Below are 57,671 nucleotides of genomic sequence, written 5' to 3'. Positions count from 1 at the left end.
AATTTGTTTTGCCATGTTATGTAGCCTCCTAAGTTTATTTTTTTCTCATCGTAATTACGCGATAATCGCTAAAATATCTCTTTCGCTAACGATTAAATATTCTTTACCATCAGCTTTTACTTCAGTTCCAGCATATTTGGAGAAAATAATCTTGTCGCCAGCTTTCACATCAAGTGCTATACGAGTGCCGTTATCTGAAACTTTACCTGTACCAACAGCTATAACGGTACCCTCTTGAGGTTTTTCTTTCGCAGTATCCGGTAACACGATACCACTTGCAGTTTTTAAATCACCTGCTACAACTTCGATGACAACTCTGTCGCCTAATGGCTTAATCATTTTATTTGCCTCCTTTATAATATAAAGAAAATTTTAATTTTGTTAGCACTCAGTTTACGTGAGTGCTAATTACATATTTCATGATATATAATTCGAGGATAAAAATCAATACCAATAATCAAATTTTTAGCCTTTTTATGAAATTTTTTTAATAAATATCTTAATAAAATCAACTTTTATTGCAAAAATGCTCAATATTACGCAATAATTTAAATCTGGATAAAATTGCATACTAAAATTATATGTTCAAATTTTTATTTTATGCATATAAAAATTGCGTCCCAGATTTTTTCTAGAACGCAAATTTATATGCATTATTTATTTTTTATTACAGAATCTATGATTGCTTGTGCAACTTCTTTGATCGTCTTTCGCTTTGCCATACTATACTGCTGAATTCTTCGATACGCTTCACTTTCATTTAATCCATAGGCGTCCATTAAAATGCCCTTTGCACGATCAAGAATTTTACGCATTTCCAAAGAATTCTTTACGTTATCAAGCTCATGTTCAAGCTCCATAATTTCTTGGAATCTAGACAACGCAATTTCTATTGCCGGGAATAGATTGCTTTCTTTGACTGGTTTTACTAAATAGGCAAGTACGCCAGAATCTTTAGCTTTGTCAACAATTTCTTTTTGGCTAAAGGCTGTTAATAAGAGCACTGGCGCAATTTTATCGTTAGAAATAACCTTTGCCGCAGCAATTCCATCCATTTCCGGCATCTTAATATCCATAATAACCAAATCAGGTTTAAACTTTCGAGTCAAATCAATCGCCTTGACACCATCCGTTGCCTCACCAACAACTTCATGTCCGGCTTCTTCTAAAAGTTCTTTTAAATCCATTCGAATAATTGACTCGTTATCAGCAATTACAATTCTTAAAGCTCTCATCTGTTATTTCCACCCTCCAATTTACGAGGAATCTTTATTTTCGCATGCGTACCATGATCCTTGTATAATAGAAAAGTTCCGCTCAGATCATCCTCAATTAAAGTTCTAACAATTTGAAGGCCTAAACTTTTTGAAGCCTGCGGATTGAAATCATCGGGAATTCCCGTTCCATCATCATAGAGATCGATTAAATAGCTATCCTCATTTGTTGTAATGTCTAAACCAATTGTTCCTTCCTTTAAACCAATAAAACCATGTTCAATCGAATTTTGAATCAATTCGTTTACAACTAAAGCTAAGCTGCTCGCATGTTCAGAAGGTAAAATGATGGTTTCTCCTCGAAATTTTGTATTGAGCTTAAACTCCGGCTCTAACATATTCTGTATCACTAAATCTAAAATATTTTTCGCAACTTCTACCACATCAATAATTTCTGCATCTTGTTGTGATAAAAATTCATGAACAACCGAAATACTGAGAATTCGATTCACACTTTCTTTCAGTGCCGCTTTAACCTCTTCAGAATTCGTACGCCTTGATTGTAACCTCAATAAACTTGCTATTGTTTGCAAATTATTTTTAACACGATGGTGAATCTCTTGGATAACCGCCGATTTAATTAACAACTCTTTTTCTTTTTTTCTCAATTCTGTAACATCGGAAACGACAATCACAGTTCTTACCAATTGTTCGTTTTTTATTAAAGGAATATTTCTTTGTACTAAAACTAAATTTCCAGCTTCTACTTCTTTTTCATAAGGTCTTTGACTAACTGTAGTTTCCTTGGTAATATGCATCGTAATTTGTCGGTCAAAAATATGATGTCCCACCATTTTGCCAACACCGAGCACTTTATAAATACTGCTGGCAGCAGTATTCGCAAAAACAATTTTACTACGTCTGTCTGTTATAATAATTCCATCACTTGCGGATAAGGGACGATATAGCTCTCTATCAATCGGTAGTTTAGAATTTAGCAGCATCGTATAAGCAGTCTCTAGTAGATAATTATAACCCTCGATACGCAATTCCTCAGAATTCGTTTCAAAGCTGACACTTGCAATTACAGTTCCTTCATAATCATAAATTGCAAACGTGTACATATCTAACATAAAACCCCAGGCCCATTCGCGCTTTCCTTTAATTGCTTGGCCAGTAAGCATCGTCCTCCAAATCATAGGCTCTTCTGCCGCACGAACTGTACTTCCAAGAATATTAGGCCTATATTGACTAAAACTAGTATGTGGATCAATTTGTGCGATTACAACAAGTGCATCTTTTTCCGCAGCCTTCGCGTATACGGTTAAATGTGCATGCGATAAATCAGAAACCAAAGGAAAAGTTGCACTCAGTTTATTTAAAAAATCAATTTGTAAAGCAGATAAATTGGTCAACTGTCGACATTTATCCAAAAGAAATCCCATATTACAAAAAATCCTCCCAATAACTTAGCATAGACTATACAGTTCAACCTAAGTGAATGAATTCCTTTGGAAAATTCATAAATCTAAGAAAATATAAAAAATACAAAATACAAACGCATACCTGCTAACAAAATTCAACGGTATTTTCAGCTCTTGCCTTCAAACTCAAAGGTTTGTCAACTTTAAACTGGGAACTGCATTTAAATATAAATCTGCATAGTGTCCAACCTGACTTTGATAGTATGCACGACAAGCAATCATAGCAGCATTGTCCGTACATAAAATTATACTCGGATGATAGAAATTTATACCTTCTTTCTCACAGTTCATCGTAAATTGCGCATTTAAACAACGATTTGCGGCAACCCCACCTGCAAGTACCAGTGTTTTTACTTTTGTTTGCTGCACTGCACGCAGCGCTTTTTCCGTCAAAACATCAACAACAGCTTTTTGAAAACTTGCCGCGACATCTGCATAATTAATTTCTTCGTCTTTTTGCTTTGCACTATTCAAATAGTTAAGAACTGCAGATTTAAGTCCACTAAAACTAAACTCAAAATTACCTTTTTCATTTAGCGCTTTCGGAAATAAGATCGCATCTGGATTTCCCTGTGCAGCTAATTTATCAATCTGCGGTCCACCCGGATAAGGAAGCCCCATAACACGTGCAACTTTATCAAACGCTTCACCCGCTGCATCATCTCGTGTCTGCCCAAGAAGCTCAAATTCATTGTATCCTTTTACATATACAAGTGAAGTATGCCCCCCTGACACAACCAAAGCAATAAACGGAGGTTCAAGTTCCGGATTGGCTAAAAAGTTAGCGAAAATATGTCCTTCTAAATGATTTACCCCAATAAGCGGCACATCTAATGTATAAGACAATGCTTTTGCTGCTGCAACACCTACCAGCAACGCGCCTACTAAACCAGGTCCATAGGTTACACCAATATGATCAATATCTGTTAATTTAACATTCGCTCGTTTTAAACATTCATCTACCACAGGAATTACATGCTCAATATGTTTCCGTGAAGCAATTTCAGGCACAACGCCGCCAAACTTTTGATGCACTGGAATTTGCGTCGAAATAATATTTGCCAAAATTGTACGACCATCGGCAACAATCGCCGCAGACGTCTCATCACAACTCGTCTCAATTGCTAAAGTTAGACATGTTTTTTCCTTCATTTTTTCCTTATTCAATCTATTACCCCCATCATTACACTGACACTTAAATCCCGTTTCTCTACCTAAAATCCCTATAGCCCTCATTCTCATTTTCAATCTTTCTAAAATGAAAAAACATAAGATGAGTAACCAAAACGGAGATCTTAACATATAGTATATTACCAATCACCCGAGGCGCGCGAAAGCGCCCTTTTTTTATTTATTTATATCACGAAGCCACATAATAATTGCATCTTCCTGTGTATCTTCATAGTAATTTTTTCGAACACCACTTGATTCAAAGCCTAATTTCTCATATAAATTCTTTGCAGCAAGATTGGATGCTCTCACTTCTAAGGTCATTGCGCAAGCGCCTTTTGATTTAGCCACAACCAAAGCCTCCTGCATCATAGCCTCACCAATTCCCAGCCTTCGATGACTTGGTAAAACAGCAACATTGGTAATATGTGCTTCATCAATAATAATCCACATCCCTACATAGCCGATTACAGCATCGCCAGAAGTTGCAAGTAAATAATAAGCCAACTGATTTTCTAATTCTTCGCAAAACGACTGCCTGGCCCACGGAGAACTAAACGACGCATTTTCTACAGAAACAACATGATCAATATCCGCTTCCACCATTTTGCGAAACACAATCTCAGTCATTTTTTATTCCATTTCTTCGTTCCCAAAGTTCTTCAGCTTCTGATCGTCTAATATAAAATGGCTCTAGATCCATAACATTATGTAGGATGCCTTGTTCCATCATATGTTTACCCAGCATCGCTACACTTGCTGCACGAGGCATAATCATATGTGGCATTGCCAATCGAATATTCCCGCCAATATTTTTTATTTTCTCCGCTTGTTTTACCGCTACTTCGCCTTGTAGCACCACAGTTTTATCCAAAGTTTGGCAAAACTCTACAACTTGATCAAATGGTTTTACTGCTGGTTCATAAATTTCTTTTAATTCCCCCTGCTCCCAAGTATACAAGGCCGCATAAACATTTCCTTTTTGCGCATCTAACATAGGTGCAAGGTAAACCCCCTCAACAGCATAATTATAAGCAAGCGCAGCAAGTGTTGAAACTCCGATAATAGGAATGTTCAGTACATATGCAATACTTTTTACAGTCGCGAGTCCAATACGAAGACCTGTAAACGAACCCGGTCCAATACTCACTGCAATTGCTTCAATTTTATTTTTATCCACTTTCGTCATTTCTAAAATTTGTTTTATATGCGGCATTAAAACTTCCGAATGTGTCAATTTAGTTTGTAAAGTAAGCTCTGCTAATAACTTTTCTCCCGATGTAACCGCGACGCTTGATACTAATGTCGCCGTATCCAATGCTAAAATTAGCAATTTTTCTCCAACTCCTTGTAGATCTCTTTATACTTTTCGCCTTGTAAACGGATCTTAAAAATTCGTTCATTTTCAATTGATCCGCGGCAAATTTCGATCCATAGATATTCTTCTGGCAATTCCTCGATAAATTTATTAGGCCATTCTATTACAATAACGTCATCTTCTTGCTGCGTGTATTCGTAAAAACCAATGTCTAACAACTCTTCTGCTAAATCTAAACGATATAAATCAAAATGATAGATTGTTTTTTCGCCTTGATATATATTCATAATCGTAAACGTTGGACTTGTCACTTCGTCTATCACTTTTAACCCATTGGCGATACCTTGCACAAACAAAGTTTTTCCAGCGCCTAAATCTCCTTCTAAACAAAGAACTACGCCATCGGATACATAGTGAGATAACTGTTTCCCCAATGCATAAGTCTCCTCTGGTGACGTCGTTTTTAACTGCATGTTTAACACTCCTATTACTTCTATCTAAAATGATTATACCCTTTAGGTTCTAGTCGGGCAATCTCTTGATTTCGCTGAACCAATTCTACCCCTGTATGCATCTTCGTCACTTCCCCAATGATCGTAATCGAATTGATCATCTGACACTTGCTTAAAAGCGCATATTTCTCTGGTGCAATCGTAAAAATCAATTGATAATCTTCTCCACCATATAAAGCAAACTCTAAAGCTGACTTTCCTAATATGCGACTCGCTTGTATCAGCTCTTGGGTCAGTGGAATTTTCTCTTCATATAAACGCAGGCCAATTTGGCTTGCAGATGCAATTTCACTTGCTTCACTGGCAAGTCCATCACTAATATCATTCATACTATGCGCATATTCCGCAATATGATTCGCCATATCAATTTGCGGCAAGGGCATTAAATGCGATTGAATCAATGGTTCACTAAAATCATATGCAGTAAAGCCGCCTGCTTGCAATAAGGCAAGCCCCGCCGCTGAATTTCCCAATGATCCTGTAACAGCAACCAAATCACCAAGCTGTGCTCCGCTTCTTTTTTGTAGTTTCTCAGCACAAACCTCTCCCATTACGGTTACATTAATCACAATGCCTCCAGAGCTAGCAATCGTATCACCGCCAATAATATTCACATGAAAACGATGTGCAAGTGCCTTCATCCCTCGATAAATTTCAAGAATAACATCCATAGATATTTTTTTAGGCAAAGCAATTGATATAACCAATTGCTTTGGTACTCCACCCATGGCAGCAATATCACTTAAATTTACCGCAATTGATTTGTATCCTAACTGAAACGGTGACATAAACGCTAAATCGAAATGTACACCTTCCATCAGCATATCCGTACTGATTAATTGCAATCTACCAGGAGTTGGTTTGATTACTGCTGCATCATCACCGATTCCAACTACAACATTCTCTTGATTCACGATGCACCCTTCTTTTATTAAATCAATAAAGCCAAATTCACCAACATCTTTTAATTCCACTTACTCACCTTTTTCATTTGAAAATGAATCATAACTTCATAACGAAGCAGATTTTATGTAGTCTTTTCATTCATTCTCTATTTATATATAAATGATTTTACCATAAAAATGAATCCCTGTAATACTTATATGCAATGCATCTTTATTTTTAATAATTATTATTTGTTAATAATAAAATATTTTTAGTAATTATTCGTAAAATGTTGTATGAACTAGCAAATCGTTTTATATCTGACTAAAATCAATGATTTTAAAGAAATTCATTGATTTAATTTTTAAGCCTCATTCGTTATAATATAACCATAGTCAATCACAAATACAAGCGCCATGCTTCTAATCGTGATTGCATCAATTAAAATAAAGTGTATTTTATAAAACATTTTTGGAGGTAGATTTAATGTCAAAATTTATTTGTAGTATTTGTGGATATGTTCATGAAGGGACAGAAGCTCCTGCAGCTTGCCCAATTTGTAAAGCACCAGCATCCAAATTTAAAGAACAAACAGGTGATGTTGTTTACGCCGATGAGCATCGTGTAGGCATCATTGATGGAATAGATCCTAAAATCGTAGAAGGGTTACGTCAGAACTTTGTTGGTGAATGTACTGAAGTCGGTATGTATATCGCAATGAGTCGTGTAGCAGACAGAGAAGGTTATCCTGAAATCGCCGAAGCCTTTAAACGTTACGCTTTTGAAGAAGCCGATCATGCTGCTAGATTTGCCGAAATGCTTGGTGAAGTAGTTACACCTAGTACAAAGAAAAATCTTGAACTACGCGCTGCTGCCGAACATGGAGCATGTGCAGGTAAAAAAGAATTAGCAATACTTGCAAAACAACAAAATCTAGATGCCATCCACGACAGCGTTCATGAAATGGCTAAAGATGAAGCACGTCATGGTTGTGGTTTCAGTGGTTTATTAAAACGTTATTTTGCTTAAACAAATATTGAAAAACAGAGGTACATACCTCTGTTTTTTACTTATAACGCCTAATAAAAATAGGTTACTCAAAATGTGAGTAACCTATTTTTTATTTCCATAAAATTTTATTTAACGACCATAACAGGACATTTTGATTCTTCAGTGACTTTTTGGCTGACGCTGCCAATCAACGCACCTTTTAAAATTCCAAGTCCTCGACTGCCCATAACGATCATATCACTTTGACATTGTTCTGCTACTTTTATGATAGCACGAGGAATATTTCCATTTTCTATATGTTTTTCTGCAATGATATGCGCAGGTATCTTGCCCCAAATTTTATCAAAAACAATATCACTAGGAATATCCTTGTTGATACTACTAGCAACATAAACAAAATCTAGTTTCGCCTCGCTTTTTTCAGCTAAAAAAATCGCATAATCTACAGCTTTACAACCATTAACAGAACCATCAACTGGCACTAAAATTTTACTAATTTTTTTCATTTTTATCCCTCCTAATCGATTGTATAGTTAATAGTTAACTTTTATCTATAGGATGAATTCGTCATTCGTTTACACATTCCTTTAAAAAAATGGAAAATTTCAGTCAAACATGCTGATAAGATAAAATATGTAATTCCCCTTCAAATAAAATACCCGAACCTCAAAGTCTATATCTCATCTTATAGAATCACTTCTAAATTTGTATTTAATCGCATAAATCAACTGGTTTATCTAGATATTCACCAACAATTTTCATTGCGCAATAATCTCCGCACATAGAGCAAGCTTCTGCACCTTCTACATTTCTTGCTCCGCGTTTGGCTTGCGCTTTTTTAGGATCTATGGCAAGTTCTATTTGCTTCTGCCAGTCCAACGCTTTTCTTGCCTTCGCCATTTTCAAATCCCATTCTTTCGCTCCTGGTACACCTTTTACGATATCTGCAGCATGTGCTGCAATTCTAGATGCAATTACACCTTCATGCACATCTTCAATTGTCGGCAATGCCAAATGCTCTGCTGGTGTTACATAACATAAAAAATCCGCCCCGTTTGCAGCTGCGAGTGTGCCACCTATCGCAGACGTTATATGATCGTATCCAGGTGCTACATCTGTTACCAACGGCCCAAGTACATAGAACGGCGCATCTTTACACAGTTGTTTTTGCAATTTCATATTCGCAGCAATCTGGTCAAAAGGTACATGTCCAGGCCCTTCAACTAAAACTTGTACCCCTCTCGCCCAAGCACGATCTACAAGTTCGCCTAGTATGATAAGTTCTTGTAATTGCGCACGATCGGTTGCATCTGCTAAACACCCCGGACGCAATCCGTCTCCTAAGCTAATCGTAACATCATATTGCGCACAAATATCTAAGATATCGTCATATCTTTCATAAAGTGGATTTTCCTTCTGGTTATGGAGCATCCATCCCGTAATAAACGAACCGCCTCTGCTTACAACATCCATAACACGACCTTGATTACACATGCGGTTAATAACTTCACGTGTCACACCACAATGAATTGTCATAAAATCTGCGCCATCTTTTGCCTGCGTTGCAATCACCTGCAGTAAATCATCTCCTGTCATATCTACAACAGCACCATGTTTTTTGATTGCATCTACTGTTGCTTGATAAATTGGCACTGTACCAACCATAACTGTAGACTTATCAATGATTGCTTTTCTTGACAGATCAATATTATTCCCCGTGCTTAGATCCATCACAGAATCAGCACCAGCTTTTATCGCTGCATCTAATTTTAATAGTTCAGGCTCAATATCCGGATATGCGCTCGAAGTACCGATATTTGCATTTACCTTTGTAGATAATCCTTTTCCCACACCACGCGGAATCAATGATGTATGATTTACATTTGCACAAATTGTGATGGTTCCCTCTGCGATACGATCTCGGATGATATTGACATCCATGTTTTCTTGCTTTGCGACGATTTGCATTTCGTCCGTGATTTTTCCTTTTCGTGCTGCTTGCATCTGTGTCATTTCCATTTCTTCTCCCCCAATCAATAAATAAAAATAAAGCCATTTAGCACAGCAGCTAAATGGCTTTAAAAAAAAGCAAATTTGCCACTTCCCTACGCTGGTCTTAACCAACAGGTTCCAAGGGTCGGTTTAAAACCTCTCAGCAAAAATGCCCCCCTAGTGGATAAAAACATATACAATTCTTTTTTATCTTATCAGACTTTTTTTGTAATGTATACTTATTTTTTTATTAAATCTGAAAAACGTTTCAATGGCTCACTTGTATCCATATGCCCAGAAATGGTTTCTATCTTTTTTCCATCAACTAAAATTTGTACAGTTTTTATTTCCGGAAATTCAGTTAAAGTATTTACAATTGAACCAACCAACATAATTTCGCCCGCAGAACCACCATTAAAATTTTTGATTAATTCATGCGAAAAATCAACATAAGCTCGCCCATTTTCTATTTTTACACTCCTAAGCTTCGTGCCTTTCGGAATGATAGAAACAGCCTCTTTATCGCTTGTGCCAGCAATTAACTGCTTCATCACGGTCGTATATTTATCTTCACCAGCAACTTCTTTTACATTTGCTCCAACGATAAGTTTTGTACCATCGGCATTGGCATAATATACTTTTAAATTATGATTTTTATCTGCTGGTATTTTCTTTGTGTCTTTTGCGCTCTTTTCTTGTTCCGTGGCTACCTGATTATCAGGATTTACCTTTTCATCATTTCCACCATTTTCTTTGCTGCATCCAGCAGTTATTACAAAAAACATAATAGCCAAAATCATAATAAAATACTTAGAAACTTTTAACATAACTATCACCTTTCTACTTAGCTGTTTGACTAAAGAAATCACTTAATCCTTTACAAATACCTTCGGCTAATTTTTGTTGAAACTCTGCTGAATTCAACAATCTTTCCTCTTTTGGATTCGATATGAAAGCCAACTCAACAAGCGCAGCCGGCATATTGGTTCGTTTCACTACATAAAAATTCGCCTCTTGAATACCTCGATCGTACAAGCCACCAAACTCGACTAATCCATTTTGTAAAGATTCCGCAAGTCTGCTATCATAAGTAGACTTTTCGTAATAATAAGTCGACGTTCCATGCGCCGCTTGATTGATAAATGAATTTGCATGAATGCTGACAAAAATATCGGCTGTATTCTTTCGCGCAACATTAACACGCGCCTGCAATTCTTCTTTATCACTCGCATTTGGCCCATACACATCCCGATCATCACTACGCGTCATAATAACACGTGCACCAGCATCTTGCAATAGATACTTTACCTTCATTGCTACATTTAACGTTACATCTTTCTCTCGTACACGATTCGGTCCAATTGCACCCGGATCACTACCGCCATGTCCCGGATCTAAAATGATCGTTTTCCCTTTCACTCCTGCGGAAGAAAAAAATTTAGAGCCATCCTGAAAATCTAGGACAATACGAAATGGTTTTTTTGCCCGCGCATCCTTAGGTAAAGTATATACTTTGTAATTGGTCGCATTCACATCCTTTGTGAGTTGAATTGTAATGCGAACCGTAGATTTATCCACCTGCTCAAACTTTATATTCTTAGCAAGAGATTGATTTAATGCAACAAAACTTTTGATTTTACCTAATCGTGCTTGCTTTAACTCTAATACTAATGCAGAAGGATTCGTATCGTCAATCTTCGTTATAAACGCATCTGTAGGTTTATTTAAACCTATTTCTAAGCTTAATCCACCTGGTTGAACATCCGTCTTTTCGTTCACAAAATAGCTAAAACTGCTTATTCTATATTTTACTTGATTATTTGGCGCCGCACAAACAATTTGCGTCAATAGTATCCATAGACATAAACACGCAAAAAAAATTCTTTTTTTCAAAGCCTCCGCCCCTATTTTATAATTTAATTTGATAAAATACCTCAAATTTTTCAACGACAATTTATTTTACCACTAAATACCGTTTGAACAAACAAAATTTTTGACACTAAATAAAGACAGACCCTATTGTCTCTTATGATTTAAAAGACAATAACGCCTGCCCAGATATGAAGCTTTATTTATTTTGCTTCATGACCAAGGCTTGTAAGGCCGCTGCTTCCAAATTCGCCTGTTTGGTCAATTCTCGATCATAGGAAATTTCTAGTTTTAAATAATCCCCTTCTTTGCTATCTTGAGGTAAATATTTTTTTGGAAACACAATGCTTATTTCCTCTTCCCCAACAAGTAAAACCGCCTTATTTTCTTCAAATCGATCAATGACTGCCTTCATTATCTATTCTCCTTTTCAATCGAATAAGAAATTCCATCTGTATCAATTGTAACTGAGCCATCTTTATCCGTACGATAAATATTCAGTTTTAAATCTTCATATTTATTCAAAGTTACATCATGCGGATGTTTATAATCATTATTTTTACCACAGGAAATCAATACAGCTTCTGGATCAATTGCTTTTAAATAGTTACGGTTTGATGAAGTTTTACTGCCATGATGTGGGCTTTTCAATATTGTACTTTTTAGCTGATTTCCATATTTTTTCAAAATCACTTTCTCTCGTTCCGTTTCACAGTCTCCAGTAAAGAGCATAGAAAATTTTTGATATGTCAACTTGCCAACAATTGAATTATTATTTAAATCTCCACCCGTTTTAATTTCACTTGCGGTTGGACTGAAAACCTTAAAACTAACGCCATTTCCAAAATCGAGATTATCTGAATCTAAAAGTTGTTTATATGGTATTTTCTTTTGATTGATCAATTTCATATATGTACGGTACGTAGAAGTCGTCGTAGGCTGTCCATTATCATAAATCTGCTTCACTTCAAAATTTTTTAATACTGCATATGCGCCACCTAAATGATCGGCATGCGGATGTGAAATAATAAGTTTATCAATACGATGAATATCCTCTTTTTTTAATAAATCAACCAACTTATCACGCATATCAACGTCACCAGTATCAATTAAAATCACTTGCTCCCCCGTTTTGATCAGAATTGCATCCCCTTGTCCAATATCAAGCATCTTTATTTTGAGATGCGTATTCGCCTTTGCAGCGGTATTTGTTGAATTTTCCGCATTGACATTCTTATCAGCGCGATTCCCGCATCCTATCATGGAAACGGCAAAAGACATCATCATCATAACAAGTATAAACTGTATAAATTTCTTCATATTTCTCCCTATTTCCTCATTATTTTATTTATTTTTATGCATAAAAATAGCGAGCATTGCTCGCCATTTTTAAAACTGAACCAAACCAATGCTGATTTGAATTGCCTCATCCACTTTCAGCATAAAGTCATCAGGTAATTGCGTTACCTTTTCCTTTAATCGACGTTTATCAATTGTTCGAAGTTGTTCTAATAAAACAACCGAATTTTTTTCAAGTTGACAATCCTTCGATGTAAGTTCAACATGCGTGGGCAATTTTCCTTTACTAATTTGCGAGGTAATTGCCGCTACAATTACCGTTGGACTATATTTATTACCAACATCATTTTGAATGACCAAGACTGGTCTAAGTCCCCCCTGCTCTGAACCAACAACGGGGCTTAAATTCGCATAATAAATATCTCCTCTTTTCACCACCATGGCTATTCACGCTCCACCAGCAAGCTAGGCATTTCAACAACATCAACGTCAACATATAGACCTTCCTCCGCTAATGTCAAATTGATTGCTGCCATCTCCTGATATCCTTTTCTCATATTTTCTATGATTGCCTTACGCTTACGATCTTCAATATACAGTCTCATTGCATTACGCATAAATTGACTACGGCTCAACTTTTCCATGGCAACAATACCGTCAATTTCTTGCAATAAGCTATCTGGAATACTAATCATAATGCGCTTTAACTCAGCCACAGCTACACCCCCGCAGTTTCACACGATAAATCTATAAATAGTATAGATTTTTTATATAAAAAAGTCAACTTTTTTATATAAAAAGATCTATCACATTTACGCATCAATACCACATCTAGCAGCTGGCAATGCTTGCACAATATCATTTGCAACCAATCCAACCATTCCTGACCGAGCCGCCAAATCTCCCGCAAAAGAGTGTAGGAATACACCTGCAACAGCTGCACTATAACTCAGTAATCCCTGCACAAACAAACCGCTGATTACACCTGTAAGTACATCTCCTGATCCTGCAGTTGCCATACCAGCATTACCCCTAATATTAATATATACATTACCATCTGGATATGCAACTACAGTTCGGGCACTCTTTACCACAAGAATAGATTTAAAATCTTCGGCTGCCTGCCTTACAATATCAATGAGATCCGATTTTATATCATCAATTGATATTCCAATTAAATTTGAAAATTCCCCGAGATGAGGCGTTAAAATCGGTGTCATTTTTGCTTTTGTCAAATCTTTTGCCGTACCAGCAAACGCATGAATTGCATCTGCATCAAGAATTACTTGCTTATCAATTTTAGTAACAAGCTGATATACCATATCAAGCGTCGCAGGATCTCGACCTAGCCCCGGTCCAATTGCAATCACATCATACCCTTGTGCAAGCGCAATTAATTCTTGTACTGCCTCTGCGCCAATGACGCCTGCACGCTCTTCGGATAATGGATACGTCATAACCTCCGTTAATTTCGCTGCCACTATCGGTTGTAATGATTTAGCGATTGCTAAAGTCACAAGACCAGCCCCACTCCTTAATGCAGCATTTGCCGCAAGCACAGCCGCACCAGTCATCCCGACTGAGCCTGCTACAAGTAAAACTTTTCCACACGTACCTTTATGACAATCGTCATGCCTTTTGACAAGTAAGCTCTTTACCATATTAGTATTGATCATATTTTGCTTTATATTCCCATCTGACAATAAAACATTAGGAATTCCTATATCAACGGTCAAAATTTCACCTGCATGCGCGGCACCAGGATAAAGAAGCAGACCAATTTTCGGTAAACCAAACGTTACAGTTGCGGCGGCTTGTACTGCAGTATTATGCACGATACCGCTATCAGCTTCCACACCACTGGGAATATCAACTGCAATAATTGTCTTGCCCATACCATTCATCATGTCAATCATTTTTATCATCTCAGGCCGTAGTGTACCTTCGAATCCGGTGCCTAGTAAAGCATCGATAAAACAGTCCGAAAAAGCAAGTGCAATCTTTACCTTGTCCCAGTCACGTTCACCTTTTACTTCCAAAACATCTGCGCCCATAGACAATAAAATATTTAAATTTATTTTTGCACTATTTTTTATATCAGTAGCATTACCGATAATAAAAACTTTTATCTTCGCTTTTTGGTTGATCAAATGTCTTGCAGCAACAAACCCGTCACCACCATTATTCCCTTTTCCTGCAAAAATACATATTTTTTTCCCGTCAATAGTTTTTAGTATACGTACAACAGCTTTTGCAACTTCACTTCCCGCATTCTCCATCAATGCAATTTCCGGCATACCATATTGTTCAATCGTCTGATGATCAATCTGTCGTATTTGCTTAGCAGTTACAACTTTCAATCTATATCCCCCCAAAAAATAGCCTGCGCCGTAGCATACATACGTGCATGACTCAATGAAATATAAATATGAGTTACACCAATTTGTTTTGCTTTATCTGAAAAATAACGATATAAACGAACTTGAGGACAGCCTTTTTCATTTGGTAAAATCTCTATATCAAGTAAACTTCCTCCACGCAAGCCTGTCCCAAAAGCTTTAAGAACCGCTTCTTTTCCCGCAAAACGTGCAGCATACGATGCACTTGCCTGCGCACCTCTACTCTTACAATATATTATCTCTTTTGTAGTAAAAACCCTTTCGATAAACCGCGGATTTTGCAAAGCTTTTTCAATTCGATCGATCTCAACGATATCAATACCGGTTCCGATAATCATACAAAACCTCCTACAAACTTTATAAAAACTAGAGCTGTTGCAATGTATCTGCAACAGCTCTTCTTAATTTACTGAATTGATTTCATATTATTTGACTGATAATTACGCAAGATTAAGATTTCAACACGTCTATTTTGCGCTCGACCTTCTTCTGTATCATTAGAAGCAATTGGTCGAAATTCCCCGTGCCCTACAGTACTAAAACGTGCTGGATTTAAATTACCTTGTGTTAGAATAAATTTCATAAAATTAAGTGAACGCTGCGCACTTAAATCCCAATTCGACGGAAAAGTTGAATTCGCGATTGGTACATTATCAGTATGCCCAGAAATAATAACTTTTTGCGGCACGCTTGCTAATAATGCTGCAATCGGTTTCCCTAATTCCATAGAATGCGCGAGCAAAGTTGCACTTCCTGACGGAAACAATGCTTTCTCCTTAATTCTAATCGATAATCCTTCATCCGTAAGCGCTGTACTTAATTCATCACCAAGATTTTGTTCCTTGATCATTTGATCAAGCACTTCTTTTGCTTGACTCAATTGCTCATTTTCGGCCAAATAAGCTTGGGTTTGCGCCGAAGTAGAGGAAAGATCTGTTGTTTGTCCAGCACTTGGACCCGCCTTATCAAACATAGAAGGACCACCAGTGTTAAAAGCAGCACTGAATGCTTGCGCCATTTCGTCTACTTTTTTCTGATCCGTTTGCGACACCGCAAACAATACAATAAATAATGCCAGAAGTAAAGTTAAAATATCAGCGTAAGGAACCAGCCAGGCTTCACTAATATGTTCTTCATGAGGTGCATGTCTTTTCTTCCTAGCCATAACCTATGCCCTCTCTTTGTCAGCTTTTATTAAATCACGTTCTCTTTGAGGAATAAATACCATTAATTTAGCTTCGATCGCAGTTGGTGAATCACCTGCTTGCAACGATAATACGCCTTCAATAATCATACGCTTTTCAGCAATTTCCACAGCTGACAACATTTTTAATTTATTCGCAAAAGGAAGCCATACAACATAACCAGTGTAAATCCCCAGTAATGTTGCAATAAATGCGGCTGCAATAGAATGACCAAGTTTATCAATATCATTCAAATTCCCAAGCGCAGCAACCAAACCGACCACCGCACCTAAAACACCCAACGTCGGTGCATATGTACCACCTTGAATAAAGATTGCTGCACCTTCTCTATGGCGTTGTTCCATTACTTCTAACTCGGCATCAAGTACATCGCTAACAAATTCCGGATCCATCCCATCAATTACCATATTCAAACCACTTTTAAAAAATGGATCTTGAATTTCCGAAACTTTATTTTCAAGTGCCAAAATCCCTTCACGTCTCGCAATTTGTGACAATTCAACAAATAATTTTAACAATTCCGCTTTTGGTCTCGTATCAGGTGCCTTAAATGCCTTCTTAAATAATGTCGGTATCATTTTTACCTGCTCCATAGTGTGAGCAGTGGTCAGGCATGAAATTGTACCACCAATAATAATCAAGAATGCCGCTGGATTATTTAATGCCGACAATGGAGCACCTTTAAGAACCATTCCTACAAAGATTGAAATTACACCTAAAACCGCACCAATTGCTGTTGATTTTTCCAAAATAAATGTCCTCCTCTGCTTGAAAAACTAACTAAATTTTATCATTCTATATTTACTATTGTCTATAAAGATCGAGATAAATAACATAGGCATTTAATCCTAATATTATCAAGATAAAACCGTTAGCCCCTTAACCTTATATTTTTATCCTTAAAAATATCTAACCTACTTCAAATAGAAATATGTTATAAGATAACAAATACGCTATTTATTTTAATTATCCTGCAAAATTTAACATTATTCGAACTATATACCTATAAAAATTCAAATTAATACCATTTTTACGGTTTTTTCAAGTCTTTTCAACTTATGTTTTTTAAATTTTGCCGGACTTCGATTAATTGTTCAGCAGAAATGCCACCATCTAAAGCAGAGAACAAACTTAGATAAAAGTCATCGGTCTGTGCTGTCATATGCAAAATGATATTATTAAATGCATTTTCCATATTCTTTTCATACAATCTCTGTATTCGTTCCTGTTCATGCTGCAAATACGTATCTGCAGCTACGCTAAGCACATTATATAGTTCATCACGCATCCCTTTGCTTTGATTTTTTTCAAAGAATGCTTTTGAATTTTTAAAGAAAGACAACGCTTTTGTAAACATCCCACTTGGAAGCTCCTTAAACGCTGCTTCAAATTCTATTTTTTCATGATTTTGTAATTCAAACAATGAGAAAGACAGGTCTTCATTGATCTCTCGAAGTGTATCACTAAGTGTAGTTTGATACTGTACTGAAATTTTCTCAGCAAACCGATCCAGTCTTACCGTCGTCGCTCTCATTTCTTGCGCAAAATCAAATCCAATTTGAGCAATCAATTCATCAAGTGCATACTGCAGAACTTTTTTCATATCGCGACCATCATCACGCAATACTGCCGGATTGAATGCTTCTTTAAAAAAGTCATTAAACCTTAAAAAGACACGTTGCTTGATATAATAAATCAATTCTTCACTTTCTTGCTGTAAACGTCGATTTAAATCCTGTGTACTCTGCTGCGTAAAAATTGCATGAATGCTGGCTTTTTCAGCTTCAATATGCATCCGTTTTTTCTGTTTAACTGCAACATCTTCCTGTGTATGTTCTATGAGTTTTTCTACCAATTGACAAACGCGCTGCAATTCTTTTTCCGATGATTTGGACGCAAGATTTGCTAAATCATTGGTAATAAAATGATAAAAAGCTTCCTCAAAAACAGACATGCCTGAATTAGCACCTGTCTCTTTTTTCAATTTTTCCTGCAATGCTGCTAAACTCGATATCGGGTATAAATGTGGATTTCGCACACCATACTCAATTAACTGTCCACGCACATATGCAATAACCGTTTCTTTTTCTTCCTCATGCTCCGCTAAATCGATGGCGTTGATCATAAAAAACATTTTATCTAACTGAAAGGATTCTTTTACTCTTCCAAGTTGAATAACAAATTCTCGATCCGCTTTTGAAAATGCATGATTATAATACGTCACAAACAAAATTGCATCCGAATTTTTAATAAAATCAAACGCTACGCCTGTATGACGGGCATTGATTGAATCAGCGCCCGGGGTGTCAACTAATGTAATCCCCTTACGAGTTAACGCACAATCATAATAAAGATCAATCGACTCAACAAAACAAGATTTTTCTTCCATCGCAACATATTCACCAAATACATCAACCGTTGTCTGAATTACCGAGCCTAATTGATTTACAAAAACATGATAGCCACGGATAAACGCCTGTAAGAAAGCATAATTTCTCTTTTCCCCCGCATTTAAGTCCTGCAAATTTTCATGAAGTTTTTCTATTTGCTGCTTTGCCGCTGTCAAATTTGGGGCCTGAACATCAAAAGCCTTTAACGCATGATTCACATCTGCAAGCATAATAGATGCCGCTTTAAGTTTAACAATGACCTCTCCATGTTGATGTATCGCATCGACTGGTTTAATTTTATTAATTGCCGCCGTCATCGGATTCGGTGAAACCGGCAACACGCTTTCTCCAATTAACGCATTTGCGAAAGAAGATTTTCCCGCACTAAACGCACCAAATAACGCAACAGTAAACCCTTGCTGATCTAATCGCTCCGCTTTTTCTGCCAATTCAGCTGCAAGCTTATGGAAACCTGGTAAATCATGTACCAGTTGAGACGCCTGTTTTAGTTTTTGAGCCATACGTTTCATTTGATCCCCAGATTCGGCAGACAACGCAGTCTTCTTTTCTTGTAAATGTAAAGGTTTGTCAATCACCTTTACATTTTCTTCTGCCTTTGTATGGTAACTATGCGCTTCACGAATTACTTCATATTCCGTTTCCTTCAATACAAAGAGATCGAATCGATCCTTACCCGGCATATTGTTCTCCTGCAGCAATATGGCAAGTCTTTTTTCTTCTGTTTCGATCGCCGCTTTATGCGCTTCTACTTTTTTTACTGCTGTAATATACCGATCCATCGCTTCTATCTTTTTCGCTGAACTTTCTTGCATTTTTGTATTTTTCTTTTCTAAAAGATGCAACATTTCAGTTTTGAGCGCAGTAATGATTTGTTTGGCAATTCGCTTAATACCATTCGCTACATCAGCCGTGTAGTTCAAAACGTATTCACCAGACATATGCGCTTCTGCTTTTAAGGCTTCAACTAATAATTGCTCAGAAAACTGAATTGAAAAGTTCTGCACTTTCTCAAGCAGGATTTTATCTTCGATACGTCTTTCTCTTAAAAACCGCAATAAAAACTCTCGGAGATGCCATTCCAACTGTGATTTTGTCTTTTTGAGTATCGCCTGATAAAACACGGTCAATCTTTCTTGCTTTGCAGCTAACGTTTTTTGTTTCGTAAACAGCAGTCCAACTTTAAAATTCGGCTGACACGATTCCAAATACGCCTGTGCAAGTGCTCTTGTTTCAAAAGGCATTAGATATGCATTTTCCATAATTTTATTGACTTCTATTTCAAAATTTCTTTTCGCATTCTCATACACGTCATGTAATTGCCGATCTTGCTCATGCAACTCTCCATAAGTATGGATTAAATCAGCCTGTTCTTGTTCAGATAGCTCACTTAAAATAACTTTGACAGGTATCAGTTTTTCTTCTTCGGTTTTTTTTCTTATTTCCAGGTGATCTTTTAAAATTTTTTGCAGAGAATAAAAAACCGATTCCAGTAATAACGTATCTTTTTCTTGCAAACGTTCCAATAAAAAAGACTGCAACTTTAAAAATTGATTTTCTTCATGATCTTCTATTTTTAATGAAGTATAAAAAACTTCCGCTGGTTTAACGCCCCATGAAGAGAATGCTTGTACCACACTCGTCTTAAACGTGTCAAATGAAAGTTCTTGATTAGAATGCTTATCGATCTGATTAATGACGAGATAAACTTCTTTGCCTGCCTCTGTCAATTCTTTTGTAAACATAAAATTCAGCTCTGATTGAACATGATTATAATCCATTACGTAAAAAATTAAATCGGCAAGATGAATCGCTGATTCCGTAGCAATACGATGTGCATCATCCGCTGAATCAATACCAGGCGTATCCAAGACTACGACCTGATCCGGCAGTTTGGAATTTGCATGACTCAGCTCAATTTCTTGAATTTGATCGCCGTCCTTACAATACCTCTTTACCATTTCATAATCATAAGGCGCTGGATATAATCGGGGTTTTCCATTCTTAAAAAACACTTTCGCATAAGATTCCCCCGATTTGACTTTTACAAGATTTGCACTTGTCGGAATCGGACTTGAAGGTAGTAGATTTTCTCCAATTAAACGATTGATCATTCTTGATTTTCCTGCAGAAAAATGACCACAAAAAGCAATCGCAAATTCTTTATGTATCAGTTTACTTGCTAGCTGCTTGATTTTATCAGCATTTTGTTGATCCTGCTCTTCCATTAAATACTCATACGCTGCTAAAAGTTTTCCCTTTAGTGCTTGCAGAGTCAGCTTACAATGCTCTGTTTGAATCATAAATTAAATCCCCTTACTACAAACTTTATCATATACATATTTTATACTATTTCCTGTCGAATCGGCAATCTTATTATCGAATCTACATACTGTGCCAAAAATGTTAAAAATAAAAACGACTTCGGGATAGTAAATACCCCGAAGCCGTTTTTATCGATTTTTAGTAGGCACGTATACTAGTATGCATTGCCTTGATCATTTTTTGTCATTTTATCTTCACCGCGTTTGATCGCTTCCCGAACCATAGAACCGACTTCGCCGCTTGTAACATCAGACCAATCTCCATCTGCAACTTTGTCACCAAAACCTAAATCGTTCGCCAACTGATATTTCATTTTTTCAGACATTACCTTTGCCATAAACAGTCGCCTCCAATTCGTTGATTTTGGATCGCCATTTATAGTTTACACATAAACGTCATATATTATTCTTAAAGTTTTTCCTTAGAAATTCAGGATTCTTTTTATTTTTTACAAAAAAAATTTTTATTATTCATAAATAGAAATAATAAAAATAGTGGCATAATTATGTAATTTATGATAAACTTACACAATATTATAAATTTTTTATTTTTTTATTAAATTAATTATATCATGTTATAATATTGGTTAAAAATATGATATAATAATACTTAAATAATCATTGATTATTATAATTGATTATTATAAATGCTAATAAATAGATGGAGAGAAAAAATGGAATTAAGACAATTAGAATATTTTCAAATGGCTAGCCGCCTAAAAAACATTACACGTGCAGCAGAAAGATTGAGAGTATCTCAACCAAATATTACAGTTGCTATCAAAAAACTTGAGGCTGAACTCGGTATACAATTGTTCGACCGCAGTCAAAAACAGCTATCATTAACACCCGAGGGTGCTGTATTTTTAAATCGTATTGAACTTGCCCTCCGCAACATTCAAGATGCGGTACTTGAAGTAAATGATTACAAACAATTACAAAAAGGCACGATTAAAATCGGTATTCCTTCCATGATCGGTGCATATTTGTTTCCAAAAATATTTTCAAGTTTTCAACGTCGCTATTCTCACTTAGATATTTATCTATATGAAGAAGGTTCTATGGCAATTCGTGAACAATTAGAACGTGACGAATTGGATTTTGGTATTGTTATCCTTACGGATGCTTCACCAAATTTACAATTGTTACCGATGTCAAACAACCAAATCATGGCTTGTATTCCTCCGCAAAATGAGCTCTCCCAGAAAACGTCATTATCGTTTTCAGATCTGGAAAATACCGATCTTATTATGCTAAAACAAGGCTCTTACCTGCGTAATCTAGTATTACAAAAGTTAAAGGCTGCAAACATTGATCCAAATATCGTATTGGAATCTAATCAAATTGAAACAATTAAGGGGTTAGTTGCTTCAGATGTGGGAATTGCTTTCCTAATTGACTTTATTGTTCACGATACACCTGGTATTAAGACAATCCCACTTAGCGAACCACTTTTTGTTGATATCGGGTTAGCTTGGAAAAAAGATCGTTACATTTCCCGTGCAGCACAATCTTTTATCGATTTCTGCAAAGGTACATTAACCTTACAAAATCAAGTGAAATAAAAAACTCTTACGCGAAGCTATTCGCGTAAGAGTTTTTTATTTTTTCGTATCCTGCTTTATTTCTGCAACAGGGTTCTCTTTTAAGCCTTTTTCAATGACTTGCCAGATTTCTTGCTTTTCAAAACCTCTGCGCCATGCAGCAAGGCCTGCCAAATGATAACGATTTACTAACTCTACTTTTAACGCCATGGATCGTTCATCTTCTTGCCATACACGATACTTTTTGCCGTTCTCTATATATTCAAAATAATATTGACCCTTTTCAGGTAGCCACTGTGGCTGTAATTGATATTTTTGTATTGTTTGTTCAGCCATTTCCATTGTCATTGTTTTAACATTGGTTTTCTGCCCCGCAAAGTTTTCTTCCCATTCTCGCATATAAAAAGGAACACCTAACACCAATTTTTCTGCCGGAACATCTTTCAAGGTTTTTTGCACGCCGTTTTCAACCCACTGAATTGAAGCAACCGACCCGCTAATTGGGCTAGAGCGCCAATGTTCATCATATGCCATTAGCATTACATAATCAACGTTTTTCGCTAAACCAGTACGATCATAACAAGCTGACCATTGTGAAACGCCAGAAGGAATTGTTACATCAATGGATACCTTAGCATGCAACTTATGCAAAGTCTCTGTAATCTCTTGAACAAATTCTGTAAGTTGGTCCTTATCCTCATCATAAATATTTTCGAAATCTAAATTAATTCCATCCAACTGATAAAGACTGACATATAAAGCTAACTGTTTTATTACATTTTGCCTTGCCCGCTCATTATGTAAAACGCTTTTTGTTAAATCCGGATCAAAACTATTGGTAATCAGCGCCCACACTTGGTATCCTCTTTCATGTGCATCTTTTACATACCGTATACTCGCTTTATTACGTATTGCACCGTCTTCAGCGACAATTTCAAACCATGATGGGGATACAACATTGAGTCCTTCTATTTTATCAGTTTTCGTAATATCAGTTTTTTCCTCAAATGTAGGCTGCCAAACCAAATTAATTTTTTGTCCCGCTAAAGATAACCGCTCATTGGCTGTTAAAATGCGAGGATTAAAAGAACTATATTGGTTCATAGAAATTTTTACTGTTTCCTCATCAGCTTCACTCGTAAAACCAAGTATTTTTTCCGCAACTTCTCTATCAACATAAGATTGACCTTCTATCATCTTGTATGGCAAAGAGAATGTTGTGCTTGAGAAAAATTTTCTAGAAAATGCAGCATCTTCAAATCGTACACGAGGTAAGGAAAACTTAATTTTAACCTGCTTTTCCTTCTCGTCTAAACGCATATTACTATAGATATGCGCTTGAAGCACATCTACCGGAATCAAATCTTCACCCTGATCAAACCTGACAAACTGCTCCGTGTTGATTGCATTTTCTCCGTCATGAATTACAATCGCTTTAGGCAGTGCATTTGCCTGTCCAATGTCCGCGCAACCAAATATAAAACTGACCAACATCAATAAAATGAAACGCTTCTTCATAAAAAACCCCCTTCTCGACCTATCAAACCGCACTAAAAGAATTATCCTACAATATCGTCATGAAATCAACAGTGAAATCGTATAAATATAGAAATACATAAAAAACAGTATCAATAGCACAAAACGCTATTGATACTGTTTTTTGTACATAACGAAGTCAGGCAGAACTTCGTATTATTTAAATCTGCTTTTAATAAAGCGTATGAACAAGGATATACCCTACACAAGAACCAACAAAAATTCCAATCAAACCAGGAATAATAAAACTATGATTGATAATGAATTTACCAATACCGGTTGTTCCTGAACGGTCAAATCCAATACATGCCAAATCAGATGGATATGTAGGCAGTACAAAATATCCATAACAAGCTGAAATAAAAGATAAAACGATCAGTGGATCCACACCTACACTCAATGCCATTGGCACAATGATCGCCAATGCGGCAGCTTGCGAGTTAACAAGTTTTGATACTAAAAACAATACAATTGCATAAGACCAAGGATAATCAATTACAATTTGTCCTAAAGACTTTTTCAATAATGGTAAGTATGCACCAAAATAAGTTTCGGCCATCCACGCAACACCATAAACAGATACAACTGCAACCATCCCAGCTTTAAATACTGAGCCATTGCTAACATCTGATGCCTTTACTTTACATACCAGCATAATTACAGCCGCAATAACAAGCATGCACATCTGAATTGTAAGTGTCATCGATAAAGCCTTCATTTTTCCTTTTGCATCAGCAAAATGCGGAAGTAAATCAGGGAAACTACCAAATATCGCAATAATAAGAATACCGATTAAGAAGATCGCCGTTGCCCAGTAAGCTGTTTTTGGTAATTCTTTACCAACTAAACTTTCAGAATCTCCATAGATATAAGCTTTTTGTTCAGGATCAGCAATTCTCGCTTGGAATTCTGGATCCTTATCCAAATCTTTACCACGATTAATACTCCACAAACCCGTAGCTACAACACCACAAAACGTAGCCGGTATAGATACTGCTAAAATTTGCACTACACTAAAATGTGTACCCGTAACTGCAAGCATTGCAACTACAGAAACAACCGCTACAGATGCAGGCGATGCACAAATTCCCATCTGTGATGCTACAGATGCCGCTGCCATTGGACGTTCCGGACGAATGCCCTGTTTGATTGCAATATCATATATAATCGGAAACATAGTATATACAACATGGCCTGTACCACACAATACAGTTAAAAACCAAGTTGTAATTGGCGCCAAAACAGTTACATACTTTGGATTACTACGCAAGAATTTTTCTGCGTATTTCAACATAACTGTCAAACCATTTGACGCCTGTAAAAAACCAGAACAAGTAACAACTGCCATAATGGTCAACATTACATCTACCGGTGGCTTCCCTGGTGTCAAATGAAAAACAAATACAAAAATGACCAGACCAATCCCAGAAACAACGGCCAATCCCAAGCCGCCATGTCTAACGCCGACGATTAAACAAGCTAACAATATGACAAACCCTAAAATAATTTCCATAAATACACCCCTTAGATATGATTGCTATGAAAACGTTTTACATAATGCCTTTTATTTAAATTTGATAACCCATATTTATATATACCAATTATTTAATAATAAACAGTAATTATCAGAACAATTTAAATATTATGTATAATTATTTTCACATTGGTTATTATAGTATAAATTAAATATATAATCAAGACCTATTATAATAAATTTCCAAATTATTTTTATAATTGACAATTTTTTTATCAATAAATTCTTCGAAAACTACCCAAAATTCAACATTTATTGTATAATTATTTAGCATAATACTTTTTGTATTAATAAGTAAATCAATAGGAGGTTTTCTGAATATATGGCTTTAATTAATGAGAATTACTTAAAATTACCAGGAAGTTACTTGTTTGCTGAAATTGCACGTCGTGTAACCAGCTTCAAACAAAGCAATCCTGATGCAGACATTATCCGTCTTGGGATCGGTGATGTAACACAACCCCTTGCACCTGCTTCTATTAAGGCAATGCATGATGCGGTTGAAGAATTGGCAAACCAATCTTCATTCCGCGGTTATGGACCTGAACAAGGCTATGACTTTTTAATTGAAAAAATCATTGAAACAAATTATACAAGCCGCAATATTAAAATCGCTACTGACGAAATTTTCGTAAGTGACGGCTCCAAAAGTGACGTCGGCAATATTCAAGAGATCTTCGGCACTGATAATGTAGTTGCAATTACAGATCCGGTTTATCCTGTTTACTTAGACACGAATGTTATGGCTGGGCGTACAGGCACATTGCAAGAAAATGGCATGTTTGAAAAAGTTGTTTATTTGCCTTGTAATGCTGAAAATAACTTTACACCTGCTTTGCCAAAAAGCAGAGTGGATATGATTTATCTTTGCTGCCCGAATAATCCAACTGGTACAACGCTCTCGAAAGAAGAATTAAAAAAATGGGTAGATTATGCAAAAGCCAATGGTTCCATTATCCTGTTTGATGCAGCCTATGCCGCATATATTACAGAAGACGATGTGCCTCGTTCTATTTATGAAATTGAAGGTGCAAAGGATGTTGCAATTGAGTTTAGATCCTTCTCTAAGACAGCCGGCTTTACTGGTACACGTTGTGCATATACAGTAATTCCAAAAACGGTGATGGCTAAAGATTCTAAAGGTGAAGAGCATCCTCTAAATCAATTATGGAATCGCCGTCATACAACGAAATTCAATGGCACGCCTTACATTGTACAACGCGGTGCTGAAGCAATTTATACGCCAGAAGGGCAAGCACAGATTAAAGCAACGATTGATTATTATATGACAAATGCAAAGATTATCCGTGAAGGATTACTTGCTGCTGGCATTCAAGCTTTTGGTGGTGTCAACGCCCCTTATATTTGGTTGAAAACTCCACAAAATCTAGATTCATGGAGCTTCTTTGATAAATTATTAAATGAAGTACATATCGTAGGTACGCCTGGTGCCGGCTTCGGTCCATCTGGCGAAGGGTATTTCCGCTTGACTTCTTTTGGTAATAGAGAAAATACGGAAAGAGCCATTGAACGCATTAAAAATAAATTAAAAATTTAACATACGAGATCAAATAACGCTTTGCTAAAATGCAAAGCGTTATTTTCATTTCTTTACAAGATTACATCTTAACATTTACTTTATTCCCCTATTGCGTTATACTAATTGAATACTTATTTATAGGAGGCACCCTATGATTAAACCTAATCTAAATGAATTTATTGTTTGTCGTCCGCTCCTAACGGATCCTATATTTACAAAATTAATCACCTACTTAGAAAATACGCAAAACATCAATTTGCGCAATACGTTGATCACAGAACTTATAGAAAAAGCCGAAAACCTGGGGTTATCCGGAAACCTCATTTGCAGCTATACGACTTATATTATGGCGCAGGGAAATCATATCGCCGCTTTCATGGCAGAACGTTCAAACGGACAACTTGGTTCCAGCCTGCACGCTGCATTTAAAGAAGATATGCATCCTATGTACTATCTATTAAATTTAGTCCCCAGCCAATTTTTAAATACAAAAATTTTAGACAATTACCAACCGACGATACGTAATACCTCGCCTGCTTTTATCAGCTTACAGACAAAACTTAAAGCAAGTTCTTCACCTGAAGAGCTCGCAGATTTATTCATCGACCACTATGCCGTATATGGGTTTGGAGACATTGCCAACTACGGTGCATTTCGTTGGGATTCTGAAAACACATTAGTTGGTATTCAATATTTTGATCCAATGAAGTTAGATGATCTTATTGGCTATGACACCCAGAAAAACTTATTAATTTCTAACACAGAGGCCTTTATAGCAGGAAAACCAGCAAATAATGCTCTACTCGTCGGCGCACGAGGCACTGGTAAGTCTTCAGCCGTGAAAGCACTGGCAAATACCTATTTCGATCAAGGGCTGCGTTTGCTTGAAATTACCAAGTACCAACTCATTCATTTGCCGAAAATCATGGAAGCACTGCGTTTATATAACAGCAAAAAATTCATCATCTTTTTAGACGATTTATCCTTTGAAGACTTTGAGGTTGAATACAAATATTTAAAATCTGCAATTGAAGGCGGCGTTGAATCGAAACCTGCCAACGTGCTCATCTATGCTACTTCCAATCGCCGTCATCTCATTAAAGAAACTTGGAAAGACCGCGGTGAATCGAATGATGAAATACACCGCAATGATACTTTAAATGAAACCATTTCTTTATCTGATCGTTTTGGTTTAACCATTCATTATCTTGCACCAAACCAAGCAGAATATCTCAACATCATCACTGCTTTACTTAAAAAGCACAATATTTCTTTAGATGAATCAATTCGTGCGCAAGCACTCCAATGGGAAATGATGCATTCCGGTCGTTCCGGACGCACTGCCCAACAATTTGTAAACTATTATCTAGGAATCCTTTGCAAATAAGATTTTTATAGCAAACACTAACTAGGGATGTCGCATACAAAAAAGTGCGACATCCCTATTCTTTCGTATTTCTGTCTTTTTTTGAAAAAATACGTTCCGAATTTTCTATTTTCTAAATCCTCACTTCGATTCATAAAATAAATTTAATTTGCCCTGCAAAGTCTTAATATGTAATGGCAATTTAGGCCCAAGTTCCCCATCAAGGTCACTCTCAATACACTCTGTACAGTCAATACAAATATCTTTTGCCTGCAAATAAATCACATTATTCCGCTTTGTGATATCATTTCCTGCTAACAACTCCACCGCTAACCCCATAAGTTCAGGAATACTACATTGTTTCACGATAATCATATCTAATTTACCATCATCAATTTTTGCATGCGTTGCAATATTCTTCATACTGCCAACCGTACCACTATTAATGATCACAAATAAAAATACATTTTCATGAATGACGAGACCATCCGCTTGGATCGTCAAATTTAACGCTCGAAAGCCAGGAATTTCCCCTAACCCTTTTAAATAATACGCCATTTTACCAATTGCATTTTTCAGTCCAGCATCCACCTTATGGGCAACAGACGTCAATACGCCGGCACTTGCTACGTTAATAAAATACTTATCGCCAATTTTTCCAATGTCGATTGGCATCACTTTTCCACGTGCAATCGCTTTAATATATCCATCTAAATCTTCATTAATGCCTAAAAAAGAAGCAAAATCATTAGAGGTGCCGCTTGCTATAATTCCAATCGGCAGATCGATCTCATGCTGAATCATAAGATTTATAATTTCATGTACAGTGCCATCTCCACCTGATATAACAATTCCATCAACATCAACACTTTGAAAAAAAGCAATAAAACTCTTTTCATTCTCTTTCTGCGTGCGATAAGGTATGATAATGCAATCATTTTCTAAAAATTTTGCAAAAATATCATCCAGTTTATATTTAAACATCGCATCTCCAGAAACTGGATTATAGACAAGAATTAATTTTTTCATTCTAATCCCGTCACATCCTTCTACCAAAATTATTTAAATGCACCAATACGACGCAAAAGCTTCGTTAATATAGAGCCAACCATTGGTACACGTTCTACATCACGCTGGCTAATTCCGCCAATGAAGATCAACACAACAACATAAACAATACACCCAACCAAAATAGAGCCCAGCGTAGCTACACTATTCATCTGGAAATACGCCATCGCGTATAAATAAGAGAAATACAATGATATTCCCATCAGCGTAGTCGCAAAAATAGTTTTTACAACCTGTTTAAGATCTATATTATATCCGATATATTTATGCAGAAAATATAAATTCATAATCGCAGCAATCCCAATGTCAGCAACCGTTGCCCATGCAGCGCCCTGAATACCAAGTGCCGGTTGTGCCGTAAGTCCCCAATTCAATGCAACTTTAGCAATCGCTGCAATGATCATATTCATCATCGGAATCGAGGTATGACCAAGTCCTTGTAAAACCCCAGTCGTTACCTGATGAATACCTAACAGCACAATACTGGTGGATAATACACGCACAGTCGGCCCTGCACCCGTTGCGTTATAGATCAGTTCTGAAATAGGCGTATCCAACATAAATACGATGATAAAAGCCGGGAAACTAATCAAATTAGAAATTCTCATAGCAGCAGAAGTCTGCTGGAATGAACGCAACTTATCACCAAGTGCTTGTGCCTCTGAAATCGCTGGCACAATACTAACTGCCAAAGATGCCGTCAAAATCGTCGCCAAATTAATCAATGGTACCGCCATACCTGTCAAATATCCAAAGAGTTCCGTTGCCTGACTTACACTATAACCAGCGACTTCTAATCTGGCCGGAACAATCATTAAATCTAAATTTGCTACAACCGGTAACATAATGCTTGATGCCGAGACTGGCAATGCGAGTGCAAAAATACGCCGGATAATTTTCAAACTGGATTCATGTTTTGTTTTTGTTTCTACAATCTGACCGCTATATTCACGTGTGATATCCCGCTCTAGCTGCCAGTGATAATAAATAAGGACAATTACGCCTGCCACTGCCCCGGCACAAGCACCTAAACTCGCACCTGCGGCCGCAAACTCAAGCCCCTGCGGCAATAAAAGATTGGCAAATAAAATCATCGTAATGACTCGAAAAATTTGTTCCACAATCTGTGAAACAGCCGTCGGTGTCATCCGCTGCCAGCCTTGTAAATAACCGCGTGAACTCGCCAAAAGCGTAACAAAAAATATGGCTGGTGCCAAAGCTGCTACGGAGTAATACGCTCTTGGATCACGGATAAATCGATACTCAATTAAAAAACCAGCACCAAAATATGTAGCTAAGCTGAAAAACAAGCCCGTAACCGCCATTAACGCAAGCGAAATTCGAAAGATCCTTTTTGCGCCCCATATATCTTTTAATGCAATTTTTTCTGCCGTAATAATCGAAATCGCAACTGGCACACCCGCCGTTGATATGCTGAGTGCCAATAAATAAATAGGAAATGCCATTTGGTAGAGACCGATCCCTTCACCGCCCAAAACCCTTGACACAAAGATCCAATTTAGAGAACCGATGACTTTTACAACAATACCAGCAATCGCGAGAATAAAAGTGCCTTTAAGAAAAGACTCACTCGTATTTGCTTTTTCTCCTTGATTACTAATGTATAACACCTGCCTTAAAGCAAACTTTCGCTTTCCTTTTTAACATAAATCTATATAATATATAGTATAGTAAATGAAAAAAACAAACACTATATTTTTATCAAGCTAAAAAATTATATCATTTCTAGCCATAGTATTCCAGTATTAATTTAACAAGAAGGTGACTCCATGCCAACGAATTATTTAGGTTTTAATGTCTCCATTGGTCAAAAAAAACCTGAAAACATTATAAATACCACTGCAAAATGTCCATTTTGCGACCGCACTGCACTGACAGACATCATCGCAGAAGAAGATGATCTGCTGTTGATAAAAAATAAATATCAAGTTCTCCAAAACTCTGAACAAACCGTATTAATTGAAACGCGCGACTGCAATTCAGAACTATCTGAATATAGCAAAGAACATCTGTATAAATTAATAAAATTCGGCGTAAAACATTGGTTTAAGATGTACGCATCTAATCTATATAAATCTGTACTCTTTTTCAAAAATCACGGACCGCTTTCAGGCGGCACAATCCGCCATCCGCATATGCAAATCGTTGGGCTGACAGATATCGACTGCTATAGCGACCTCGATCCCAAAGAATTTGAAGGCGTCGTCATCCAGCGCAGCAATGGCGTTGAACTGAACGTTTCAACTTATCCTAAAATCGGTTTTTCTGAATTCAACATCGTTATGGACGATAATAAAAACCTAGAACAGCTTGCAGATTATATTCACGTTGCCGCCCATTATCTTTTACACAATGGACCACACACACATTGCAAAAGCTATAATATATTCTTCTACTTAATAGACGGTCTTATTCGTGTGAAAATCTTGCCACGCTTTGCTACCTCGCCCCTATTTATCGGTTATAATATTCACTTGATCCCGACTAATATTGAAACCATTGTCAAAAACGTACAAAAACTTTACTTTAGTAAGTGAAAAAATATACAAAAGAACAGAGGATTTGCAGATTATGCCTGCGCTTCCTCTGTTTTATTTCATTCAGGCTTCTTTTTTATCTGGCGGAACATGGAATAAATCAATGCCTGGATTATTGTCCGCAATCCAGCCCAATGCCCATTCATTGCTCACCAGTAAAACCGGACGCTGCTTAATATCGTATACAAACATACCGCGCTCTGCTCCACGCAGTGATGCCGGTGTTATCTCCCCACCATTTTGCGCTTTTAACCAACGTGCAACTTCATATGGCTGCATTTGCATTAAAATATCAACCCCATACTCATTTTTGAGCCGATACTCCAACACCTCAAATTGCAAGCTTCCAACCGTACCTACAATGTAAGACTCGGTTCCCGCACCAGCCTGCTGAAAGAGCTGCACTGTCCCCTCTTGCGTCAGCTGCGTGATCCCCTTGACAAATTGCTTACGCTTCATTGTATCTTTTGCCTGTACACGTGCAAATTGCTCCGGCGGAAAAACAGGGAAATCCGCAAAAGAAAACTTCTCGCCTTGCTGACATAAGGTATCGCCGATACTAAATACACCCGGATCAAAAAGCCCCACGATATCACCGGGATACGCTTCATCAATGATCGTTCTATCCTGCGCTAAAAACTGCTGCGGTTGCGCAAGTTTTAACATCTTGCCCGTCTTATCATGATACACAGACATACCACGCGTAAATTTACCTGAACAAATTCGTATAAATGATAAACGATCACGATGCGCAGGATTCATATTCGCCTGAATTTTAAATACAAATGCAGAAAACTTCTCATCATTTGGCGCGATCTCTCCATTTGAAGAAGTTCGTGCTGCCGGCGGCGGTGCCAGGCGTAAAAACTCTTCTAAAAAGTTTTGCACACCGAAATTCGTCATCGCACTACCAAAAAACATCGGTGTCAATTCACCATGCGCGACCTTTTCCAAATCAAAATCATCACCGGCCATATCTAGAAGTTCTATATCCTCTATCAAAGATTGGTGAATATCTTTTCCCAATAACTCCGCAAAAGCCGGATCTTCTACAGAACCAACAACAGATGAAAGTACATTCTGTCCATGCGAACCATCTTCATCAAATAACTCTACCTGCGCCTTCTGACGATCATAGACGCCCTTATAATTGCCATCCACACCTACAGGCCAATTCATTGGATACGCGTTAATTTCTAGAACCTTTTCGATTTCTTCCATTAAGTCAATCGGTGATTTACCAAACCGATCTAATTTATTCACAAAAGTAAAAATTGGAATACCACGCTGTTTACAAACTTTAAACAGTTTTTTTGTCTGTGCTTCGACCCCTTTTGCCACATCGATAATCATGACAGCACTATCCACTGCCATTAACGTGCGATACGTATCCTCACTAAAGTCTTGATGCCCAGGCGTATCTAAAATGTTAATCCGGAATCCATTGTAATCAAACTGCAGCACACTAGATGTTACAGAAATACCACGCTGTTTTTCGATTTCCATCCAGTCAGATACAGCATGACGCTGCGTTTTTCTGGATTTTACTGAACCAGCTAAATGAATCGCTCCTCCGTATAGCAACAATTTCTCTGTCAAGGTGGTTTTACCAGCATCCGGATGAGAAATAATCGCAAAAGTGCGACGTCTATTAATTTCCTTATTGAGTTCTTCTGTTGACATTTACATCCTCCAAAACTAATCAATCAAGCAAGATTTAAGCAACTTGCTGCATATTGACACTGAAAAATTTGCATTGCTTCTATTTTACCATATTTAGCGAAAAAATCGAAATGTATCTTGCTATTTTTATTATTTTATCCTAAAAGTCACAACTATACGGTTTCATTCATACTATAGAATTATATAAATACCTACAAAAACTAAATATAACGAATAATTACTGCTATGAAAGGAGAAAATTTCATGGGGTATGGTAACTTTGGTGGCTTTAATGGTAACGGTGCTTGGATTATTATCATCATCATCATCCTGCTTTTCTCATGCTGTGGTTATAGAAACAATTGCTCCTCTGATTTATGGTAATAAAATAAGCTCTTGCAAACAACTTTGCAAGAGCTTATTTTAGCTTGGAAAGCCGGACTCTAGAAAGAATGTTTACGAATTACGAACCGGCAACTTCCTTTCTTTGCAGCAACCGCTGCTGTACCATTTGTACCAGGTTGCTGACGACCCAGTATAAACCAAGGCCGGCTGGAAAATGCCAAGTCATATATCCAACAAAAAGCGGCATAACAAGTCCTATCACTTCACCACCCGCCGCTGAACTCAAAGCTTCTAGGCGACCTTGCCTCGATAAAAGATAGGTCGTTACAACTACCAATATCGGTAAAATGTGAAAGTGATCTACAGCCGACAAGTTTTTTATCCATAGAAAGCCAGGATGACTTACATATTTATAATTTCGCAACGCATAAAACATACCACTCAAAATCGGCATCTGCAAAAGAAGCGGCAAACATCCGGCGAGCGGATTCACCCCTGTCTCTTTATATAAATCAGTCATTGCTTTTTGTTGTGCAATTTTATCATCTTTATATTTTTCCTGCACAACTTTCATTTGAGGCCCAAGCTTTTTCATCGCTTTCATTGATTTCACTTGTTTTGCCGTTAACGGAAACAATAAACTTTTAATAACAACCGTGAATAAAATGATCGCTACACCATAATTCGGAAATCCTAAATCGGCTGTAATATTATAAAAAAAAGTCACCACCGACTGCATCATCCCAACAAAATAATCGAACAAAAATTTCACATCCTTCATTTTACAGCATACACATGTTTATGCAAAAACATGAATAAAGCTTTTTAGAAATTTATCCTTCTTAACAAAATACAGCTACCCTAATTATAATTCAACTAAAGAATACTCTTTCAAAAGATACTTGTCAACAAAATTACCGAACGCTCCTGATACACAGCAATACGATTAAATCTTATATACAAGCATTAAGATTCCCCACCTTAAGCTAATGCTGAATTATAAAAAACAGCAGACAGCGCTAAAACAAAGGCGATCTGTCTACTGCTAATTTTCCGCTCATACTTCAGCTTACGATTTAAGCAGTGCTTCTAGTTCCGTTCCTTGCAATAATTTTCCAAGGGGCAAATCCTTCAAGGAGATTTTATCCATGTCTAAACAAGTCTTTGCAGCATTTACTAGGACGCGCACATCATACTGGCTTGGATATACAGGCTCCACAATTTTATCTAAATCCATGAGTCCATACACCGCCATCATCGCACTACGCACAGAATATTCTACCGTAAAAACACAATCGTTTGGAACCTCTGCAAATTGTCCGATAAAACCAAAGTTTTTACTGCCCGTTGGAATAACCGCTGGACGGTCACCAGCAACGCGCGGCATAAACTGCGAAGTAATATATGGCATCATACTTGGAATAACATTTACCGTGTGACGCAGAATTTCAGGAATTTGATTCTTTAACCCCATATGATAGAGCAACTCCTCAAACATTTCTTTCCCAGTACACTCCGAAATAGTTTTAGAAATATAATTACCCGCCACATCCATATTTAAAGCATATGCCCAAAGCACCTTAACATTAGGCGGTTGGTTGATAAAATGCGGCTGCTTAGGAACCACCCAGCTCATCAGCCAATTAGAATCCTTAATCGTAACCAATCCTCCCATACCCGGTTTATCTCCCGTAAGCTCCAATAGGTATGGAAATACAACAGTATCATCTTTAAGCGTAATCGTAAAAGATAGCCACTTTGTTTTGTCTATGTCACTGCAAAATACTCCAGGATGTCCAAAATCCGGCGATTTCTTCGAAATCTTTTCCCATACTGAAAAACATCCTTTATCCGGTGAACAATTCAACTCCGCGGGATGATCAATATCACCTCTTACTGTATTTTGCGTCATTGATCCGTTCGTAAACAATACTAAATCACAATTTTTTACCTGCACTGATCCTTGCTTTCCATCCTCTGTATAATGAATCGCAGTCACCGTCTTCTCATTGCCTGAAAAACTGAAATCAATGTCCGTGACAGTAACCCCATATTGAAAAATTACACCTTTTTGCTTCAGCCAATTCACCAATGGCAAAACAAGTGAATCATACTGATTATATTCTGTATGCAAAATTCCAATCAAACGATTCATACCACCTATTAAATGCATAAACCGTTCCATATATCGTTTTACTTCCACTACACTATGCCATTTTTCAAAGGCAAACATCGATGCCCAAAAGTACCAAAAATTCGTATTAAAAAAATCCGAACTGAAATACTGTTCTATCGTCGTATCTTTAAGCTTCTCTTCTGTCAACAGATGTAATTTCGCCAATTCCATAGCATTGCTCTTTGATAGTCCCAATGTGGAAAAATCAGTTTTTTCTCCTTGATTGCAGACAAGCCGGCAATGCGATTCAATCGGTTCTATTAAATTCAGTTCACGAAATTCATCCAATACACTACGTGATGGATCGTTAATCGATGGAATAAAGCTAAAAAGCTCCATAAAACATTCAAAATGCTCTTCTATTTCACGGCCGCCACGCGCCGTATAACCAGCCTCCGCTGTACCCGCTCCATCCATAGAACCACCTACAACATCCAGCGCTTCCAGCACATGAATATTTTCACCCGGCATATGTGCATCCCTAATGAGGAAAGCAGCAGCCGCTAAACTAGCAATGCCACCCCCAATCAAATATGCCTGTCTCGTTTTAATATTTTCCGGTGCCTTAGGATTAATCTTCTGATAACTTCCCATGATCGACTTCCTTCCTACTTTATAAATTATATTCTCTATATAAAACTGCCATCCTTAATATGACCTTTGCATACATGCACTATACGCAGCCTGCCATATCATATCAATATTAATTTATTATTTTTATTGAAAAGGCAATGAACCTGTTCCGTTGTTCCTTCTTGCTTAACCACGCAGTACTAAATAGATTCCATTACTCAATAACATAACATCGCCTTTGACAGCTTTAGAAATTTCCACAGTCAATTTTTCTTGTTCCTTTTCATCTCGAGCTTCAATGATGAGCTCTGTACCTCCCGTAACCTTATGACAAGATAAAACAACGGCTGCTATGATGATTGATGATTGCACCTGCGCATACTCATTCCCCATTCACGCTCCTACCTTTCCTTAACTTTTGTTTTTAAAACTGCATGACTTTTTTTCACAGATTCTAATAATGGCGTATTTTTAACAACCTGAATTAATTTTTCTATATCTCTAACGATTGGAACAAAAAGAATGATAATTTCATCTGTTTGATAATCTTTCCTTGTGAAATTATAACGTTTCGCCCCTAATGAACGAGTGGCTTCGAATAAGATCGCTTTTCGTTGACCAAAATTGTGAAGCGCTATCGCATCATGCTTCTCATGTGGCTCTATAATAACAGCAACACCCTCTTCGACGATTAGTTTTTGCGCACTTTTCGTCCCGACTAAATTTGTAACGAAAATCCCCTCAACAAAAACCTCGGAGCCTTCTACTGTTATTTCTGCAAGCCGTACCTGCGCGATATCTCCAACAGTTTTTCCATTTGAAAAATTACTAATCATCCTATACATGATGAAACCAGCACTAGCACCAATAACTGCTTGTACAATCAATCCCACATGGAAAGCTACTGCAATCTCCATAGAAACTGCTGAAATAAATGATACGACCAGAGCAAAATAATTTCTTGCCTCGAACGTCTTAGCGATCCCATCTATATATGCATCACCTCGCGGCGTATATTCCGTCGCCTCTAATCCTTTCAGACTCTCACGTTCTGTTCTTCTCACATCCCTAAAGTGTTGGACTGCTAAGGCAAGAAATGTGACTGCAGTATAATTATTTGATTTAATCGCAGGAATTGCGGCAGCCCCGATCGAAGCCGCAATAAAAGCCAGAACAATATGAATCAAATATCCGTTGGGGTAGGATGGATATTGTTTATAATCTACCTTTAAAACAAGAATCCGCGCCATAGTCCCCATAATGATTGCCACAACAATTAACAATAAATCTTCCGGCGAAATTAAAGCTGCCGCCCGCCCATCCATTGTGATCACCTCTATTCAATAGATATCAAACTTAAACTAAACTCTATTCTTTTTCAACATTTAGGCATATACGCTTGATACTTATCCATATATATTATCCTTATATAAACGTCAAACTTTTATAACGATATAAACATTCCTCCTGAATTAAATCTTGCATATAGTATTAACGAAATTAAACTGTATATGAACGATAATTTAACGATACACAATTTTTATAAAATTCAAAGTATAAAAAACGGGCTGATAACTACGATTTATTCCGTAATTATCAGCCCATTTTATTTTTAGAGAAAAATACTCTATTAAAGATACTGTACGTTGTTTTCATAGGGATGTTGTCAAACATCCAACTGCCTGAAAGAATTCATTAGCGATAAAAATCAAGGAATCATTCACTTAACCCTTTTCACAATTTCGTAAAAAGTTTTCTATGATCTTAGCTCCCTTGGGTGTGAGGATGGATTCCGGATGAAATTGAAGTCCCTCCACTTTATAGGTTTCATGCTGAATTCCCATAATGATTCCGTCCTTCGTTTCAGCTGTTATTTTTAAGCAATCCGGCAATGATTTTCGTTCAAGAATCAAGGAGTGATAGCGACCTACGGGGAGGTCTTGCGGCAATCCTTCGTATAGTCCGGCATCGTGATGCGTGATCGTAGAAACTTTCCCATGAATCGGTGCCGGGGCTAAGATGACTTTGCCGCCAAAGACTTCCCCGATCACTTGATGTCCAAGGCAAATTCCCAAAATCGGTACTTTACCGGCAAACCTTCTTACAACATCAAGGCTGATGCCTGCATCTTTTGGCGTTCCCGGCCCTGGCGAAATGAGAATCGCTTCATAATTTCGCTCCGCAATCTCCTCTACGGTAATCTGATCATTGCGGATGACTTCGATCTCCTTGCCTAAATTAGCGACGAGCTGATATACATTGTAGGTAAAAGAATCATAATTATCAATTAATAAAATCATCCTCTTCCACCTCCTCAATCACTTGAAATAGAACTTGCGCCTTTTGTAAAATCTCACGATATTCATTTTCCGGTATGGAATCCGCGACAATTCCGCCGCCGGCTTGAATAAAGGCAGTATCATCATCCAAGCGGATCGTTCGAATCGTAATACACATATCCATATTGCCATTAAAATCAATATATCCCGTACAGCCGGCATACGTACTCCGTTCTGTCATTTCAAGTTCGTGGATGATTTCCATCGCTCTCAACTTAGGTGCACCGCTCACCGTTCCTGCCGGGAAGCATGCTTTAAGTACGTCTATTGCCGTATATCCTTGTTTTATCGTGCCTTTAACCTCGGATACCATATGCATGACATGAGAAAATTTTTCAATCTGCATCAATTTTGTTACCTCTACCGTTCCCGGCCTGCTGACACGCCCAATATCATTGCGGCCTAAGTCTACGAGCATGGCATGCTCAGCGCATTCTTTTGCATCTGCCAACAAATCTTTGCTCAGCATCCGATCCTCTGCCGCGTCTTTACCGCGTTTTCTTGTTCCGGCAATCGGATACGTATATACGGTATCACCGCTTACTTTAACGAGCATTTCCGGGGAGGAGCCGATTAATTTACGTTTGCCAAAATTGATATAAAACATATAGGGAGATGGATTGATTTGCCGCAGCCGGCGATAAAAGTAAAACGCCGGTTTCTTAATTTTGCATTGAAATTTATGGGATGGTACGATCTGAAAAATATCACCGGCAACAATATATTTTTTTGCTGCGATGACTTTATCCATATAGGTTTTGCTTAGCTTGCCAAACCGTTCTTCAAAACTTTTTTTATGCTGCACGGTCTGCTGTTTTGTCACTGCTGCAATCGGGGCCACAGGCTGCTGCAATTTTTGGTACACTGCTTTTAATTTTTCTATCATCGTTTGATAAACAAGTGCAAGATGATCCTTCTCGGTAATTTGCGCCAAACAAATCAGTTTTGAAGTATGTTTCAAATGATCCATGACCACGAGAGTTTGGCACAGTAAAAACTCTCCCAGTACCATATCCTCAGGGATATCTAGCCCACGAATTCGTTCAAATGTAGCTACAGATTCATAAGCAAAATAACCAATTGCTCCGCCATGCACGAGAGGCAAGCTGGCAATGACATCCGGAATCTTAAATTGCTCCATATAAGATTTTACCGTTTCTGACGGCGTCCCTTGCAACCTACTTTTCTTTTCGCCCTGAAAAAGATCTGCATGATCTTTATATAGTTTCAATTGCGCAAATGGCTCTGCACCTATAAAAGAGAAACGTCCAAAATTCTTATTTGTGTCTACACTTTCAAAGATAAACCCAAGTTCATTTCCGACTAATTTATAATACAAGGAAACCGGTGTCTCCATATCTGTAGATATCTCCGCAGAGACAGCAACCATATTTGCCGCTGCCGCCTGCTCGATAAAAACTTCTTTGCTGGGCGAAATATGCATGGTATTACTCCCTTTCATCTAAGGCTTTGCGAATATCGGCGATCAGGTTTGCCGCCCCATCCATATCTTTTTTTACGATACACTTTACAACTGCACTGCCAACGATAACGGCATCCGCCACTTCACTTGCTGCGATTGCCGCTTCCGGTGAGCCAATGCCAAACCCTACGGCAAGCGGCACATCTGTTTCTTTTCTCACCATTTTTGCCACATCATTGATCACTCCGTAGTCTATTTCTCTTACACCCGTTACCCCATTGACCGATACACAATAGATAAAGCCATCAGCACTTTGACAAGTTTCTTTGATTCTTGCCGATATGGTAGTGGGTGTCACAAATTCAATCAAATGAAACGCAGAGGCTTTACAAATTGCCCGCATCTCTTCCGACTCTTCATGCGGCAAATCAGGAACGATCATTCCGTCAAGTCCCGCGGCTTTAAAATCAGCAACAAACTTTTCGATTCCGTACGTCAAGATCGTATTGATATAGCCCATTCCCACGAGCGGGATCTGCGTGACTTTACGTAAATTCTCAATCAGTGCTAAAACCTTTTTCATCGTTGCACCATTTTGCAGGGCAATCACAGACGCCTCCTGAATCACCGGACCATCTGCAATTGGGTCGGAAAAAGGTATGCCGATCTCAATCACATCGGCGCCATTTTTTTCTGCCGCTTTCACCGCTTCCATCGTCGTTTCAAAATCTGGCGCGCCCGCAGTAATATAGATAAACAAAGCTTTTTTATTTGCTTTACGCAGCGCTGATAAAGTCTTATTTAAACGTGTCATGCTTTTAGCTCCTCTCCTAATGCAGATGCTACCATCTGTACATCTTTATCACCGCGACCGGACAAGCATACAACGACAGCTTCATCCGTTTGCGTCGTCGGCATCAAAGTATCTAAATACGCCAAAGCGTGAGAACTTTCTACAGCCGGAATAATCCCTTCCGTCCTTGACAGCAATTGAAATGCCGCTAAGGCCTGCTGATCGTCTACCGCAACATAGTTGGCAATTTTACTGTCTTTAAAGTATGCATGTTCCGGACCAACCCCTGGATAATCAAGGCCCGCGGAAATTGAGTAGGCTTCTACCACCTGACCATCTTCGGTTTGCAGCAAATAACTATATGCGCCATGCAGAACGCCTGGACGTCCCAACGTTAAAGATTTCGCATGATCGCCTTCCTTATCACTACGCCCGGCTGCTTCAACACCAATTTTTATAACATCTGCTTGATCTTTAAATGGATAGAATGTTCCCATCGCATTACTTCCGCCCCCAACGCAAGCGACGAGATATTTTAAATTCACTTGATGTTCTTGTACCTGCCTTTTAATTTCTTCACCAATCACCGCTTGGAAATCACGTACAATCATCGGATACGGATGCGGCCCTACGACAGAACCAATAATATAGTGTGTATCTGTTATATTAGCGGCCCAGTAACGAATCGCTTCGCTCGTTGCATCTTTTAGCGTTCCTGTCCCGCTTGTTACCGGGATGACCTTAGACCCAAGCAACCGCATTCTAAATACATTCAGTGCTTGCCGGCGGATATCTTCCTCGCCCATAAATACACAGCACTCCATACCAAACAACGCCGCCACTGTCGCGCAAGCAACGCCATGCTGCCCCGCCCCTGTTTCCGCGACAATTCTTTTTTTGCCCATCTTCTTTGCAAGTATGGCTTGCGCTAACGCATTGTTGATTTTATGGGCACCTGTGTGCAATAAATCCTCGCGCTTTAAATAAATCTTTGCCTTACCATAATGTGCTGTTAAACGTTCTGCATAATATAAACGAGTCGGACGACCGGCATATTCTTTTAAATACGTCTCGATTTCTTTTTTAAATGAAGCATCATTTTTATATTTGTCGTACGCTGCTTGCAGCTCCATTAACACCGGCATCACTATTTCCGGTACATATTGACCTCCATACACTCCAAAACGTCCTTTTTTATTTGGCATATTTCATTCCTCCATTTAATATCTTCTCTATTTCAAACGCAGGCAAGTTCCTGGGTCATTTTTGCTACATCGTCAGCCTTGACCAATCCTTCTCCGACTAAAACACCTTTCACGCCCGCTTGTTTTAATTTTTCAGTATCCGCATGACCATGAATCCCACTCTCACTGATGATCGTTCTGTTTTTATCACAGAATTGCAACAGCGACAATGTATGTGAAATATTCGTCGTAAAGTTTTGCAAGTTACGATTATTGATGCCAATCAACTCCGCCGGGGTGTCCAGTGTTGCCTTAATATCAGCTTCACTGTGTACTTCGACCAAACAATCCATCCCTAATCCCCAGGCAGTATACAGATACTCTTTAAGCTGTGCCGGCGATAAAATTCTGGCAATTAGAAGAATCGCATCTGCGCCGGCTTTTCTCGCCTGATAAATTTGGTATTCATCCATGATGAAATCTTTCCGTAAAACCGGTATTGTAACAAGCGCTTTAATTTTTGCAATATCGCCGATCTGACCGAGAAAGTGTGCATCGGTATGCACAGACAGAGCCGTTGCTCCGCTTTTTTCATAGATTTTTGCCAGTTCTTCAATCGTATATTTTGTGCACAACCTTCCTTTTGAAGGCGATTGTAATTTGCATTCTGCAATTAAACTCCATGGCTGTTTTCGTATGCGGCGCGACATGGCAAATTCCCCTGGCACAAGCTCTCGCTTGATATCACGAAGATGTATCCTTGCCTTGTCTTCGGCCACCTCTATTTTTTTCTTTGCAAGAATCGCATCTAGCATTTTTAAATCCTCCGTTTTATTTCATTGATATAAGTCAGAAATTCTCGAATCTTTTTTACCGACTTTTCCCCGTTTTCTTCAACGCCTCCTGAAATGTCAATCCCATCAGGCTGCAAAATCTCCATTGCCTGTTTTACATTTCCTATAGTTAAGCCACCAGCAGCAAGGACAGGGCATCTGATTTTTTGCAGCTCTGCTTTTGCTTCACTCCACTGAAAAACTTTTCCGGTGCCGCCCATTTGATTCGGCTGATAGCTGTCTATCAAAACCATCTCCACATCATAGCGATTGACCTCATCTGCTGAAAATGACTGCTGATAACGAAACGCTTTTATAATAGGTCTTTTAATCGATTTACAATATAGTGGAGATTCATCACCATGTAATTGTACGTAGTCCAAATCACAAAGTTCTGCAATCGAGTTGACTTCATCACTGGGGGCATTCACAAATACGCCCACCTTTTTTACTCCGGTTATGGTTTTGCTGATGACGCTCGCTTTCTCTGGCAAAATAGCACGACGGCTTGGTGCAAAAATAAATCCCATAAAATCCGCCCCGCCTTCAGCCACAGCCTGCGCAATTTCGCTTGATTGCACACCACAAATTTTAACCAGCATAAGTTTCTCCGGCATTGCTAAACGCGATCAGCTGCTCTAGCTTCTCAAATGCTGCACCACGGTCTATTACTTGCGCGGCCAGCTCTATGCCCTCTGCGATGCTTGCCGTCCGATTGGCAATGTAGAAAGCTGCACCTGCATTCATTACTACAATATCACGCTTTGCTCCCTTTACCCCTTTTAGTAAATCGCGAAGAATTGCCGCATTTTCTATTGGCGATCCGCCTTTATAGTCTTCTATCGTACCACTTGCAAATCCGTAAGCGACAGGATCAATTTTATAGGTTCTTACAACACCATGTTTCAGTTCAGAAACCTTGGTCTGTGTATGGGTCGAAATCTCATCCATACCATCATCGCTATGAATGACCATGGCTTGCTTTACGCCAACACTCTTTAATACTTCTGCAACTTTTTCTGTTAAATTTCCATCATAAATTCCCACAAGCTGATAATCCAAATGTGCCGGATTGATAATCGGCCCCAGCATATTAAATACCGTTCTAAAGCCAAGTTCACGACGAGGTTTTGCCACAAATCGCATTGCTTTATTTAATGCCGGTGCAAATAAAAAGCCGATGCCCAATTGTTCTATTTCTTCACTTACCCGCTCCGCTGGTTGATCGACTTTTACACCCAAGGCCGTCAGTACATCGGCACTGCCGCAGGAGCTTGATACACTGCGATTGCCATGTTTTGCAACGGATAACCCGCCACCTGCAAGGACAAAAGAAACTGCGGTCGATACGTTAAATGTGCCCTTGGTATCTCCCCCAGTACCACAAGGACAAATCACCGGCTTACTATGTTTTACACGATCAGCATGATCTAGCAACGTTTGCGCAAAACCTGCGATTTCTTCAATTGTTTCACCTTTCATTTTAAGCAGCGTCAAAAACGAACCGATCTGTGCATCCGTTGCATTTCCTTCCATGATAATACGCATAGCTGCACTGGACTGCTGTTGATCCAGATGTTGCCCTTCTGTTAATTGATGCAAATATTGTTTTAACATTTGACTTTCCTCCTTAACGTAAATGAATAAAAAAATAACCATTCCACCCCTATATACCAACTTATATTGATATATAGGGGCGAAATGGTTTCGCTGTACCACCCTACTCTGATCATCTCTACAATCTGAAAACAGTAGTGAAAAATAAAAAAACACTTCACCCCACCAAGGGACGAAATGCATTCGTGTTGCCACCCTACTTTCAGATCATAAACTGATCTTCTCAATCAAGTACGGGAATATTTCTAAGAATATCCGATACTCTAGCCCAATAACGGAGGCAACCGTTCCCACCTACTTGCAAATTGCTTTGCGTTCAAAGGACACTCACGGGACCATTCGATATGTTCTGAAAGGCCGGTCATCTCACCTCTGATTTCCATCAGTCACCGACTCGCTGAACTTTAGTGTACATATGTACTCTCCCCGTTCACAGTTTTTGTAGTTCATATGAAATTATCTTTGATTATAGTTATTTTTCTGTTACATGTCAATAGGTTTTTTGAATTTTTTTTGATGTCACCAAAAAAATTTTAAATTATACAGGAGAATTGCCAAACTAAAATTTTATTTATGAAAATCTTAGTATACGCGACGCCCGTAGACGTCCTTTTGTCATTGCCACAAAATAAGATGCAACGCGAGCTGTAGCATCACCATGAACGAAAACAATGATGTATAATTAAAGTATGGCATAAGGTCGATTCTTTTTGAGTCAAGAACTCGACCACAAAATTGATATGATTTCCTGCTTGCACCACATATTGTCCAGCCCCTTCGGGCGAAAGGACGTGTAGTAAAGTAATAACTTACAGGAAGTCACGCCATATTTTATCTACAAGGGGATGGTATTGTGGACATAACTTATGAGCGTTGTTGTGGGATTGATGTACACAAAAAGATGATAGTTGCCTGTCTAATCTGTGGTGGAAAGCAGCAACTTCGTCAGTTTGGTACAACGACAAAAGAACTGAGAGATTTATCAGCTTGGTTAGTTGACGCCGGTTGTCAAATGATTGCCATGGAAAGTACCGCTTCCTACTGGAAACCATTGTACAATATCTTTGAGCTTTCCGATCTCAATGCCATGGTAGTAAATGCCCAGCACATGAAAGCTTTGCCTGGTCGTAAGACCGACGTCAAAGATGCAGAATGGATTGCCGATCTGCTCCGACATGGGTTACTAAAAGCAAGCTATATTCCAGACCGTGAACAACGGGAACTACGGGAAATCTCTCGCTATCGCAAGAGCTTGATTGATGAGCGAAGCCGAGAGCTGAACCGATTGCAGAAAATGCTCGAAGGAGCCAATGTGAAACTATCCAGTGTAGTAAGTGCCATCAATGGCAAGAGTTCCAGGCGACTTCTGGAAAGCATTGTCCAAGATAAAAAGCTTGATGAAGACGAGATTTTAAGGCTGCTTCATCCTAGTATGCACGCTAAACTCAATGAAATCATGGCTTGTGTTGATGGAATTATTTCGCCCTTGCAACGCAGATTGCTTCGTAATGTCTTGGATCATATTGACGATATGACAAAACGTATCGAAGATATGGACAAACTAATCAAAGACTACTTGAACAAATATGAAGAAGCCATCGCAGCCATAGATGAAATACCGGGTGTTGGGAGAATCAGTGCAGAAACAATCTTAGCGGAAATCGGATTAAATATGAATCGGTTTCCAACCGAAAGACATATTAGTTCTTGGGCTGGTGTGGCGCCAGGTAACCATGAGAGTGCAGGGAAACGAAAGAGTGGAAAAACTACGCATGGAAATACAACATTAAAAGCTATGTTAGTACAATGTGCCAAGGCTGCGCAAAAGACGAAGGGAAGATTTTTTTCAGCTCAATATCAACGGATTGCAGCGCGAAGAGGAAAAAGCAGAGCCGCCGTAGCTGTGGCTCATTCCATACTAATCGCTATTTACTACATACTAAAAGCAAAAGTTCCTTATCGAGAGTTAGGTTCAGAATATTACAACCAATTTAACCGCGAGAAGAAAATACAATCCTATTTGAAGAAATTAGCGGCTTTGGGTTGGGAGCGCCCCACCACAGCTACAACCTGATTGTCTATATACGATATTTTTTGTCCTGAATTATAGGGCTTGTCTTTGTGCGTCCTTTTTCTAGGATATAGAAGAGTTTTTCATAGTAAAGGACCAAAAAGTCTAGGCCACAAACCTCCAAAATACTTGAAAAAAGACCAACTTACTAAAATCCTTAACTCGCTTCGCTCAAACAAACGGATTTCTTCACGTAAGTCGGCCTTTTTTCATCCTTCGGAACGTATTTTTCCGGAAAAGGCCTAAAACAAGGATTGGGAGGCCGCATTTTTAATGCGTCACTCCCTTCTGCGTTTCAATGCAATATATTAACTATACCTTACATTTTAAAATATCATTTTTACTTTATTGATCCGTTTATCTTATAACCTTTATTAAACATGCATTCGATTTACTGCACTGATTAAAGCGTTTACGGATGCTGTAATAATATCATTGTCGATACCCGCGCCCCAAATTACGTTTTCATCTTTATCTGTAATACTAATATATGCAGCTGCTCTCGACTTTGAGCCTTGCTCTAACGCATGCTCACTATACGTCAGATTCGTGTATTGAATCCCTAGTTCTTCTTGCAAAACACTGCTGATCGCATCTAAACGGCCATTTCCTGCAGCGACAAATACCTTTTCTTCCCCATGTATATCACAAGTCGCTGTAACCTCAAACACGCCATTTTTTCGTATGAAATTAAAATCTTTTACATGAATCGGCGCGCTAATATTCACATAACTCTTTTCGAAAATCTCATAAATCTCATCAGGCATAAGTTCTTTATGTTTATGATCTGATACACTTTTCACTGCATAACCAAAATCTTCGCGCATTTTTGGCGGCATTTCCAAACCATATTTTTGCTGCATAATATAACCGATCCCGCCCTTACCGGATTGGCTGTTGATCCGAATCACGTCTCCATCATATTCACGGCCGACATCTTTCGGATCAATCGGTAAATACGGCACCGTCCACTGCTGACAATTCTGTTCCTCACGCCATTTCATTCCTTTGGCAATCGCATCTTGATGCGAACCAGAAAAGGCCGCAAAAACAAGTTTCCCTGCATATGGCTGACGATCATTTACGGTCATCCGCGTCATTTTTTCATATAAATCAATGATTGCAGGCATATTGGAAAAATCAAGATTTGGATTTACGCCATGTGCGAACAAATTCATTGCGATGGTCACAATATCAGCATTGCCAGTTCTTTCACCATTGCCGAATAAGGTTCCCTCGATACGGTCTGCACCGGCAAGTAAGCCCATCTCTGAGTCTGCAACTGCACAGCCGCGGTCGTTGTGTGGATGTAAGGAAATAAGCACATTTTCGCGATACTTCATATGATTGGACATATACGCAATTTGAGATGCATAGATATGCGGCATTGACATAGAAACCGTTGCCGGCAGATTGATAATGACTTTTTTATCAGCCGTCGGCTGCCAGATATCGAGCACACGATTACAAATTTCTAAGGCAAACTCCATTTCCGTTCCCGTAAAACTTTCCGGAGAATATTCGAATCTAAAATTACCCGGATATTCTTTTGCATATTGATTTAAAAGTTTCGCACCAAACTCAGCAATCGCAATAATTTCTTCTTTTGATTTTCTAAAAACTTGTTCGCGTTGGGCAACAGATGTTGAATTATACAAATGTACGACCGCTTGTTTTGCTCCTTTTAAAGCCTCAAAAGTTTTCTTGATAATATGTTCTCTTGATTGGGTCAAAACTTGAATCGTAACATCATCCGGGATCAGATCTTCATCAATCAATTTTCTTACAAATTCATATTCTGTTTCAGAAGCTGCTGGAAATCCAACCTCAATTTCTTTAAAACCCAGTTGCACTAAAAACTTAAAAAACGTGATTTTTTCTTCTAAACTCATTGGAATCACTAATGCTTGATTGCCGTCACGCAAATCCACACTACACCAGATTGGTGCTTTATCTATATATTCTTTCTCTGTCCAACTCATATCAACCACTGGGGGCATAAAATAGCCTCTTTTGTACTTACTATAATTTTCCATCCATCATTCTCCTCAACATAAAAATTCAACAAAAAAAGCCTTCCATCTCTATACAAAGAGACGAAAGACTATGTCTTACGTGTTACCACTCTAATTCATACTTAAATTAAGTATGCACTCTATCAGATACGGACTTATACAGCCTTATATCCTCCTGTCTGCTAACGGTCAGGCTCCGGCTCCACCTACTTTTACATTTCAGCGAGCTGCTTCAAGGCGAGTTCAAATTTTCTCTGTTACTGCTTCACACCAGCCAGCAGTTCTCTGACAACATGAAAAATCCTACTATTCCTCTGCAACGCATTTCAAATATCTCTTACAGGATAACATAACGATACATTTTTGGCAAGCAATTTTACACATCAAGTAGTAAAATTTATATTTTCTATTTTAAGTTTACAGTTTTGACTGTATTTACAAGGCTGTTACCTTGTAACGATCAGTATTTCATACGCTTTTGACAAGTCAAGAAAGAGCAAAATTTTTGTCAAAGTATTTTAAACTTTTAAATGGCACTTCTCGTTATATATAACTATAGAACAAAATAAGCGACTAGAAATAAATCCATTCGCTTAAAACTTGACAGTATGAAATTTTACGATTATGATAATGATATAAATGGTGCTACCGATAAACGGTTAGTTCCCAAAATTACGTTAAAAGATTAATCGCGAAGTTGGTTGCTGGGCGGTTAATCTTTTTTTATCAGTAAAACCAAAACGATTATCAATACTAAACTCATATTGTAGTCGTTCATGGCATCACCCCCACTCCTCCGAAAAACACGGGAAACGAATGGGAACTAACCACCTATCGTTATCGTAGCACCTGTTTGCATTATAGCAAATATTGTGAAAATAACGCAAGGATAAAATACAATTTAATAACTTCGCATCGTCTATTCTCTTTTATGAATTTAGATAAAAACTAAAAAGAGCAAAACATCATAAATCTCATGATGTTTTGCTCTTTATTTATTTATTTAATTCTGTTGCTCTCTTTGTTCTCTTTCTTTTCTTTTTTTCGCCTTATGTTCTTCATAACGGCGTTTACCTTCAGCAAACTTTTCTTGTGCTTCCGTCGTATCCAATACCAGTTGCGGCAGCGTTCTTGGTTTACTTCTTTCATCTAAAGCAACCATTGTAAAGTATGCAGATAATGCCTTTTGACGTTTTCCATAATGATCTAAATCTTCTACCTCTACAGTCACCGCAACTTCCAAAGAAGAACGGCCAACAAAGACGACCTCAGCACTGCATATAACTAAATCGCCAATCAATATTGGCAAATGAAATTCCAATTCATCCACACGTGCAGTAACCACATTTGACCGTGCATATCGTCTTGCTGCTGCATAAGCCGATGAATCCATCAATTTCATGATTTCACCGCCGTGTACATTTCCAGCAATATTTGCCTTGTTTGGCATCATAACTTCGCTAATTACAACTTTTGTTTCTGCAGCATCTATATTCATTCTTTTACCCACCTTTATAAAAATTATTGCTAAAAATATAATAACATCCGTATAACACGACTATGCAAACAATAAAATTTTAGCAACTCACTCATGAAATCATACTATCATAAACGTTATCCCTTGTAAATTTTTTTTAAAATTTATTATATTTATAATCATTCTAAAATTCTTCCTATTACAGAAGATTTCTTTATGAAGAGTTTTTCATTTTTCAAACAGCGTCATATCTAGCAAATTGAATGTGTTCGTCACTAAACTATGCGTTAGCTTATACAATCTGTACTTTATAGTGACGCAGCCATGTATCTGCCTGAATTAAATAAGCAAATAGTTGTGCCCCGCCCATCAATTGTCCAAACCAAGGAATATTACTTGCCGACAAATCAGTCTTTGCTATTTCATTAATTTTTTCTACATTAATCAACGGAACAAGTGGTGAAGAAGGATCTTTTAATATATCAAGCGCCCAATTACGTACAATATTTAAATACTCCGGATGATGTGTTTTTGGATATGGACTCTTTTTACGCCATAACACATCATAAGGCAAGATCCCCGTCAAAGCTTCTCTAAGTAATCCTTTTTCTCTGTTTTGATAATTTTTCATGCTCCATGGCACATTCCAAACATATTCAACAATCCGATGATCACAATACGGTACACGCACTTCTAACCCGAACGCCATACTCATGCGATCTTTGCGGTCAAGTAATGTCGGCATCCACCGGGTCAAGCTAAGATAAAAGATTTCCCGCATTCTTGCTGAAACTTTATCTTCTCCAGGAAGTTTTGGAACTTCCTTTACAGCATCATCATAACGACTCTGTGCATACGCTACCAAATCCATGCTTGATTTTACAGAATCACTTAACCAGTCGAGACGCATTGCCGGTCTGGGCGACCAAGGAAATGCATTGGCCTGCAGCATATCTTCACGATAAAACCAAGGATATCCGCCAAAGATTTCATCGGCACATTCGCCTGATAAAGCAACTGTCGCACCTTTTTTTATTTCTCGGCAAAATAAATACAGCGATGTATCGACATCAGCCATTCCAGGAAAATCTCTTGCAATCGTCGCCTTTTGCAATGACTTTGCCAGCTCAATATTGTCTATCAAAATTCTATGGTGATCCGTTTTATATGCATCCACCATCTTAAGCACCCATGGTGCATCAGAATTCGGCTGAAAAGCACTTGCTTTAAAATATTTTTCATTATCAATATAATCTACAGAATACGTCGATAGTTGTCCTAAATCATTCTCTTTATAGTGCCGTGCAGCCAATGCAGTTAAAGCACTTGAATCCAGTCCGCCAGATAAAAAAGTACATACTTTCACGTCTGCAACCAGCTGTCTTTTCGCTGTATCTATCAGCAATTCTTTCACTTTTGCAACCGTTGTTTCAAAATCATCCTCATGCTCTCTGCTTTCCAAAGACCAATAGCGAAGTGTACGTTTCCCGTTCCGCGTATAAATGAGTGAATGCCCCGGTTTCAATTCTTTTATATCACGAAAAACGCCATTCCCAGGTGTCCTTGCCGGACCAACCATGAAAATTTCCGCCAGACCTTCCATATCAACCTTTGGTTCAATCAAAGGATTTGCCAATATAGTTTTTATTTCCGAACCAAAGATAAACTGCTGATCTTTTTCTGCATAAAATAATGGTTTTACGCCGATGCGATCCCGCGCTAAAAATAATCTTTCCTTTGCTTCATCCCAAATACCGAATGCAAAAATACCATTCAATTTTTCCACGCATCCAGGCCCATACTCAATATAAGAAACCAGTAAAACTTCCGTATCGCAATTTGTTGCAAAGGTATATCCTTTTGCTTCTAAGTCTTTACGCAATTCCGGCGTATTATAAAGCTCACCATTATATGTTATAACATATTCATACTGCCCGCATTTTTTAATCATCGGCTGTGCGCCATTACTTGGATCAACAACACTTAAACGACGATGCCCAAAAGCAATCCGAGATTTTACATATTGACCACTATCATCAGGACCTCTTAACGTTAAGGTCTCTATCATATTTGATAAAATCTTTTTATTTTGCCTAGCGTCTAATCCTCCACGCCAATCAATCCAACCGGTAATTCCACACATATAGTCAACCCCTTTTTGAAGATATGAAAAACTAAACAATTACAATCTACTCAATCAGATAAAATAAAGTATGCATCGTCTTTAATTTTTGCTACAAAGGATATCATGATACTTCTTTTCCATTGCTCTTTATTGTTGCAATTAGTATAACCGATTTTATCTACTGTATATTTACATAACAAAAATAAAATATACCCTATAGAAACAACATCTTCTGATTTGCTCTATAGAGTATATTTATATTCTTACTTTTTTAATTTAGGATTCTACATGAAATACAAGTATATCATCTGTAACTGACAAGCGAACTGTATCACCTTCTGCTACATCGCCCTGAATAATTTTTTTACTTAGCTCTGTTTCTACCAATCGGCTTAACAATCTTCTTAGCGGTCTTGCGCCATAAGCGGCATCATATCCTTGCTCAGCCAGTAGATTCAATACTTCATCATTCCATTTTAAATGGATTTTAACCTGCCGTTCTAGCCGTTGATTCAACGCGCTTAAGAGAATGCCGGAGATTGATTTTACTTGGTCTTTCGCTAGTCCTTTAAAGACGATGATATCGTCCAGCCGATTTAAAAATTCTGGCCTAAAATAATTTTTTAAGATATCCAAGACAGCTTTTTCTGCCTCAGCAAATTCTTTTTGTAAAATTTCATGCGAGCCTAAGTTTGACGTCATAATGATAACCGTATTTTTAAAGTTTACAGTTCTACCCTTGCTATCTGTCAAACGTCCATCATCCAAGATCTGCAACAAAACATTGAAAACATCCGTATGCGCTTTCTCAATTTCATCAAGCAGCACTACACTGTAAGGGCGACGCCGTACAGCTTCCGTCAATTGTCCGCCCTCATCATACCCAACATAACCAGGAGGGGCACCAATTAAACGTGCCACAGAATGTTTTTCCATATATTCACTCATGTCTAGTCGCACGATATTTCGTTCATCGTCAAACAGACATTCAGCCAGCGCTTTTGCCAGCTCAGTTTTTCCGACACCGGTTGGTCCAAGAAATATAAACGAACCAATTGGACGATTCGGATCTTTAATTCCTGCTCTAGCCCGAATGATCGCTTCACTGACAACACGGACTGCTTCATCTTGTCCCACGACACGTTCATGAAGAATCTCTTGTAAATGCACTAACTTTTCGCGTTCACCTGTCAGCATTTTGGTCACAGGAATTCCCGTCCATCGACTCACAACCTTTGCAATATCTTCTTCCCCGACTTCTTCTTTTAGCAACTGATCATGATTGTCGTTTGTCGCAAGAGAATTTTCTTCCGCCTGTAATTGTTTTTCAAGCTCCGGCATTTTACCATACTTCAATTCCGACAATCGATTCAAGTCATACGCACGTTCAGCTGTTTCCATTTCGCTTTTTACAGCATCAATTTCTTTCTTAATCGCCCGCACACGCAAAATGGCTTGTTTTTCACCTTCCCATTTTACTTTTAAGCTATCTGATGCAGCCTGCAATCTTTCCTTTTCCTTGATAATCGAATCAAGTTTTTCTTTAGATGCAGCATCATTTTCCTTCTTTAATGCCTGCTCTTCAATCTCAAGCTGCATAATCTTTCTAAGTACGTCATCCAACTGACTCGGCATAGACTCTATTTCTGTACGAAGTTTCGCTGCCGCTTCATCCACCAAATCGATCGCTTTATCCGGCAAAAAACGATCCGAAATATATCGATCTGATAATACCGCCGCTGATACCAACGCAGTGTCACGAATTCTTACCCCATGATGCACTTCGTAACGTTCTTTTAAGCCACGCAAAATTGAAATCGTATCTTCCACGGTTGGCTGACCGACAAAGACCGGTTGAAATCTTCTTTCTAAAGCTGTATCTTTTTCAATATATTTACGGTACTCATTTAACGTCGTTGCACCAATACACCGAAGCTCGCCGCGCGCCAGCATTGGCTTTAAGATATTGCCGGCATCCATTGCCCCTTCAGCCGCACCGGCACCAACGACCGTATGCACTTCGTCAATAAATAATAATATTTGTCCATCTGACTTTGCAATTTCAGTCAAGACTGATTTCAGACGTTCTTCAAACTCTCCTCTAAATTTAGAACCTGCAACCATTGAACCTAAATCCAATGAATATAAGGTTTTATTCTTCAAGGATTCCGGCACATCACCCGCAACAATCCTTCTTGCCAAACCTTCTACAATTGCCGTTTTCCCAACACCAGGCTCACCGATCAGTACCGGATTATTTTTCGTACGTCTTGATAAAATTTCTATTCCTCGTCTAATTTCATCGTCACGCCCGATGACTGGGTCAAGTTTGCCTTTCTTCGCTTGCTCTGTCAAATCGCGTCCATATTTCGCTAAAGCTTTATATCCTTCTTCCGGATTATCACTCGTCACATTTTCTTTACGATGTGTTTTAATCGTGGATTTCATCTTGCTTTTATGCAAACCGAATTCCCTGCAGATATCCACAACATCTTGATCACCATCTTCAACCACAGCAAGCAGTAAATGTTCCGTGCTGATATATTCATCTTTCATTTCTACAGCTAGTTTTTCCGCCAGAGCAAGTACCCGAATCATCGCTGTATTCATCCGAAGCCCCAAATTTTCTCCACGTACACTCGGTTGTTTTTTCAACGATTGCTCTAATCTAGCCTTTAATAACTGCACATCAACATTACACTCACTAAATATGGTATACAATAACCCTTCGCTTTCTTTTGCCAAAGCAAGGAGTAAATGGCGTGTAGTAATTTCTTGGTGATAATGAAGCGCTGCCATCTGTTGTGCATCTTGCAGAACTGCCATCACTCTTTGCGTATATTTTTCTTGTGCCATACGAAATCCCTCCTACCGATCTTTCATTCTTTTTTATTCTTGTACGACGAATAAGAAATTATTACTAATTTTCTTTGATTTTTATTATACCGCAAAAAGTCAAAAAGTCAAACATTATTTAAAAATAAAAGATAAGTTGCTTTATCCAAAGAAAAATCAACTTATCTTGCGATTTCAAAACCTAAAAAGCCTTACAAAATTAGTTCTTTTTATGTAAAACGTACTTTTCCAATCCTTCAGCCACACCATCTTGCTGTACCGTGCGAACAACGTAGTTTGCATGCTGCTTGACAAACTCGCTTGCGTTGCCCATTGCAATTCCATTCCCCACCGTTTCCAGCATCTCAATATCATTTAACCCATCGCCAAAAGCATAACTGTCCTCAATGGATAAATGAAAATGATCCAGTATTTTCAAGATACCCGTTGCTTTTGTTTCTTGTTTCGCATAAATTTCAAACTTCATGCCTCGGGTAGGATCTTGTAAATATGTTACATTGTACTTTGCAAACGATTTGCAAAGTTCTTGCCCTTTTGCATCTTCACACATCATTTCTAACTTATAAACATCTAAACTTTCCACAGCATAGTCATTCATAAAATATTCTTTTGAAATACCATAGGTATCAAAATAATCATGCAGTTTTTTATATTCATCTTTTAAATAAACTTGTTTCTCGCCCTGTAATACATACTCAATACGATTTTTCTCAAAGAGCGTAATTGCCTCTGTAATAAACTTCTTGTCCAAAGCTTTTTTGTAAATAAATTCATCATTGACGATAACAACAGCACCATTCATCAAAACAAATCCATCAAAACCAAACCGAAGGATTTCTTGATCAATAAAAGCAAACGGTCTGCCTGAAGCAATGAAAACATAATGACCAGCTGCCTGCACTTCACGAATTGCATTTTTTGTACATTCACTCATAGACAACATACCATGGCTGCCATCAATCAAAGTTCCATCAATATCCAAAAATATAATCTTTTTCATTTAAATTCTCCCATTGTATCCCTGCATAGCAAAATTATATACATACAATTTAAATAGAGAAAGAACGTATCTATATGACATTGATCTCATACGTTCTTTCTCTATTCTTATGATTTACTCTGTCTGCAATTTATTTCTTTTATAACGTTTGTATAAATAGATTCCCAAAGCTAAAGCAACAACAATCAGAACTGAGATTACTGCCATTTCCATCGTGTTATTTTGGAAAAACCGTACTGCCGGTTCACCAAAATAATAAATAACCACTGCTTCTAAGAAAAATCTTTTTGCCCGTCCTAGCAAGGATGCCACAATAAACACCGACCATTTTACATTAAATGCGCCGGCTGAAATACTTACACATTTATACGGAATTGGTGACATCGCCGCCAAAAATATGGTCCAGGAAACATTTTTACTCTCTGCGAACTCCTGAATTTTATGTGCATATTTATCTGACATTACTTTATGCACTACGGTCATACCCCATTTTTGACCAATTGCATATCCGACAAATCCTCCTAAAACCGAAACAACGGTAGCAACTACACCGTAGTAGATTGCCATATGTGGATTTGACAATGCCAGCGGCAGTAATATCACATCCGGTAAAATAGGTGAACAAAAAGACTCCGTAAACGAAGCAACAATTAATCCCATCAAACCCCATTCTAATAATACTGCTGTTAAACTCTCCATTCACAAGCTCCCTTACACTGCTTTTGTTATATTAAAAACAAGATTTTTTTCTTTATTATGCACTAAATTCACCGTCTTACCATAAAACTGAATTGAACTGATAAAAAAGTACACTAGTCATAGTTTAACCTTTCACAGATAAAATTTCAAGATTTTTTCTTTTTCAACAAAAAACATAGGGGGTTGTCGCATTAAAATGTAACAACCCCCTATGTTTTCTTAAAAATATTGTTTTTAATAGCTCTGA

Annotated in this window: 51 protein-coding genes, 1 riboswitch and 2 other annotated features (1 of these 54 only partly in view); of the genes, 6 read left to right on the top strand and 45 right to left on the bottom strand. The window is 38.0% G+C overall.

The genetic code is table 11. From position 1 onward, the window contains the following. The 9 genes from groL to thiL form a co-directional block, all read right to left on the bottom strand. On the bottom strand, positions 1 to 15 hold the start of the coding sequence (gene groL, locus BN6559_RS17640) for a chaperonin GroEL (RefSeq protein ID WP_110955955.1). It extends 1,629 nt beyond the left edge of the window; 15 of the gene's 1,644 nt are visible here — the first part of the coding sequence; its start codon is at positions 13 to 15; the stop codon falls past the left edge of the window. 39 nt (positions 16 to 54) lie between these two features. Further along, complete coding sequence (gene groES / locus BN6559_RS17635) at positions 55 to 339, bottom strand: co-chaperone GroES (RefSeq protein ID WP_110955954.1); 285 nt, start codon at positions 337 to 339, stop codon at positions 55 to 57. A gap of 314 nt (positions 340 to 653) precedes the next feature. Further along, positions 654 to 1,235, bottom strand: a complete 582-nt coding sequence (locus BN6559_RS17630) for an ANTAR domain-containing response regulator (protein ID WP_110955953.1) — start codon at positions 1,233 to 1,235, stop codon at positions 654 to 656. After that, a complete protein-coding gene (locus tag BN6559_RS17625) occupies positions 1,232 to 2,659 on the bottom strand; it encodes a sensor histidine kinase (protein ID WP_110955952.1) in 1,428 nt (475 codons plus the stop codon). The genes BN6559_RS17630 and BN6559_RS17625 overlap by 4 nt, the downstream gene beginning before the upstream one ends. A gap of 165 nt (positions 2,660 to 2,824) precedes the next feature. Next, positions 2,825 to 3,850, bottom strand: coding sequence for a tRNA (adenosine(37)-N6)-threonylcarbamoyltransferase complex transferase subunit TsaD (gene tsaD / locus BN6559_RS17620; RefSeq protein WP_110956457.1), 1,026 nt, complete (start codon positions 3,848 to 3,850; stop codon positions 2,825 to 2,827). Between the two features lie 195 nt (positions 3,851 to 4,045). Continuing rightward, positions 4,046 to 4,498 carry a ribosomal protein S18-alanine N-acetyltransferase gene (rimI, locus tag BN6559_RS17615; RefSeq protein WP_110955951.1) on the bottom strand — a complete coding sequence of 151 codons (453 nt, stop codon included), beginning with the start codon at positions 4,496 to 4,498 and terminating at the stop codon, positions 4,046 to 4,048. Beyond that, entirely contained in the window at positions 4,491 to 5,201 is a 711-nt protein-coding gene (gene tsaB / locus BN6559_RS17610) for a tRNA (adenosine(37)-N6)-threonylcarbamoyltransferase complex dimerization subunit type 1 TsaB (RefSeq protein WP_110955950.1), read from the bottom strand. Before tsaB ends, rimI begins: the two co-directional genes overlap by 8 nt. Further along, a complete protein-coding gene (gene tsaE, locus BN6559_RS17605) occupies positions 5,195 to 5,659 on the bottom strand; it encodes a tRNA (adenosine(37)-N6)-threonylcarbamoyltransferase complex ATPase subunit type 1 TsaE (protein WP_110955949.1) in 465 nt (154 codons plus the stop codon). Before tsaE ends, tsaB begins: the two co-directional genes overlap by 7 nt. A gap of 20 nt (positions 5,660 to 5,679) precedes the next feature. After that, on the bottom strand, positions 5,680 to 6,672 hold the full coding sequence (thiL, locus tag BN6559_RS17600; RefSeq protein ID WP_110955948.1) for a thiamine-phosphate kinase: 993 nt from the start codon (positions 6,670 to 6,672) through the stop codon (positions 5,680 to 5,682). A gap of 397 nt (positions 6,673 to 7,069) precedes the next feature. On the opposite strand from thiL, the gene BN6559_RS17595 reads away from it, so the two are divergent. Next, complete coding sequence (locus BN6559_RS17595) at positions 7,070 to 7,612, top strand: NADH peroxidase (protein WP_110955947.1); 543 nt, start codon at positions 7,070 to 7,072, stop codon at positions 7,610 to 7,612. 107 nt (positions 7,613 to 7,719) lie between these two features. Here BN6559_RS17595 and BN6559_RS17590 read toward each other — a convergent pair whose 3' ends face one another. From BN6559_RS17590 to BN6559_RS17525, 14 genes are all read right to left on the bottom strand, one after another. Beyond that, entirely contained in the window at positions 7,720 to 8,100 is a 381-nt protein-coding gene (locus tag BN6559_RS17590; protein ID WP_110955946.1) for a universal stress protein, read from the bottom strand. Positions 8,101 to 8,305: 205 nt separating this feature from the next. Continuing rightward, positions 8,306 to 9,613 (bottom strand): phosphomethylpyrimidine synthase ThiC, encoded by a 1,308-nt coding sequence (gene thiC / locus BN6559_RS17585; RefSeq protein ID WP_110955945.1) that lies wholly within the window; start codon positions 9,611 to 9,613, stop codon positions 8,306 to 8,308. Between the two features lie 66 nt (positions 9,614 to 9,679). After that, positions 9,680 to 9,775: riboswitch (TPP riboswitch) on the bottom strand. A gap of 50 nt (positions 9,776 to 9,825) precedes the next feature. After that, positions 9,826 to 10,413: a GerMN domain-containing protein gene (locus BN6559_RS17580; RefSeq protein ID WP_110955944.1), complete on the bottom strand. Its 588-nt coding sequence runs from the start codon at positions 10,411 to 10,413 to the stop codon at positions 9,826 to 9,828. Positions 10,414 to 10,426: 13 nt separating this feature from the next. Then, positions 10,427 to 11,479 carry an N-acetylmuramoyl-L-alanine amidase gene (locus BN6559_RS17575; RefSeq protein WP_199884122.1) on the bottom strand — a complete coding sequence of 351 codons (1,053 nt, stop codon included), beginning with the start codon at positions 11,477 to 11,479 and terminating at the stop codon, positions 10,427 to 10,429. A 175-nt stretch (positions 11,480 to 11,654) separates the two neighbouring features. Further along, entirely contained in the window at positions 11,655 to 11,870 is a 216-nt protein-coding gene (locus BN6559_RS17570; RefSeq protein WP_199884121.1) for a DUF3006 domain-containing protein, read from the bottom strand. Then, the gene (locus BN6559_RS17565; protein WP_110955941.1) at positions 11,870 to 12,775 is read right to left on the bottom strand and encodes a ComEC/Rec2 family competence protein; all 906 of its coding nucleotides are present in this window, start codon (positions 12,773 to 12,775) and stop codon (positions 11,870 to 11,872) included. Before BN6559_RS17565 ends, BN6559_RS17570 begins: the two co-directional genes overlap by 1 nt. Before the next feature lie 69 nt (positions 12,776 to 12,844). Further along, on the bottom strand, positions 12,845 to 13,195 hold the full coding sequence (locus BN6559_RS17560; protein WP_110955940.1) for a type II toxin-antitoxin system PemK/MazF family toxin: 351 nt from the start codon (positions 13,193 to 13,195) through the stop codon (positions 12,845 to 12,847). 2 nt (positions 13,196 to 13,197) lie between these two features. After that, positions 13,198 to 13,470, bottom strand: a complete 273-nt coding sequence (locus BN6559_RS17555) for a CopG family ribbon-helix-helix protein (RefSeq protein ID WP_199884120.1) — start codon at positions 13,468 to 13,470, stop codon at positions 13,198 to 13,200. A gap of 96 nt (positions 13,471 to 13,566) precedes the next feature. Continuing rightward, complete coding sequence (locus tag BN6559_RS17550) at positions 13,567 to 15,114, bottom strand: NAD(P)H-hydrate dehydratase (protein ID WP_110955939.1); 1,548 nt, start codon at positions 15,112 to 15,114, stop codon at positions 13,567 to 13,569. Beyond that, positions 15,111 to 15,491 (bottom strand): holo-ACP synthase, encoded by a 381-nt coding sequence (gene acpS, locus BN6559_RS17545; protein WP_110955938.1) that lies wholly within the window; start codon positions 15,489 to 15,491, stop codon positions 15,111 to 15,113. The genes BN6559_RS17550 and acpS overlap by 4 nt, the downstream gene beginning before the upstream one ends. A gap of 68 nt (positions 15,492 to 15,559) precedes the next feature. After that, positions 15,560 to 16,318: a flagellar motor protein MotB gene (locus BN6559_RS17540; RefSeq protein ID WP_110955937.1), complete on the bottom strand. Its 759-nt coding sequence runs from the start codon at positions 16,316 to 16,318 to the stop codon at positions 15,560 to 15,562. A 3-nt stretch (positions 16,319 to 16,321) separates the two neighbouring features. Beyond that, complete coding sequence (motA, locus tag BN6559_RS17535) at positions 16,322 to 17,107, bottom strand: flagellar motor stator protein MotA (RefSeq protein ID WP_110955936.1); 786 nt, start codon at positions 17,105 to 17,107, stop codon at positions 16,322 to 16,324. Between the two features lie 302 nt (positions 17,108 to 17,409). Next, positions 17,410 to 21,069, bottom strand: coding sequence for a dynamin family protein (locus BN6559_RS17530; protein WP_110955935.1), 3,660 nt, complete (start codon positions 21,067 to 21,069; stop codon positions 17,410 to 17,412). A gap of 176 nt (positions 21,070 to 21,245) precedes the next feature. Then, on the bottom strand, positions 21,246 to 21,428 hold the full coding sequence (locus BN6559_RS17525) for a small, acid-soluble spore protein, alpha/beta type (RefSeq protein ID WP_110955934.1): 183 nt from the start codon (positions 21,426 to 21,428) through the stop codon (positions 21,246 to 21,248). Positions 21,429 to 21,764: 336 nt separating this feature from the next. Between BN6559_RS17525 and BN6559_RS17520 the strand changes: the two genes are divergently transcribed. Further along, positions 21,765 to 22,655, top strand: a complete 891-nt coding sequence (locus BN6559_RS17520; RefSeq protein WP_110955933.1) for a LysR family transcriptional regulator — start codon at positions 21,765 to 21,767, stop codon at positions 22,653 to 22,655. A 36-nt stretch (positions 22,656 to 22,691) separates the two neighbouring features. Here the strand turns inward: BN6559_RS17520 and BN6559_RS17515 are convergent, their stop codons facing one another. Continuing rightward, positions 22,692 to 24,152 carry a glycosyl hydrolase family 18 protein gene (locus BN6559_RS17515; protein WP_199884119.1) on the bottom strand — a complete coding sequence of 487 codons (1,461 nt, stop codon included), beginning with the start codon at positions 24,150 to 24,152 and terminating at the stop codon, positions 22,692 to 22,694. A 190-nt stretch (positions 24,153 to 24,342) separates the two neighbouring features. Further along, entirely contained in the window at positions 24,343 to 25,683 is a 1,341-nt protein-coding gene (locus BN6559_RS17510) for an anaerobic C4-dicarboxylate transporter (RefSeq protein WP_110955932.1), read from the bottom strand. A gap of 343 nt (positions 25,684 to 26,026) precedes the next feature. Between BN6559_RS17510 and BN6559_RS17505 the strand changes: the two genes are divergently transcribed. Together BN6559_RS17505 and BN6559_RS17500 are read left to right on the top strand one after the other, a co-directional pair. Next, positions 26,027 to 27,262 (top strand): LL-diaminopimelate aminotransferase, encoded by a 1,236-nt coding sequence (locus BN6559_RS17505; RefSeq protein ID WP_110955931.1) that lies wholly within the window; start codon positions 26,027 to 26,029, stop codon positions 27,260 to 27,262. A 133-nt stretch (positions 27,263 to 27,395) separates the two neighbouring features. Continuing rightward, the gene (locus BN6559_RS17500) at positions 27,396 to 28,631 is read left to right on the top strand and encodes an ATP-binding protein (RefSeq protein WP_110955930.1); all 1,236 of its coding nucleotides are present in this window, start codon (positions 27,396 to 27,398) and stop codon (positions 28,629 to 28,631) included. A 120-nt stretch (positions 28,632 to 28,751) separates the two neighbouring features. Here the strand turns inward: BN6559_RS17500 and BN6559_RS17495 are convergent, their stop codons facing one another. Further along, on the bottom strand, positions 28,752 to 29,639 hold the full coding sequence (locus BN6559_RS17495; RefSeq protein WP_110955929.1) for a YegS/Rv2252/BmrU family lipid kinase: 888 nt from the start codon (positions 29,637 to 29,639) through the stop codon (positions 28,752 to 28,754). A gap of 29 nt (positions 29,640 to 29,668) precedes the next feature. After that, positions 29,669 to 31,309 carry a putative polysaccharide biosynthesis protein gene (locus BN6559_RS17490; protein WP_234407863.1) on the bottom strand — a complete coding sequence of 547 codons (1,641 nt, stop codon included), beginning with the start codon at positions 31,307 to 31,309 and terminating at the stop codon, positions 29,669 to 29,671. A 159-nt stretch (positions 31,310 to 31,468) separates the two neighbouring features. On the opposite strand from BN6559_RS17490, the gene BN6559_RS17485 reads away from it, so the two are divergent. Continuing rightward, complete coding sequence (locus BN6559_RS17485; protein ID WP_110955928.1) at positions 31,469 to 32,236, top strand: DUF4931 domain-containing protein; 768 nt, start codon at positions 31,469 to 31,471, stop codon at positions 32,234 to 32,236. Between the two features lie 63 nt (positions 32,237 to 32,299). On the opposite strand, the gene BN6559_RS17480 is transcribed toward BN6559_RS17485, so the two are convergent. The 12 genes from BN6559_RS17480 to trpD all read right to left on the bottom strand — a co-directional run bounded on the left by BN6559_RS17480 (position 32,300) and on the right by trpD (position 45,181). After that, entirely contained in the window at positions 32,300 to 33,919 is a 1,620-nt protein-coding gene (locus BN6559_RS17480) for a peptide chain release factor 3 (protein ID WP_110955927.1), read from the bottom strand. Positions 33,920 to 34,361: 442 nt separating this feature from the next. Continuing rightward, positions 34,362 to 35,015, bottom strand: a complete 654-nt coding sequence (locus tag BN6559_RS17475; protein ID WP_456060975.1) for a YidC/Oxa1 family membrane protein insertase — start codon at positions 35,013 to 35,015, stop codon at positions 34,362 to 34,364. A 297-nt stretch (positions 35,016 to 35,312) separates the two neighbouring features. Continuing rightward, positions 35,313 to 37,013 (bottom strand): oleate hydratase, encoded by a 1,701-nt coding sequence (locus BN6559_RS17470; RefSeq protein ID WP_110955925.1) that lies wholly within the window; start codon positions 37,011 to 37,013, stop codon positions 35,313 to 35,315. A 165-nt stretch (positions 37,014 to 37,178) separates the two neighbouring features. Next, positions 37,179 to 37,385, bottom strand: a complete 207-nt coding sequence (locus BN6559_RS17465; protein WP_110955924.1) for a capping complex subunit for YIEGIA — start codon at positions 37,383 to 37,385, stop codon at positions 37,179 to 37,181. 8 nt (positions 37,386 to 37,393) lie between these two features. After that, positions 37,394 to 38,317, bottom strand: coding sequence for a YIEGIA domain-containing protein (locus BN6559_RS17460; RefSeq protein ID WP_110955923.1), 924 nt, complete (start codon positions 38,315 to 38,317; stop codon positions 37,394 to 37,396). A gap of 399 nt (positions 38,318 to 38,716) precedes the next feature. Beyond that, entirely contained in the window at positions 38,717 to 39,292 is a 576-nt protein-coding gene (locus tag BN6559_RS17455) for an anthranilate synthase component II (protein WP_110955922.1), read from the bottom strand. Continuing rightward, on the bottom strand, positions 39,276 to 40,775 hold the full coding sequence (gene trpE / locus BN6559_RS17450) for an anthranilate synthase component I (RefSeq protein ID WP_110955921.1): 1,500 nt from the start codon (positions 40,773 to 40,775) through the stop codon (positions 39,276 to 39,278). Before trpE ends, BN6559_RS17455 begins: the two co-directional genes overlap by 17 nt. Before the next feature lie 4 nt (positions 40,776 to 40,779). Then, entirely contained in the window at positions 40,780 to 41,568 is a 789-nt protein-coding gene (gene trpA / locus BN6559_RS17445; protein ID WP_110955920.1) for a tryptophan synthase subunit alpha, read from the bottom strand. Next, positions 41,565 to 42,752 (bottom strand): tryptophan synthase subunit beta, encoded by a 1,188-nt coding sequence (trpB, locus tag BN6559_RS17440; protein ID WP_110955919.1) that lies wholly within the window; start codon positions 42,750 to 42,752, stop codon positions 41,565 to 41,567. The genes trpA and trpB overlap by 4 nt, the downstream gene beginning before the upstream one ends. A 32-nt stretch (positions 42,753 to 42,784) precedes the next feature. After that, entirely contained in the window at positions 42,785 to 43,546 is a 762-nt protein-coding gene (gene trpC / locus BN6559_RS17435) for an indole-3-glycerol phosphate synthase TrpC (RefSeq protein ID WP_110955918.1), read from the bottom strand. Positions 43,547 to 43,548: 2 nt separating this feature from the next. Beyond that, positions 43,549 to 44,166 (bottom strand): phosphoribosylanthranilate isomerase, encoded by a 618-nt coding sequence (locus tag BN6559_RS17430; protein WP_110955917.1) that lies wholly within the window; start codon positions 44,164 to 44,166, stop codon positions 43,549 to 43,551. After that, a complete protein-coding gene (gene trpD / locus BN6559_RS17425) occupies positions 44,156 to 45,181 on the bottom strand; it encodes an anthranilate phosphoribosyltransferase (protein ID WP_110955916.1) in 1,026 nt (341 codons plus the stop codon). Before trpD ends, BN6559_RS17430 begins: the two co-directional genes overlap by 11 nt. A 165-nt stretch (positions 45,182 to 45,346) precedes the next feature. Next, positions 45,347 to 45,624: a binding site (T-box leader), on the bottom strand. Between the two features lie 410 nt (positions 45,625 to 46,034). On the opposite strand from trpD, the gene BN6559_RS17420 reads away from it, so the two are divergent. Continuing rightward, the gene (locus BN6559_RS17420) at positions 46,035 to 47,255 is read left to right on the top strand and encodes an IS110 family RNA-guided transposase (protein ID WP_110955915.1); all 1,221 of its coding nucleotides are present in this window, start codon (positions 46,035 to 46,037) and stop codon (positions 47,253 to 47,255) included. A 371-nt stretch (positions 47,256 to 47,626) separates the two neighbouring features. Here the strand turns inward: BN6559_RS17420 and BN6559_RS17415 are convergent, their stop codons facing one another. The 6 genes from BN6559_RS17415 to BN6559_RS17390 form a co-directional block, all read right to left on the bottom strand. Beyond that, a complete protein-coding gene (locus BN6559_RS17415) occupies positions 47,627 to 49,288 on the bottom strand; it encodes a 2-isopropylmalate synthase (RefSeq protein ID WP_110955914.1) in 1,662 nt (553 codons plus the stop codon). A 53-nt stretch (positions 49,289 to 49,341) separates the two neighbouring features. Next, positions 49,342 to 49,596, bottom strand: a binding site (T-box leader). Between the two features lie 674 nt (positions 49,597 to 50,270). Then, positions 50,271 to 50,765 (bottom strand): acyl-CoA thioesterase, encoded by a 495-nt coding sequence (locus BN6559_RS17410; RefSeq protein ID WP_110955913.1) that lies wholly within the window; start codon positions 50,763 to 50,765, stop codon positions 50,271 to 50,273. 271 nt (positions 50,766 to 51,036) lie between these two features. Further along, on the bottom strand, positions 51,037 to 52,887 hold the full coding sequence (asnB, locus tag BN6559_RS17405; RefSeq protein ID WP_110955912.1) for an asparagine synthase (glutamine-hydrolyzing): 1,851 nt from the start codon (positions 52,885 to 52,887) through the stop codon (positions 51,037 to 51,039). A 258-nt stretch (positions 52,888 to 53,145) separates the two neighbouring features. Beyond that, entirely contained in the window at positions 53,146 to 55,725 is a 2,580-nt protein-coding gene (clpB, locus tag BN6559_RS17400; protein ID WP_110955911.1) for an ATP-dependent chaperone ClpB, read from the bottom strand. A gap of 199 nt (positions 55,726 to 55,924) precedes the next feature. Further along, positions 55,925 to 56,725: an HAD family hydrolase gene (locus BN6559_RS17395; protein ID WP_110955910.1), complete on the bottom strand. Its 801-nt coding sequence runs from the start codon at positions 56,723 to 56,725 to the stop codon at positions 55,925 to 55,927. A gap of 114 nt (positions 56,726 to 56,839) precedes the next feature. Next, positions 56,840 to 57,424 carry a YqaA family protein gene (locus tag BN6559_RS17390; protein WP_110955909.1) on the bottom strand — a complete coding sequence of 195 codons (585 nt, stop codon included), beginning with the start codon at positions 57,422 to 57,424 and terminating at the stop codon, positions 56,840 to 56,842. Positions 57,425 to 57,671: the final 247 nt, after the last annotated feature.

It is taken from the genome of Massilibacillus massiliensis, from assembly GCF_900086705.1.
GTDB lineage: Bacteria > Bacillota > Negativicutes > FLKF01 > FLKF01 > Massilibacillus > Massilibacillus massiliensis.
The sequence above is the reverse complement of the archived record's forward strand: the minus strand, read 5'-3'. Positions and strand labels throughout refer to the sequence as shown.

Coding starts and splice junctions, on each gene's coding strand:
- groES (WP_110955954.1), bottom strand. CDS start 339: ATGATTAAGCCATTAGGCGACAGAGTTGTCATCGAAGTTGTAGCAGGT.
- BN6559_RS17630 (WP_110955953.1), bottom strand. CDS start 1,235: ATGAGAGCTTTAAGAATTGTAATTGCTGATAACGAGTCAATTATTCGA.
- BN6559_RS17625 (WP_110955952.1), bottom strand. CDS start 2,659: ATGGGATTTCTTTTGGATAAATGTCGACAGTTGACCAATTTATCTGCT.
- tsaD (WP_110956457.1), bottom strand. CDS start 3,850: ATGAAGGAAAAAACATGTCTAACTTTAGCAATTGAGACGAGTTGTGAT.
- rimI (WP_110955951.1), bottom strand. CDS start 4,498: ATGACTGAGATTGTGTTTCGCAAAATGGTGGAAGCGGATATTGATCAT.
- tsaE (WP_110955949.1), bottom strand. CDS start 5,659: ATGCAGTTAAAAACGACGTCACCAGAGGAGACTTATGCATTGGGGAAA.
- BN6559_RS17595 (WP_110955947.1), top strand. CDS start 7,070: ATGTCAAAATTTATTTGTAGTATTTGTGGATATGTTCATGAAGGGACA.
- BN6559_RS17590 (WP_110955946.1), bottom strand. CDS start 8,100: ATGAAAAAAATTAGTAAAATTTTAGTGCCAGTTGATGGTTCTGTTAAT.
- thiC (WP_110955945.1), bottom strand. CDS start 9,613: ATGGAAATGACACAGATGCAAGCAGCACGAAAAGGAAAAATCACGGAC.
- BN6559_RS17580 (WP_110955944.1), bottom strand. CDS start 10,413: ATGTTAAAAGTTTCTAAGTATTTTATTATGATTTTGGCTATTATGTTT.
- BN6559_RS17570 (WP_199884121.1), bottom strand. CDS start 11,870: ATGAAGGCAGTCATTGATCGATTTGAAGAAAATAAGGCGGTTTTACTT.
- BN6559_RS17565 (WP_110955941.1), bottom strand. CDS start 12,775: ATGAAGAAATTTATACAGTTTATACTTGTTATGATGATGATGTCTTTT.
- BN6559_RS17560 (WP_110955940.1), bottom strand. CDS start 13,195: ATGGTGGTGAAAAGAGGAGATATTTATTATGCGAATTTAAGCCCCGTT.
- acpS (WP_110955938.1), bottom strand. CDS start 15,491: ATGATTATCGGAACCGGTATTGATATCGTTGAGATCGATCGAATTGAA.
- BN6559_RS17540 (WP_110955937.1), bottom strand. CDS start 16,318: ATGGCTAGGAAGAAAAGACATGCACCTCATGAAGAACATATTAGTGAA.
- BN6559_RS17530 (WP_110955935.1), bottom strand. CDS start 21,069: ATGATTCAAACAGAGCATTGTAAGCTGACTCTGCAAGCACTAAAGGGA.
- BN6559_RS17525 (WP_110955934.1), bottom strand. CDS start 21,428: ATGGCAAAGGTAATGTCTGAAAAAATGAAATATCAGTTGGCGAACGAT.
- BN6559_RS17520 (WP_110955933.1), top strand. CDS start 21,765: ATGGAATTAAGACAATTAGAATATTTTCAAATGGCTAGCCGCCTAAAA.
- BN6559_RS17515 (WP_199884119.1), bottom strand. CDS start 24,152: ATGAAGAAGCGTTTCATTTTATTGATGTTGGTCAGTTTTATATTTGGT.
- BN6559_RS17510 (WP_110955932.1), bottom strand. CDS start 25,683: ATGGAAATTATTTTAGGGTTTGTCATATTGTTAGCTTGTTTAATCGTC.
- BN6559_RS17505 (WP_110955931.1), top strand. CDS start 26,027: ATGGCTTTAATTAATGAGAATTACTTAAAATTACCAGGAAGTTACTTG.
- BN6559_RS17500 (WP_110955930.1), top strand. CDS start 27,396: ATGATTAAACCTAATCTAAATGAATTTATTGTTTGTCGTCCGCTCCTA.
- BN6559_RS17495 (WP_110955929.1), bottom strand. CDS start 29,639: ATGAAAAAATTAATTCTTGTCTATAATCCAGTTTCTGGAGATGCGATG.
- BN6559_RS17485 (WP_110955928.1), top strand. CDS start 31,469: ATGCCAACGAATTATTTAGGTTTTAATGTCTCCATTGGTCAAAAAAAA.
- BN6559_RS17480 (WP_110955927.1), bottom strand. CDS start 33,919: ATGTCAACAGAAGAACTCAATAAGGAAATTAATAGACGTCGCACTTTT.
- BN6559_RS17470 (WP_110955925.1), bottom strand. CDS start 37,013: ATGGGAAGTTATCAGAAGATTAATCCTAAGGCACCGGAAAATATTAAA.
- BN6559_RS17465 (WP_110955924.1), bottom strand. CDS start 37,385: ATGGGGAATGAGTATGCGCAGGTGCAATCATCAATCATCATAGCAGCC.
- BN6559_RS17460 (WP_110955923.1), bottom strand. CDS start 38,317: ATGGATGGGCGGGCGGCAGCTTTAATTTCGCCGGAAGATTTATTGTTA.
- BN6559_RS17455 (WP_110955922.1), bottom strand. CDS start 39,292: ATGATTTTATTAATTGATAATTATGATTCTTTTACCTACAATGTATAT.
- trpE (WP_110955921.1), bottom strand. CDS start 40,775: ATGCATATTTCGCCCAGCAAAGAAGTTTTTATCGAGCAGGCGGCAGCG.
- trpA (WP_110955920.1), bottom strand. CDS start 41,568: ATGACACGTTTAAATAAGACTTTATCAGCGCTGCGTAAAGCAAATAAA.
- trpB (WP_110955919.1), bottom strand. CDS start 42,752: ATGCCAAATAAAAAAGGACGTTTTGGAGTGTATGGAGGTCAATATGTA.
- trpC (WP_110955918.1), bottom strand. CDS start 43,546: ATGCTAGATGCGATTCTTGCAAAGAAAAAAATAGAGGTGGCCGAAGAC.
- BN6559_RS17430 (WP_110955917.1), bottom strand. CDS start 44,166: ATGCTGGTTAAAATTTGTGGTGTGCAATCAAGCGAAATTGCGCAGGCT.
- trpD (WP_110955916.1), bottom strand. CDS start 45,181: ATGTTAAAACAATATTTGCATCAATTAACAGAAGGGCAACATCTGGAT.
- BN6559_RS17415 (WP_110955914.1), bottom strand. CDS start 49,288: ATGGAAAATTATAGTAAGTACAAAAGAGGCTATTTTATGCCCCCAGTG.
- BN6559_RS17410 (WP_110955913.1), bottom strand. CDS start 50,765: ATGAATATAGATGCTGCAGAAACAAAAGTTGTAATTAGCGAAGTTATG.
- asnB (WP_110955912.1), bottom strand. CDS start 52,887: ATGTGTGGAATTACCGGTTGGATTGATTGGCGTGGAGGATTAGACGCT.
- clpB (WP_110955911.1), bottom strand. CDS start 55,725: ATGGCACAAGAAAAATATACGCAAAGAGTGATGGCAGTTCTGCAAGAT.
- BN6559_RS17395 (WP_110955910.1), bottom strand. CDS start 56,725: ATGAAAAAGATTATATTTTTGGATATTGATGGAACTTTGATTGATGGC.
- BN6559_RS17390 (WP_110955909.1), bottom strand. CDS start 57,424: ATGGAGAGTTTAACAGCAGTATTATTAGAATGGGGTTTGATGGGATTA.